General features: G+C 38.5%; 52 protein-coding genes and 6 tRNA genes (2 of these 58 running past the window's edge). 23 read left to right on the top strand and 35 right to left on the bottom strand.

Translation table 11 applies throughout. The features are described from left to right. Together gatB and ACS125_RS00500 are read left to right on the top strand one after the other, a co-directional pair. A protein-coding gene (gatB, locus tag ACS125_RS00495; protein WP_151964354.1) for an Asp-tRNA(Asn)/Glu-tRNA(Gln) amidotransferase subunit GatB crosses the window boundary here: on the top strand, window positions 1-934 show its 3' portion. 536 nt of this gene lie to the left of the window's left edge; 934 of the gene's 1,470 nt are visible here — the last part of the coding sequence; its start codon lies off the left edge, out of view; the stop codon is at window positions 932-934. 168 nt (window positions 935-1,102) lie between these two features. After that, entirely contained in the window at window positions 1,103-1,681 is a 579-nt protein-coding gene (locus tag ACS125_RS00500) for a DJ-1/PfpI family protein (protein WP_443269996.1), read from the top strand. Window positions 1,682-1,761: 80 nt separating this feature from the next. Here the strand turns inward: ACS125_RS00500 and ACS125_RS00505 are convergent, their stop codons facing one another. From ACS125_RS00505 to ACS125_RS00515, 3 genes are all read right to left on the bottom strand, one after another. After that, the gene (locus ACS125_RS00505; RefSeq protein WP_238612577.1) at window positions 1,762-2,280 is read right to left on the bottom strand and encodes a hypothetical protein; all 519 of its coding nucleotides are present in this window, start codon (window positions 2,278-2,280) and stop codon (window positions 1,762-1,764) included. Between the two features lie 109 nt (window positions 2,281-2,389). Next, on the bottom strand, window positions 2,390-3,133 hold the full coding sequence (locus tag ACS125_RS00510) for a hypothetical protein (protein WP_443273898.1): 744 nt from the start codon (window positions 3,131-3,133) through the stop codon (window positions 2,390-2,392). A gap of 63 nt (window positions 3,134-3,196) precedes the next feature. Next, window positions 3,197-4,261, bottom strand: a complete 1,065-nt coding sequence (locus ACS125_RS00515) for a DUF1176 domain-containing protein (RefSeq protein ID WP_443269999.1) — start codon at window positions 4,259-4,261, stop codon at window positions 3,197-3,199. A gap of 121 nt (window positions 4,262-4,382) precedes the next feature. On the opposite strand from ACS125_RS00515, the gene ACS125_RS00520 reads away from it, so the two are divergent. Beyond that, complete coding sequence (locus tag ACS125_RS00520) at window positions 4,383-5,132, top strand: DUF4850 domain-containing protein (RefSeq protein ID WP_443270001.1); 750 nt, start codon at window positions 4,383-4,385, stop codon at window positions 5,130-5,132. 40 nt (window positions 5,133-5,172) lie between these two features. Here the strand turns inward: ACS125_RS00520 and sbmA are convergent, their stop codons facing one another. The 6 genes from sbmA to ACS125_RS00550 all read right to left on the bottom strand — a co-directional run bounded on the left by sbmA (window position 5,173) and on the right by ACS125_RS00550 (window position 11,293). Beyond that, window positions 5,173-6,369, bottom strand: a complete 1,197-nt coding sequence (gene sbmA, locus ACS125_RS00525) for a peptide antibiotic transporter SbmA (RefSeq protein WP_004789306.1) — start codon at window positions 6,367-6,369, stop codon at window positions 5,173-5,175. Window positions 6,370-6,606: 237 nt separating this feature from the next. Continuing rightward, window positions 6,607-7,842, bottom strand: coding sequence for a threonine ammonia-lyase (locus tag ACS125_RS00530; protein WP_004789305.1), 1,236 nt, complete (start codon window positions 7,840-7,842; stop codon window positions 6,607-6,609). 203 nt (window positions 7,843-8,045) lie between these two features. Beyond that, complete coding sequence (locus tag ACS125_RS00535; protein ID WP_443270002.1) at window positions 8,046-9,020, bottom strand: patatin-like phospholipase family protein; 975 nt, start codon at window positions 9,018-9,020, stop codon at window positions 8,046-8,048. Between the two features lie 169 nt (window positions 9,021-9,189). Beyond that, window positions 9,190-10,665 carry an alanine/glycine:cation symporter family protein gene (locus ACS125_RS00540; RefSeq protein WP_443270004.1) on the bottom strand — a complete coding sequence of 492 codons (1,476 nt, stop codon included), beginning with the start codon at window positions 10,663-10,665 and terminating at the stop codon, window positions 9,190-9,192. A 99-nt stretch (window positions 10,666-10,764) separates the two neighbouring features. After that, the gene (locus ACS125_RS00545) at window positions 10,765-10,932 is read right to left on the bottom strand and encodes a hypothetical protein (protein ID WP_116772752.1); all 168 of its coding nucleotides are present in this window, start codon (window positions 10,930-10,932) and stop codon (window positions 10,765-10,767) included. A gap of 157 nt (window positions 10,933-11,089) precedes the next feature. Then, the gene (locus tag ACS125_RS00550) at window positions 11,090-11,293 is read right to left on the bottom strand and encodes a hypothetical protein (protein ID WP_151964349.1); all 204 of its coding nucleotides are present in this window, start codon (window positions 11,291-11,293) and stop codon (window positions 11,090-11,092) included. Between the two features lie 509 nt (window positions 11,294-11,802). Between ACS125_RS00550 and ACS125_RS00555 the strand changes: the two genes are divergently transcribed. Then, window positions 11,803-12,510, top strand: a complete 708-nt coding sequence (locus ACS125_RS00555) for a nitroreductase (RefSeq protein WP_004789299.1) — start codon at window positions 11,803-11,805, stop codon at window positions 12,508-12,510. A 25-nt stretch (window positions 12,511-12,535) separates the two neighbouring features. On the opposite strand, the gene ACS125_RS00560 is transcribed toward ACS125_RS00555, so the two are convergent. Beyond that, window positions 12,536-13,750 (bottom strand): multidrug effflux MFS transporter, encoded by a 1,215-nt coding sequence (locus ACS125_RS00560; RefSeq protein ID WP_443270006.1) that lies wholly within the window; start codon window positions 13,748-13,750, stop codon window positions 12,536-12,538. A gap of 127 nt (window positions 13,751-13,877) precedes the next feature. Here ACS125_RS00560 and yccS point away from each other — a divergent pair, with 127 nt between their 5' ends. The 4 genes from yccS to ACS125_RS00580 all read left to right on the top strand — a co-directional run bounded on the left by yccS (window position 13,878) and on the right by ACS125_RS00580 (window position 20,367). Then, window positions 13,878-16,052: a YccS family putative transporter gene (gene yccS, locus ACS125_RS00565; protein WP_443270008.1), complete on the top strand. Its 2,175-nt coding sequence runs from the start codon at window positions 13,878-13,880 to the stop codon at window positions 16,050-16,052. Window positions 16,053-16,152: 100 nt separating this feature from the next. Next, window positions 16,153-16,728 carry an SdpI family protein gene (locus tag ACS125_RS00570; RefSeq protein ID WP_004789292.1) on the top strand — a complete coding sequence of 192 codons (576 nt, stop codon included), beginning with the start codon at window positions 16,153-16,155 and terminating at the stop codon, window positions 16,726-16,728. Between the two features lie 155 nt (window positions 16,729-16,883). Further along, window positions 16,884-19,466, top strand: coding sequence for a PepSY domain-containing protein (locus ACS125_RS00575; RefSeq protein ID WP_443270010.1), 2,583 nt, complete (start codon window positions 16,884-16,886; stop codon window positions 19,464-19,466). Between the two features lie 115 nt (window positions 19,467-19,581). Beyond that, window positions 19,582-20,367 (top strand): YdcF family protein, encoded by a 786-nt coding sequence (locus ACS125_RS00580; protein ID WP_151964345.1) that lies wholly within the window; start codon window positions 19,582-19,584, stop codon window positions 20,365-20,367. 367 nt (window positions 20,368-20,734) lie between these two features. Here ACS125_RS00580 and ACS125_RS00585 read toward each other — a convergent pair. The 8 genes from ACS125_RS00585 to ACS125_RS00620 all read right to left on the bottom strand — a co-directional run bounded on the left by ACS125_RS00585 (window position 20,735) and on the right by ACS125_RS00620 (window position 22,800). Further along, window positions 20,735-20,810, bottom strand: a tRNA-Val gene (locus tag ACS125_RS00585). 66 nt (window positions 20,811-20,876) lie between these two features. Continuing rightward, a tRNA-Asp gene (locus tag ACS125_RS00590) sits at window positions 20,877-20,953 on the bottom strand. 36 nt (window positions 20,954-20,989) lie between these two features. Beyond that, window positions 20,990-21,065, bottom strand: a tRNA-Val gene (locus tag ACS125_RS00595). An 86-nt stretch (window positions 21,066-21,151) separates the two neighbouring features. Beyond that, a tRNA-Asp gene (locus tag ACS125_RS00600) sits at window positions 21,152-21,228 on the bottom strand. A 47-nt stretch (window positions 21,229-21,275) separates the two neighbouring features. Continuing rightward, window positions 21,276-21,352: transfer RNA gene (locus ACS125_RS00605), tRNA-Asp, on the bottom strand. 24 nt (window positions 21,353-21,376) lie between these two features. Next, window positions 21,377-21,452: transfer RNA gene (locus tag ACS125_RS00610), tRNA-Val, on the bottom strand. Between the two features lie 206 nt (window positions 21,453-21,658). Next, window positions 21,659-22,162 (bottom strand): cell wall-recycling L,D-carboxypeptidase ElsL, encoded by a 504-nt coding sequence (gene elsL / locus ACS125_RS00615; protein WP_312825173.1) that lies wholly within the window; start codon window positions 22,160-22,162, stop codon window positions 21,659-21,661. A 278-nt stretch (window positions 22,163-22,440) separates the two neighbouring features. After that, a complete protein-coding gene (locus ACS125_RS00620; RefSeq protein WP_005309821.1) occupies window positions 22,441-22,800 on the bottom strand; it encodes a YbaN family protein in 360 nt (119 codons plus the stop codon). 103 nt (window positions 22,801-22,903) lie between these two features. On the opposite strand from ACS125_RS00620, the gene ACS125_RS00625 reads away from it, so the two are divergent. From ACS125_RS00625 to dapE, 3 genes are all read left to right on the top strand, one after another. After that, window positions 22,904-23,785 carry a DUF1853 family protein gene (locus ACS125_RS00625; protein WP_312825176.1) on the top strand — a complete coding sequence of 294 codons (882 nt, stop codon included), beginning with the start codon at window positions 22,904-22,906 and terminating at the stop codon, window positions 23,783-23,785. A 122-nt stretch (window positions 23,786-23,907) separates the two neighbouring features. After that, window positions 23,908-24,051, top strand: a complete 144-nt coding sequence (locus tag ACS125_RS00630) for an entericidin A/B family lipoprotein (RefSeq protein WP_003655297.1) — start codon at window positions 23,908-23,910, stop codon at window positions 24,049-24,051. Between the two features lie 125 nt (window positions 24,052-24,176). After that, complete coding sequence (gene dapE, locus ACS125_RS00635) at window positions 24,177-25,313, top strand: succinyl-diaminopimelate desuccinylase (protein WP_443270014.1); 1,137 nt, start codon at window positions 24,177-24,179, stop codon at window positions 25,311-25,313. Between the two features lie 34 nt (window positions 25,314-25,347). Here dapE and ACS125_RS00640 read toward each other — a convergent pair whose 3' ends face one another. The 6 genes from ACS125_RS00640 to pilG all read right to left on the bottom strand — a co-directional run bounded on the left by ACS125_RS00640 (window position 25,348) and on the right by pilG (window position 33,956). Continuing rightward, on the bottom strand, window positions 25,348-25,815 hold the full coding sequence (locus ACS125_RS00640; RefSeq protein ID WP_004789275.1) for a hypothetical protein: 468 nt from the start codon (window positions 25,813-25,815) through the stop codon (window positions 25,348-25,350). Next, entirely contained in the window at window positions 25,815-30,317 is a 4,503-nt protein-coding gene (locus ACS125_RS00645) for an Hpt domain-containing protein (protein ID WP_443270016.1), read from the bottom strand. The genes ACS125_RS00640 and ACS125_RS00645 overlap by 1 nt, the downstream gene beginning before the upstream one ends. Before the next feature lie 147 nt (window positions 30,318-30,464). Next, window positions 30,465-32,546: a methyl-accepting chemotaxis protein gene (locus ACS125_RS00650; protein WP_443270018.1), complete on the bottom strand. Its 2,082-nt coding sequence runs from the start codon at window positions 32,544-32,546 to the stop codon at window positions 30,465-30,467. Window positions 32,547-32,590: 44 nt separating this feature from the next. Then, window positions 32,591-33,127 carry a chemotaxis protein CheW gene (locus ACS125_RS00655; RefSeq protein ID WP_005309806.1) on the bottom strand — a complete coding sequence of 179 codons (537 nt, stop codon included), beginning with the start codon at window positions 33,125-33,127 and terminating at the stop codon, window positions 32,591-32,593. 59 nt (window positions 33,128-33,186) lie between these two features. Continuing rightward, on the bottom strand, window positions 33,187-33,549 hold the full coding sequence (locus ACS125_RS00660; protein WP_004789266.1) for a response regulator: 363 nt from the start codon (window positions 33,547-33,549) through the stop codon (window positions 33,187-33,189). 23 nt (window positions 33,550-33,572) lie between these two features. Continuing rightward, window positions 33,573-33,956 (bottom strand): twitching motility response regulator PilG, encoded by a 384-nt coding sequence (gene pilG / locus ACS125_RS00665; RefSeq protein ID WP_000389061.1) that lies wholly within the window; start codon window positions 33,954-33,956, stop codon window positions 33,573-33,575. 285 nt (window positions 33,957-34,241) lie between these two features. Between pilG and ACS125_RS00670 the strand changes: the two genes are divergently transcribed. The 4 genes from ACS125_RS00670 (at window position 34,242) to ACS125_RS00685 (ending at window position 40,943) form a co-directional block, all read left to right on the top strand. Further along, window positions 34,242-34,877, top strand: a complete 636-nt coding sequence (locus ACS125_RS00670; protein ID WP_443270023.1) for a hypothetical protein — start codon at window positions 34,242-34,244, stop codon at window positions 34,875-34,877. Between the two features lie 68 nt (window positions 34,878-34,945). Further along, window positions 34,946-36,055: an efflux RND transporter periplasmic adaptor subunit gene (locus tag ACS125_RS00675; protein WP_443273900.1), complete on the top strand. Its 1,110-nt coding sequence runs from the start codon at window positions 34,946-34,948 to the stop codon at window positions 36,053-36,055. Between the two features lie 15 nt (window positions 36,056-36,070). After that, window positions 36,071-39,169, top strand: coding sequence for an efflux RND transporter permease subunit (locus tag ACS125_RS00680; RefSeq protein ID WP_443270025.1), 3,099 nt, complete (start codon window positions 36,071-36,073; stop codon window positions 39,167-39,169). 58 nt (window positions 39,170-39,227) lie between these two features. Next, the gene (locus tag ACS125_RS00685) at window positions 39,228-40,943 is read left to right on the top strand and encodes a proline--tRNA ligase (RefSeq protein ID WP_443270027.1); all 1,716 of its coding nucleotides are present in this window, start codon (window positions 39,228-39,230) and stop codon (window positions 40,941-40,943) included. 54 nt (window positions 40,944-40,997) lie between these two features. Here the strand turns inward: ACS125_RS00685 and ACS125_RS00690 are convergent, their stop codons facing one another. The 4 genes from ACS125_RS00690 to ACS125_RS00705 form a co-directional block, all read right to left on the bottom strand. After that, a complete protein-coding gene (locus ACS125_RS00690) occupies window positions 40,998-41,339 on the bottom strand; it encodes a YegP family protein (protein WP_132071626.1) in 342 nt (113 codons plus the stop codon). Window positions 41,340-41,550: 211 nt separating this feature from the next. Beyond that, window positions 41,551-41,895 (bottom strand): zinc ribbon domain-containing protein YjdM, encoded by a 345-nt coding sequence (locus tag ACS125_RS00695; RefSeq protein ID WP_016137144.1) that lies wholly within the window; start codon window positions 41,893-41,895, stop codon window positions 41,551-41,553. Between the two features lie 91 nt (window positions 41,896-41,986). Further along, a complete protein-coding gene (locus ACS125_RS00700) occupies window positions 41,987-42,343 on the bottom strand; it encodes a DUF488 domain-containing protein (RefSeq protein ID WP_353155972.1) in 357 nt (118 codons plus the stop codon). 107 nt (window positions 42,344-42,450) lie between these two features. Beyond that, window positions 42,451-42,903 carry an SRPBCC family protein gene (locus ACS125_RS00705; RefSeq protein WP_443270030.1) on the bottom strand — a complete coding sequence of 151 codons (453 nt, stop codon included), beginning with the start codon at window positions 42,901-42,903 and terminating at the stop codon, window positions 42,451-42,453. A gap of 212 nt (window positions 42,904-43,115) precedes the next feature. Between ACS125_RS00705 and ygfZ the strand changes: the two genes are divergently transcribed. The 3 genes from ygfZ to ACS125_RS00720 all read left to right on the top strand — a co-directional run bounded on the left by ygfZ (window position 43,116) and on the right by ACS125_RS00720 (window position 45,702). Then, window positions 43,116-43,838 carry a CAF17-like 4Fe-4S cluster assembly/insertion protein YgfZ gene (gene ygfZ, locus ACS125_RS00710; protein WP_443270032.1) on the top strand — a complete coding sequence of 241 codons (723 nt, stop codon included), beginning with the start codon at window positions 43,116-43,118 and terminating at the stop codon, window positions 43,836-43,838. A 146-nt stretch (window positions 43,839-43,984) separates the two neighbouring features. Then, entirely contained in the window at window positions 43,985-44,695 is a 711-nt protein-coding gene (locus ACS125_RS00715; protein ID WP_151964333.1) for a DsbC family protein, read from the top strand. Between the two features lie 182 nt (window positions 44,696-44,877). Next, entirely contained in the window at window positions 44,878-45,702 is an 825-nt protein-coding gene (locus tag ACS125_RS00720; protein WP_443270035.1) for a tetratricopeptide repeat protein, read from the top strand. Between the two features lie 28 nt (window positions 45,703-45,730). Here the strand turns inward: ACS125_RS00720 and ACS125_RS00725 are convergent, their stop codons facing one another. The 4 genes from ACS125_RS00725 to ACS125_RS00740 form a co-directional block, all read right to left on the bottom strand. After that, entirely contained in the window at window positions 45,731-46,654 is a 924-nt protein-coding gene (locus tag ACS125_RS00725) for an AEC family transporter (protein ID WP_443270037.1), read from the bottom strand. Window positions 46,655-46,710: 56 nt separating this feature from the next. Next, window positions 46,711-47,820, bottom strand: a complete 1,110-nt coding sequence (locus tag ACS125_RS00730) for an NADH:flavin oxidoreductase/NADH oxidase (protein ID WP_013196898.1) — start codon at window positions 47,818-47,820, stop codon at window positions 46,711-46,713. A 9-nt stretch (window positions 47,821-47,829) separates the two neighbouring features. Next, window positions 47,830-49,950, bottom strand: coding sequence for a TonB-dependent receptor family protein (locus ACS125_RS00735; protein WP_443270039.1), 2,121 nt, complete (start codon window positions 49,948-49,950; stop codon window positions 47,830-47,832). A gap of 134 nt (window positions 49,951-50,084) precedes the next feature. Further along, window positions 50,085-50,651: a DNA-3-methyladenine glycosylase gene (locus tag ACS125_RS00740; RefSeq protein ID WP_443270041.1), complete on the bottom strand. Its 567-nt coding sequence runs from the start codon at window positions 50,649-50,651 to the stop codon at window positions 50,085-50,087. 75 nt (window positions 50,652-50,726) lie between these two features. Between ACS125_RS00740 and mutM the strand changes: the two genes are divergently transcribed. Beyond that, window positions 50,727-51,551, top strand: coding sequence for a bifunctional DNA-formamidopyrimidine glycosylase/DNA-(apurinic or apyrimidinic site) lyase (gene mutM / locus ACS125_RS00745; RefSeq protein WP_443270043.1), 825 nt, complete (start codon window positions 50,727-50,729; stop codon window positions 51,549-51,551). Between the two features lie 19 nt (window positions 51,552-51,570). After that, complete coding sequence (locus tag ACS125_RS00750; RefSeq protein WP_005309756.1) at window positions 51,571-51,861, top strand: peptidylprolyl isomerase; 291 nt, start codon at window positions 51,571-51,573, stop codon at window positions 51,859-51,861. Window positions 51,862-51,871: 10 nt separating this feature from the next. Here ACS125_RS00750 and ACS125_RS00755 read toward each other — a convergent pair whose 3' ends face one another. The 3 genes from ACS125_RS00755 to typA form a co-directional block, all read right to left on the bottom strand. Continuing rightward, on the bottom strand, window positions 51,872-52,225 hold the full coding sequence (locus ACS125_RS00755) for a gamma-glutamylcyclotransferase family protein (RefSeq protein WP_174728885.1): 354 nt from the start codon (window positions 52,223-52,225) through the stop codon (window positions 51,872-51,874). 141 nt (window positions 52,226-52,366) lie between these two features. Beyond that, entirely contained in the window at window positions 52,367-52,798 is a 432-nt protein-coding gene (mscL, locus tag ACS125_RS00760; protein ID WP_004789231.1) for a large conductance mechanosensitive channel protein MscL, read from the bottom strand. 258 nt (window positions 52,799-53,056) lie between these two features. Then, window positions 53,057-54,886, bottom strand: coding sequence for a translational GTPase TypA (typA, locus tag ACS125_RS00765; protein ID WP_004789229.1), 1,830 nt, complete (start codon window positions 54,884-54,886; stop codon window positions 53,057-53,059). A gap of 177 nt (window positions 54,887-55,063) precedes the next feature. On the opposite strand from typA, the gene ACS125_RS00770 reads away from it, so the two are divergent. From ACS125_RS00770 to ACS125_RS00780, 3 genes are all read left to right on the top strand, one after another. Continuing rightward, window positions 55,064-56,422 carry a uracil-xanthine permease family protein gene (locus tag ACS125_RS00770; protein ID WP_049838089.1) on the top strand — a complete coding sequence of 453 codons (1,359 nt, stop codon included), beginning with the start codon at window positions 55,064-55,066 and terminating at the stop codon, window positions 56,420-56,422. A 63-nt stretch (window positions 56,423-56,485) separates the two neighbouring features. Further along, window positions 56,486-57,499, top strand: a complete 1,014-nt coding sequence (locus ACS125_RS00775; protein WP_443270047.1) for a methyltransferase — start codon at window positions 56,486-56,488, stop codon at window positions 57,497-57,499. Between the two features lie 21 nt (window positions 57,500-57,520). Further along, window positions 57,521-57,671, top strand: partial view of an amino acid permease gene (locus tag ACS125_RS00780; RefSeq protein ID WP_004789223.1) — the 5' end (the start) only. Its footprint extends 1,310 nt past the window's final position; 151 of the gene's 1,461 nt are visible here — the first part of the coding sequence; its start codon is at window positions 57,521-57,523; its stop codon lies beyond the right edge, outside the window.

The raw sequence follows: 57,671 nt of genomic DNA on the forward strand, positions 1-57,671 counted from the left end.
TATCAAATCAATTCACACCCTTGTACGTTGGTTAGGTATTTCCGACGGTAACATGGCTGAAGGTTCATTCCGTGCCGACTGTAATGTGTCTTTACGTCGTCCAGGTCAACCGTTTGGTACGCGCTGTGAGCTTAAAAACCTCAACTCATTCCGTTTCATTGAGCAAGCGATCAATGTTGAAATTGAACGCCAAATGGAAATTTTGGAATACGGTGGAAGCATCGACCAAGAAACTCGTTTGTTCGATCCAAACAAAATGGAAACACGTTCAATGCGCTCTAAAGAAGAAGCGAACGATTACCGCTACTTCCCAGATCCAGACTTGTTACCAGTAATTATTGCAGATGAGCAAATTGAAGCTGCTCGCGCTGCACTTCCAGAGTTACCTGCTGCACGTCGTGCACGCTTTATCGCAGAGTTTGCTGTAACTGAATACGATGCACATGTACTTACGCTTTCACGCGAAATGGCAGACTTCTTTGAAGCTGTTGTGGCTGCTGCGGGCGGTGCTGCACAGGGTAAAGTATCTGCAAACTGGGTAATGGGCGAATTCTCAGGTGCTTTAAACAAAGCGGGCCTAGATTTGGCTGAATCACCTGTTTCAGCTGAACAGCTTGGCGGCATGATTGCACGTATTATTGACAATACCATTAGCGGTAAAATTGCTAAACAAGTCTTTGGCTTTATGTGGGAATCGGAAGGTAAATCTGCCGACGACATTATTGCGGAAAAAGGCTTAAAGCAAGAAACTGACACTGGTGCAATTGAAGCAATCATTAAAGAAGTACTTGCAGCCAATGAAAAAATGGTTGAAGAATACAAGTCTGGTAAAGAAAAAGCCTTTAATGGTCTTGTAGGTCAAGTCATGAAAGCTTCTAAGGGTAAAGCCAACCCTGCTCAAGTAAATGAATTAATGAAAAAATTGATTGGTTAATTTCATTAGCCAACTCAACAAAAGCCTCGATTTATCGGGGCTTTTTTATATCCGTCTAAAGCATCCTTCGACTAAAGAATGCACTTTTTTCCTAAAAAATTACTTAGTGACTGTGCTAATTTAAATTAAGAATTTAGATAACTTATATTTTAAAAAGAGGGATAAATCATGTCTAAAAAGATTTTAATGTTGGTCGGTGACTATGCAGAAGACTATGAAACCATGGTTCCTTTTCAGTTCTTAACTGGTTTAGGTTATACCGTCCATGCTGTTTGCCCAAATAAAAAGAACGGCGACCATATTGCGACTGCTATTCATGATTTTGAAGGTGAACAAACTTATAGTGAAAAACGTGGCCACAACTTTGCGATTAACTTTGATTTTGATGCCGTTAATACCGAAGACTATGTAGGTCTAGTTATCCCAGGTGGTCGAGCACCAGAATATTTGCGCATGAATGAACGTGTTGTCGAAATTGTACGTGAGTTCGATAGAGTGAAAAAACCAATAGCAGCCGTATGCCATGGCGCTCAGTTACTCGCAGCGGCAGATGTATTACAAGGTCGCCTCTGTTCAGCTTATCCAGCATGCGCTGCCGAAGTAAAATTGGCAGGTGGACAATATGCAGATATTGCTGTGACTGAAGCAGTTACAGATGGTCATTTGGTAACTGCACCTGCTTGGCCTGCACATCCAGCTTGGTTAGCACAATTTGTGAAAGTTTTAGGCGCTACAATTACGATCTAAATAGATCTCTTCATTCCAATTAAAATAAAGCCTGCTGATTAAATAGCAGGCTTTATTACTAAAATAGAAAACTAGATTTTTTAACGTGTAATTCCCAACTTATTCCAAATTTCTGGTGTTAAAAACGTTGTCACTAATTTATTTAAGTCGATATAGCGTAATGTGCCCTGCAACTGCTGTTTAACTGCGGGGTCTTTAACAATATCTTCGCCAGCACTTTGGCCTAACTGCTGGAAAGCCTCCCCAACTGCCTTCACACCTTCAGCCTGAATCACAGCTTTAGTTTGGGTAGAACATTGCTCCACAATCACACGTTGTAAAACCTGCGCCAGTTTCTGATCTAACTGATCCTTTTGCTCAGGCGTTACATTACTAAATGCTTTTAAATCAGGATGAGCAGCTAAAGCCGTAAATGTCCATTGAAGCACCGTGGTCTTGTCTGAAGCCGTTGTAGCCTTAACTAAACAGTCACTTAACTGATCAACTGTTGGACCTGCCATCGCAATTTGTGTTGTACCCAGTACAGCAACTGCCATACAAACTGAACGGCTCAAATTTGAAAACTTACGGCGGGCAATCGCATAAACTTGACGTGACATGGGTCTAGCTCCAATAAACAATCTGTTCTTTGTATCACAGAGCTAGTGGTGTTACCTGTTATGACTCTGTAAATCATCTATTTCTTCAAATTTAACAATTACTTTAATATTAGCCCATTCCCGCATAATTCCATGCTTCTGGAATATTGGGCTGTTCCGGTGCTTTATTTAAATCAATATTTAAGTTTCTACTGCCCTGATATGATTTCTCACCTGAATCTGAAGCAGGTGATACGCTTAAACTATAACGATAGCGGAATTGCCACAACATAGGTTTAATCGGACGAATATCTAGACTGAGACTATCCTCATCGTGACAGTTTCCTTGAGAACTTTCATAATCTTGCTCAGAAAAACATGCCCGAATCATCCGACTAAAACTAAACGGATAATTTTTAATAAAGGAACGCTCATTACCTGACTCTTGTAACTCATAAAAACTAGCACGCTCAATATTTGCACCGCCTCCTGAGTACATTTCAGAAAACTGATCAATTATTGCAATTGCATAACGCTGTTGAGTGAGTGGAAAAAGCTTAGGAAATATATATTGTTTATAAAAGCCATCTTCGCTTCCTGTTGTCACAATATTCCATTTCTTAACTAATTTAAAACCTGTAGATGTAGCTTTAAACTGTGCGATATCATTACGGCTCGATAATATCCATAAATTTTGGTCTGGAGTTTTTAGACTACGCCATTGCGCGCCTTGCTGGCATAAATCTTTTATTTGTTCACACAATTGACTTTGTTCTGTTGAACTCAGTTGCCCTTTCTTAAATTCCAGAATTTGTAATGGCGCAGCAAAAACGGATATAGCCGAACAACTTAATACAGCTGCTAAAGCAACCATTTTTAAATAAATTCTATAATTCAAAATCTTATTTCCTTAGACTATTCTTATATATTCAATGCATTATTTTACAATAGCTTCAATTCGATCAAGCTCCCATACCCCACCTGCTGCCAAGCCTTTGCACATCCCTGTCCACATATCTTTTGTGTGTACAAAACTCTTGCCGTCCCAGACCCATTCTTCACTTGCCCAACAGTCTCCAATGCCTCTTCCCTTTTGAGCACTACTAATAATACCGCTATCGAAATCTGAAGCTGTTTCTGTCACAAACGTTGCTTTACCAGTCAAAGACTCATCGAGTACCCAAGCTCCATACCCTTCGTTATAGGCCCCTCTCCAACACAGCGTAGTCGCGAGAACTTTCTTATTGGTTAGTTTATATAGCTCAATTTCTTGTGGTTCAGCTCCATCACTATTACCACCATAAATTCCTTCACAAAAGTCTTCTTTAGGATTCGGATTAGCTGCAATCAAGCTACGATGTATTACTTGGTACTGCTTGCTTTTAGGCTGTAAAGTTAAATAAGGTTTAGCTATAGTTTTAATATGTTTAACAAGTAGTTTTGGCTCAGGCATAAGTACTTTAGTTTCATTGGCACTGCCCTTTTTAACCAAAGCGCCAACCGTCCCAATACGTTTCTGAAAATCATCCATTTTTAATAACACAGCAGTCATTCCTGCATCGGAAATTTTCCATTGATGCTGCGCATTTTTAAATACAATTTCAGTTTTCTGTTTAGACTGTTGTAGTACAGCGTTGACTTGTGAATTATTCAATTCCCCCATCAAGGGTAAATCGGTACCATCAATAGTCACAGCACCTAAATCTTTGCCATTTATATAAAAATGAATATTTTTAAGCTGATTGGCTGGCAAGCTTTGCTCATAGGCTGATAAAGCAAATTCAGCTTGCACAGCTTGTTTTGGCCCTGCTTTACGTACCAATAAAAGTGATGCTGGCTTATCGCCATTTTCTTCATTTTGATAGCCTGCAGCTTTACATGTACCCGTATTGCTACAAGATATTTCCCACTCTTGGTGTGAAAATGAAATACCTTTTATTTCTTGAGCAAAACTATAAGAACTCATTACCGTTAAACAGCAAATTGAAAGCATTTTTTTCATTTTTCATGTCTCTGCTGGTCTGTTTTATTATTAAATTAAAACAGTTTAAAATTTTGGACTAACATCTAGTTTAAAAGAATATGCTAGGTTTATATAAAATTTAAATGATTACTTTTTAAAAATGAAAAAACTGAATTTTTTATTAAGCACAGTATTGGTCAGTCTAACTTCAACTGCTTATGCAGAAGTAAAAAGCTTTACGCCTCATTTCCCCAAATTTTATAGCTCTGCTGCCACCCGCAAAGCAGATAATCAGTTCTACGCTCTAGGAGAGGCAAAGTTTTTAAACGGCGTTACAGTCCCGTTTTATGGTGTTACAGCACAAAGCCCAACAGAGAATGGTTTACTTAAAGATTTTGAAATCTGTACACCTAAAAGCTGCCGTTTTAATTTTAAACTCGATGCTCAACATGCAAAACAACTCAAACTTCTTGCATTACCTGAAACAGGTTTAGTACTCGTTCCAAGAAATTGGCAAGATGTGCAAGCAAATGCAGGTGCGAATGGAACTGGCTTTGCGCTAATAATGAGTACGGATCAAAAACAAGCAATAGAACTCTATGATTCTTCATTTTGTGTTGGCTGTGGACTACCAAATGCAACACTTTATTTTCCTGAGCTGCTAAAAGAAAGTCTTGAAAATGAATTCGGTGGTTATAACGACCCTAAAAAACTAATCAATATTGTTCATCCTTCTAAGAAAGTGGCTTTTTTTAGTTATCAAATTCCACAAGTGAACAATAAAACGCATGGTATTGCTAAATACCATGATGGAGACACTTTTAACTATAAAGAGATTCAAGTCACCTTAGATAAATCGCAACAGGCATTGGTTGGCCCTATTCTCAATTTTTATAACGCGACTCATTAATCCAATGCTTATAAAAAAACCCGCTTTCGCGGGTTTTCTTTTATTTATGTAGTATCGATTCAAAAGCTTTTAAACGCTTATAAATCGAAAGTAGTTCAATAATTGTTTTCCATGAAGTAATTAAATATTGAAATGATTCACGGACCTTATCAAACACATTGCTTATTTGTGTAATTAAGCCTAATGTCATTTTACCCGCTGCAATAGATGGGAATAAAACAACTAAGCTATATAAAATATCTAATTGTAGATACCAGATACTGACCAGATTAAAATAAGAATAATGCAAATATAATCTAAAATAATTCAGCTTAACACTCGAGAAAAGTTCTTTTAGTGTTTTTGGTTGCGCTCTTTCCTCATAATCTTCGCCATAAACCAGTTCTTTACGGTAAGCAGCTTCTACTTTTTGATTATTAAATTGTAGACCAGGCAATTTAATACCAACCACCATTAATAGAACTGTACCAAAAACAGCCCATACTATTGCCGCCCACACCAATGAATGGTCAATTTCTCCTACCAGAGGAAGTACCTTAACTTGCTTAGAAAGCTCAAACAGAATAGGTAAAAATGCAATTAATACCATAATTGCCTTTATAAAATTTACCCCTAAATCCTCTAAAACAGATGCGAAACGCATGGTATCTTCTTGTACACGTTGTGAAGCACCCTCTACATGACGCAGCTTATTCCAATGCTCTGTGTAGTATTCGTTCATTGCTGTACGCCAACGGAATACATAATGGCTAGCAAAAAATGAATTAATTACAGCTAAAGTCACACCAACCATAGCAATTAAAAGGAATGTAACCGTTCCCATATAAAGTTTATTAATGTCACCACCACCGTGATCTAACATACTTTGAATGAGATTATAAAAAGGTCCATACCATGCATTAATAGCAACACTAACCTGAACGCTAAACCAAATGTTGAACAAAATAAATGCCGAACCCCACACAGACCAACGTTGCCATGGATTATTCGATATAGCCTTCCAAAACCCAGCAAACAGTGCTGTAGAGATTAAAAACCAAAGGTAAAACCATAAGAAGGTTGGAGACCAAAAACGGCTAACACCTATTGGCAACTGTGCATCATGGTAGCCTTTAGCAAACCCAATAAAAGTTCCCCATGTGTTCCCACCGGAGTACCAGAGCACCATATTTAGCACGATCCAAACAACCGCAGATATAAAAAAATACCGTGGTGATGGAAAAAATGATTTGAACATTGAGCGTGGATATCCTTATATTTCTTCAAATTTACAATGGAAGGAATACTAAAACCTAAACCTTAAAATTGTGAAGGGCAAAGTTTAGAGAATTGTCAATTTTTCCCGTTTCATTGAAGGATTTGATCGTTTTTTTGTAAATTCATCCCTTTTGGGCAATTTAATCCTTTTAAATTACCTTGTATATGACTCCCTTAAGAGCCATATACGGCTTTTATAACACAGCAATATCAGAGATTAAATCTCTTCTTTACGAACAATATAGCCTTCCAACTGCATTGCCTGAATGAGCAAATCTAAGTCGGAAGCGCTTTTAAGCTCAACATCAACACTCACAGCGCTTTCTTTGGCACGGCTTGTTGCGGCAAAGCGTTCATGACGCAATTCATAAATATTACCGCCTTGCTCAGCAATGATTGCTGTTAAACGGGCTAAAGCACCTGGGTTATCTGGTAATTCAACACGAATACGAACCATACGCCCTGTACGCGTTAAATGACGTTGTAATACAGAGACCATAACGCGTGTATCAATATTGCCACCAGAAAGCACTACACCAAGTTTATGACCTAAAAATAAATCAGGACGAGACATAATTGCGGCAATACCTGTTGCACCGGCCCCTTCACATACTGTTTTCTCAATATTGAGTAACAGCGCAATTGCCTCTTCAATCATGTCTTCAGTGACAACAACAATGTCATCAACATATTCTTTAGCAACTTGAGTTGTAAGCTCACCCGGAGTTTTTACCGCAATACCTTCTGCAACTGTAGAGCCCATTGAAACGGCATGCTGATAATTGCAAAGAAGTTTCGCCATACTTGGATATACAACCGATTGCACCCCAATCACTTTAATTTTGGGATTGATAGCTTTAGCAGCAATCGCAATACCAGAAATTAGACCACCACCGCCAATTGGCACAACTAAAATGTCTAGTTCAGGAACGGCTGCAAGCATTTCGAGTGCAATGGTTCCCTGACCTGCAATAATTTCTGCATCGTCAAATGGATGAATAATTGTTAAAGATTCTTCTTGTGCAACACGGTGCATTTCAGCGGCAGCTTCTGAAAAGTCTTGTCCATGTAAAATGACTCGTGCCCCATATTCACGCACTCGTTGTACTTTTACATTAGGTGTAGATTTAGGCATCACAATAGTTGCTGTTACGCCTGTGCGCTGAGCATGATACGCTACGCCTTGTGCATGATTACCTGCCGAAGCTGCAATAACACCATGTTGTTTTTCTTGGTCAGATAAACACAACAGTTTATTCAGTGCACCCCGTTCTTTAAAAGAAGCTGTAAATTGTAAGTTTTCAAATTTCAGCCACATCTCAGCCCCTAAGGTTTTAGAAATGGTTTCTGAGAAAACAAAAGGAGTTTTTACGACTAAACCTTCTAAACGCTCTGCGGCAGCATGAACATCATCTAATGTTGGAAACCCATTTTTAACCTGTTGCTGTATCATTTATCTAGTCAGCCTCAATACATTACAAATCAATTATTTTTTAAAAAAGACATCAATATTTTATATTGGTATCAGAGTTTTCAGCATATCCAACATATATCTAATATACAAAAATTTTTATTCCAAAAATTAAGGATTTAAACTCACATAAAAAAAAGCCCTATTCAGGCTTTTTAATTAATTTTCAAATAATTAACGTCAAATTATTGAGTTTGTGCACTTAACCCTTCAGTAGACATATTCTGTTCAGCTATTTTTTGATCAATAGCAAACTGAATATCGGAAAGTTTAGCATTGGCTGCATCGATGCCAGATTTCATGGTGGCTTCACGGCCTTTCACATCAAAAATATGCGCTTTTTCTCTTAAATCTGGTTGAATAACAACATCCGCATATTGTAATTCTTCTGCCGCCAAACGGCCTTGCATAATATTAATATTCTGGTTAAACAGTCCCCAGACATTCGATGTTTCTGTGTAAATAGGTTGAGCTAAAATATCAACTGCAATAATGACATCAGCACCTAAGTCACGTGCGACTTCAACCGGCACAGGACTCACTAACCCACCATCGACATATTCAGATTTACCAATTTTAGTCGGCACAAACATACTTGGAATTGAAGCAGATGCTCTTACGGCTTGCCCAGTATTACCATAGTTAAATACGGTTTTAGTGCCATGCTTTAATTCAGTTGCAACCACATACATTGGGATTTTCATTTTTTCGAGTGGCATGTTGTTTACTTGCTGGTTAACGTAGTTTTCTACTTTTTTACCATCAAAAAAACCTTTTAGTCCGATACTAATATCACGTACATCACCAGCTTTCATTTTTAAAGCCGTATCACGTAATTGAGCAGGACTTTTACCACTGGCATAAAGTGCTCCAACAATACTACCAGCACTAGTACCTACAATAAAATCTGGTCGAATACCATGTTGTTCCAAAACCTCAATAACACCAATGTGAGCATAACCTCGTGCTCCACCGCTGCCCAATACAAGCGCAACAACTGGACGCTTTTGCTGTTTTTTAATTCGTGCAAATGGCTGTTCAACAGAGCGAGCATAAGCTTCCGTTGTTTGCGGTTTTAGAGCAGCAGACAAGTGTGTAGTGGTCTGGCATCCTGCCACCACTATAGAGAGTCCGAGAACCCACAATTTAAGCTGTTTCATGGCCTATATTCGCACTATGAGGTTTAAGTTCGGATTGCAATTTTAGTTGCTAGTATCGTTAAAAGCTGTATTGAATTTATTTAATTTGTCATGTTTAAAATTTAGACTCAAGTATTTTATCTATCCCCCTATGAAAAAGGCCCCTTATTTATAAGAGGCCTTTTGTAACTTACCAGATATCTGAATCAACTTTTTTCTTCAACTCTGGATACTTATCAATTTTAAACTCAGGCTCTTTAATGCCTTTTTTCAATTGTTCACGGTAATCTTTTAACAATGTGCGTGCCATCGGTGTTAATAGTACGATTGCAATCAAGTTAATGGTTGCCATGATACCCATAAACAAGTCAGCCATAGACCAAACGAGTGGTACACTACCAATTGCACCGAAGTACACCATCACCAATACAAAAATACGGAAGATGAACATGACTTTCGGATTGTTATTAATAAACTGTACATTACCTTCAGCATAGGCATAGTTACCTAATACAGCTGAATAACAGAACAAGAATAATAGAACAGCAAGGAAGTCCGATCCCCAATGCCCAACTTGAGTTTCTAACGCACGTTGAGTTAATTCAACACCGACAAAACCTGCATCTTGGTAAACACCAGAAACCAAAATAATGATTGCAGTACTTGTACATACAATGAAAGTATCTACAAATACACCGAGCATTTGTACCAAACCTTGGTTTACAGGATGTTTTACATCAGACGCAGCTGCTGCGTTTGGTGCAGAACCCATACCAGCTTCGTTAGAGAACAAGCCACGCTTAATCCCTTGCATCATTGCCATTGATACTGCCGCACCAAAGAAACCACCTGCTGCAGAATTAAAGTTGAAAGCTTCAGTCACAATCAACTTTAAAATATCAGGCAAAATTGCATAGTTACTGATTGCAATATAGAGAGCAACAGATAAGTAAAGACCTGCTTTTAAAGGTACAAACATCTCTGCAAATTTAGCGATACGCTTAATACCACCAAAAATTGCTAATGCAACCATAATGACGAGCGCAAGACCAACCCATGAAATTTCTAGATCAACGCCACCTAGATGAGCAATAACATTGGCTTTATCCCAACCCCAAGCATGTGAAGATGCATTAGCAATCGCGTTGATTTGAACTGAGTTAAATACGAAACCGTAGGTAAAGATCAATGCAAGTGCGAAGACCACACCAAAGGTTTTACTGCGCAAACCTTGAGTAATATAGTAGGCTGGTCCACCACGGAACTGTTTACTCTTACTATCTCTAACTTTAAATAGCTGAGCAAGTGTAGACTCAATAAAAGCAGAGCTCATACCAAGAACAGCAGTTACCCACATCCAGAAAACTGCACCTGGACCACCAATTGCGATAGCAATTGCTACACCAGCAATATTACCTACCCCAACACGGCTCGCAAGGCCAGTTACAAACGCCTGAAAAGGTGTAAGACCATGCTCATCTTCCCCTTCTGTACGACTACTTTTCATCACTCGGATACTTTGCAAGAACATGCGAATTTGCACAGCTCCTGTTAAGACCGTATAAAAAATACCTACAGCTAGCAAGAAAATAACCAAAAAGTCCCATAAAGGGTCATTAAAAAATTTTACCCACGACATCAGTGTGGCATTGAGTTGTTCATTCATACTCGGTCCGCTTACGTTCCTTGCTAATGTGCTAAAAGCACATGCCAAAATACTGCAATAAACAAAAAAGCCCCTAGAAACCGGGACTTTTCAGTAAATTCAAGAAAAAACTTTTAATGTCAATTGAATAGCAATTACCGTCACAAGTTTAAGCAACATCATGCCCAACACTAAGCCTTTGAAGGTTGCATGAGAGAAAGCGACCTTCAGATAAAATAATATCATTGCACTACTGAATTTTTCCGCTTTCGGAAAAACAGTATGCATCGACTCAGCTACAAACTTGGAGACTAACAAATGACCACCGCTAAATAAACTCGTCTAATGATTCCCATCAGTTAAACGAGTTTTACAAAATCTGGATTTAAGCCAATAAGCATATTTACATATACTTTTGAACAAATGTCTAAACTGGATATAAATTTCAAAGACTGTAACGAGCCATCGCCATAACGCGATTATCTGCGCCCTTTTCTCCATGATCAAAGAAGAGTGCGTTTAGACCTGTACTAAGCTGTTGTATTTTTTGTGACTCAGTAGCTGCTTGAGTTACGTTCATTTTCATGGTTGCAATGGTAATCGCCAATCCTTGTTTCATGAACTGCTTGTTGATGAGTGGTAAACTCATGTAAAGCTCCTATACCTCGTGTATTTCTCCATTTCTGCAAACTAAATCCTTTTTGTAAAAGGATTTAGTTTGCAGCCACTATTTCCTAACGTGAGTATGGAGAAATCATACCTGCGTAAAAAAGTCGGTATTATGCAGAAATTTAAAGTTTTGTGTATATTTTTCATTAAAATTTTATATAAAAAATGGTCATATTTTATATAAAACTATCCGTTTTGTACTGTTTTTAAACATATTATACCTTTATTTCAATTGAATATTTTTCACCCACTCCCTGTTATGCTTTTATTTTTTATAACCGACAAAATCAGACTATTTTGTCTATTTAAATCTAAAGTGGCATATTCGAATTATAATTAATCAGACAATATGTCTAAACTAATTAAATTATCATACCTGTAAGGATATCTCTTTTCTAATATTTTTTGCTTATAAATGAAGTACTTTCAAAGCATGAAATTAAGCTTCAAAAAGTATGAAATATTTAAGAAAAAGATATAGGAGTACTCATGAATCTGGAACAAGTTCGTTTCGTTGATGAAGCTATCACTTCTCGACATTCTGTCCGCGCTTTTTTAAATACTCCAATTGAGTCAGAAGTCATTAAAGATATATTACAAGTCGCAAGTCGAGCACCTTCTGGAACAAATACTCAACCATGGAAAGTCTATGTAGTAACAGGCAACAAGCGTGATGAAATGGTAGAGCGTGTTTGTGCAGCACAAATTGAAGTTTCAAAAAACCCAGAACTTGCAGAAAAATATAAAGAAACCTTTGCCTATTATCCTGAAAAATGGATATCGCCGTTTATTGATCGCCGCCGTGAAAATGGTTGGGGGCTCTATGGCCTACTCGAAATCAAAAAAGGCGAAAAAGAAAAAATGGCGGAACAGCAGTTACGTAATTTCAAACTGTTCGATGCTCCAGTCGGCCTTTTCTTTACTGTAAATAAAACAATGGGAATCGGGTCTAAAATGGATATTGCAATGATGATCCAGAACGTGATGGTCGCTGCTAAGGCACGTGGTTTAGATACATGCCCACAAGCAGCTTGGAACCATTTTCACCCTGTTGTTTTAGATATCTTGGGTGCATCAGATGAAGAAGAGCTTGTATGTGCAATTGCGTTAGGTCATGCTGATCCTAACCACATTGTAAATACCTTTATTACCCCTAGAGAACCAGTTGAAAATTTCGCAGTTTTTCTAGACGAATAATATATAAGTGGCCATTCTCTTAAAACTATGAGAATGGCTTTATTGTTACCTGTTTCGTCGCTTTTAATACGACAATAAAACCGCTTAGTGTAAATAACACCATCATCACGCCCATATTAAGCGATGCAGTCCAAATAAGAAAATTAAGTAATACACCACCTAAAAGACCACAAGCGAACTGCATACTTCCCATGATCGCACTCGCTGTCCCTGCGCGAGCCCCCTGTTTAGACATTGCCAGCGCCATTGCATTCGGTCCTGTTAAACCAATGCCTGAAATCGCTAAAAATAGCCCTAACATAACAAGCCATAAAGGCGCTGCTGGGATTAAACCCGCAATAAATACAATAATCGCTCCAGTTACTTGGACGAGCGAACCCGCCTTTAACCGTTTCGTGATTTCAACACGTGATGTTAAATGCTTATTTAAAGATGACATCAACATAATGCCAAAAGCATTTAGTCCAAATACATAAGCAAACTCTTGTTGATTGAGTCCGTACTGATCCATAAAAACTGCTGGGGCTGAGCTGATATAACAAAATAGCGCTGCTCCTGTTAAACACCCTGCAAACATAGGTAAACGGAAACTCGTATCTTTGAAAATAGCCCCATAGAGGGTCACTACTTGATATGGTGAAAGCTTAAGCCTTTTATCAGTTGCTAAGGTCTCTTTAAAGAAGAAATGTACACACAACCAACATATGACGCCGACAATTGAAAGGGCAATAAAAATAGCTTGCCAAGGGAACCAAATTAAAATCCATGCCCCGATCATCGGTGCCAAAATTGGTGCAAGCCCCATTACAATCATCATGCTTGAAAAAGCTTGTGCCGAGCCTTGAACATCTAATTTATCGCGTATGGCTGCACGAGCCATTACCACACCGACACAGCCGCCTAAAGCTTGCAAAATACGAGCAGCAATTAAACCCCATTCATTTGTCGCCAATACGCAAAATAAGCTTGCGACTGCATAAAGCGCGAGGCCAAAGTAAAGTGGTTTTTTTCTACCAATACGGTCGCTTAGAGGACCATAAACCAATTGCCCAACAGCTAAGCCAAAAAAGTAAGCTGGTAATGTATTTGCCACCATTTGCGTACTTACCCCGAAATCATGAGCCATTTGTGGCAAAGCAGGTAAGTACATATCGATGGATAATGGCCCTAAAGCCGTAAGCAAAGCGAGCAGCATAATCCAGCCAATAGAGTATTGACGCTGGGCTGTTTGTTCAGACATAACGATATTTCATTTTTCAATCATTTGCATACAGACAAGCTTACACTGTCTATCGTATGATTTGTGCAACATTGGTGTAGAAATACACAAATCCTTTACCACTCAGGTTGATCAGCAAGGACTTCCTTTGAAATCTTGGTTTAAACGCCTAAAAAGAGCGACTTATAACACAACATTTATGTATAACGTGCGAATGCTGATAGCCTTTTCAGGAACTGCTTTCGTGCCTTATTTTTTAGGCTATCAATTAGCAACAATTCCACTCACTTTAGGTGTAGTCGCAGCAGGTTTAAGTGATATTGATGATCGCTTTTCCGTGCGAATCATGAACCTGATTTATACTTATATTGGGTTCTTCGTTACCGCTGCTTCAGTACAACTACTTTTCCCCTATCCAATGGCTTTTGCTTTAGGGTTAATTGCATCATGTATTGGCTGGATTTTACTCGGTTCATTAGGACGTCGTTACGCAACCATCTCTTATGGCTGTTTAGTTGTTTCAGTCTATACCATGCTAGGTGTTCACCTTTTTGATCATTGGTATATTCAACCAGCCCTTTTAGTTGCAGGTGCTGCATGGTATGGCCTCATTGCTACTATTAGCTTTTTATTATTTCCGGTTCGACAATTACAAGACAAACTGGCTGCATCTTATGCATCCCTAGGTGATTTTCTTTTTGCAAAATCAAATTTGTTTGATGTAGATATGACGCCTGCCAGCTATCAGCAAAGTATGATCGAGCTGTCGTTAGAAAACGGTAAGTTAATTACGATTTTTAATGACTTAAAAACAGCTTTACTGACTCGTTTAAAAGGCGACCGTGGACAAAAAGATACACGACGAAGCTTACATTATTATTTTGTTGCTCAAGATATTCATGAACGTGCTGACTCCGCCCATATTGACTATCAAAAATTAGCCAAAATTTTTCAGCACAGTGATATTTTATTTAGATTCCAACGAATTTTGGCGGTTCAAGGTAAAGCTTGCCAAGAGTTAAATGAATGTATTTTGCAACGTAAACCTTATAACCATAATAAAAGGTTTAAACAAAGCTTTGAAAACCTACGCCTCTCATTAGAAAAGTTACGTCGTGATCAGCATTATGACCTTTTATGGGTAAATGCTCTTTTCGCGTTATACCAAAATTTAAAGTCTATCGATTCCCAGTTACTCAACTTGGAAACTGAACAACACATTCAATCTGACAAAGTTAAACAAGCTGAAAACCAGCTGAAAGACGATGATTTACAAGGATGGAATGATATTGTCATCCGAATAAAACAGAACTTAACTCCTGAATCTGTGCTGTTCCGCCATGCAATTCGTGTCTCGATTGTTTTGTTTATTGGATATGTCTTTATTCAAATGACCCATATTGAATATGGCTATTGGATTATGCTTACAGCTCTATTTGTAAGCCAACCCAACTTTAACGCGACCAAGCGCCGCTTACGTCTACGAATTGTTGGGACATTAGTTGGTATTGTCGTTGGACTTGCGATTATCTTCTTAATTCCTTCGACTGAAGGACAACTATTCATGTTGATATTAAGTGGAGTCCTGTTTTTTGAGTTACGCAGTAAACAATATGCGCAGGCAACTGCCTTTATCACCATTTTGGCATTAATTAACTTTAATCTAGACGGTTCAGCAATGGCTGCTGCCATTCCTCGATTTGTAGATACTTTAATGGGATGTGCCTTAGCTTGGTTCGGTGTGACATTTATCTGGCCTGACTGGAAATTCAGACGTTTGCCTCGCAATATTAGACGCTCCCTACAAGCGCAATGTAATTATTTAGCTGAAGTCGTCAAACAATACCATGAAGGCCGTAATCATGCGCTAAATTACCGAATTGTACGTCGAGCTGCACATAATACTGATGCTGAAGTTGCTTCACTTATTTCAACTTTAGCAACTGAACCAGATTTTGATCCGACTCGTAAATCCGATATTTTTGAATTTTTATGTTTAAACCATACATTTTTAAGTTATATCGCGGCACTTGGGGCACATCGAGAAAACATTCAGGATCAAGCTGTCCTTAAACTATTAGATCAAGCCCTTGATGATATTCAAGGGGCGCTATTAAGAGACGAAATGCCTGATCTTACAGCACAAAATATGCTCCAAACGATACGTCAACGTCTAAGCCAAAATGATGAAGATGACCAAAAATCACTCATTATTTTACAACAGCTTTCGCTCATGCTTGGTGTATTAAACCAATTTAGTATGTTAAAACAACGGCTAAGTCATGATCTTGATAATGATGCCAGTGAGCTTGCATCATTATAAATTCGCCTCGGAATTTAGTATTAAATTGGCATAATATCCTTTCCTGACTTATGCCAATTAGTGCTAAACTTAAAACAGTTTACAATTTGTTATTTGCACTATGACCGCGAAAACTTTATACGCTTATACGCTTCAGCCTGTTCCATATGATGTGTCAGAAGCTGAACAACGTAATGCACAGCTTCTTATCTGGCGCAGCACTAATAAAATCAGCACAAAAATTTGGGCAATTATGGGTGTCGTTTTAGCCCTAGCTATATTAGGTCTTATTTTTATTAAGAACTACTCTACTGTTTTTTGCTGGGTTGCTATTGTCGCTGTCGTACTTTACTACCTAGGTCGTAAATACGGATTAGAATGGTACGTTAAACGCAAAATGAATGAATTTCCGGTACAGGAAATCAAAGGTATTCGTTTAGGTGTACAGCCTCATGGCATTGTAATGCGTCAGCAAATGGGCCATCAAGAAGGCGTTGGTACAATTGGATGGAAAAATATCTACGAATGGTACAATGCACCTGATTTCATTTTGGTCAATTTCAAAGTAAAAGATCCAAAAGGTCAAGAGCAGCAAGGTGCTTACATTCTACCTAAACGAATGGATTCTAAGAACTTTTCGTTCAATACGATTCGCACTCACTTAAAAGAATCTGTAGGTGAACCAAAAACCTTGTAATTCTCTATTCTATAAAAAGCCTCCTCAGGGAGGTTTTTTAATAAGCTAAAAATAAATGATAATGAAAATTAATATTATCTCCAAAATCCATATTATCTCCCCAATCTTCGGCTATACTTCGTTACAAGATCTCCATCATATTTACATTTTCGACCATGTTTAAAAAAATTTTATTTCAAATTCATTGGTTTCTGGGTATTACTGCTGGCCTCATCTTATCCATTATGGGTGTAACAGGTGCAATTTATTCTTATGATCAACAAATTTTAAAATGGGTGAATTCTGATAGTTATGTTGTTCAAGCTGAAAACACTCCAAAATTAACTCCTGCTCAGCTATATCAACATTTCAATACAACTCAGCCTGAAATTAAAATTAATAGCATTACGATTGCCAAGGACCCCACCTCTTCTTCTGTTGTGAATATTGAAAAAGAAGGTGAACGTCGTGGCTACAATATGATGGTTAACCCTTATAACGCTCAAGTTCTGCCAGATGTAAAAGGGCGAAAGTTGTTGTTACTCATACAACAAATTCATCGTAATTTAACAGCTGGTGAAGTTGGTAAACAAATTACTGGTGCATGCGCACTCATGTTAATTTACTTCGTGCTCAGTGGGTTATATTTACGTTGGCCTAAAAAGCATTCTGCTCGTCAATGGCTCGCTGTTAAGCCGAAGTTGAAAGGCCGAAATTTTATTTGGGATCTACATGCTGTTGTGGGTACATGGGTCATTGTTTTTTATCTTCTTTTCGCTTGTACAGGTCTATATTGGTCTTATGACTGGTGGCGTAGTGGCATGTTCAAAGTGATGGGCGTTGAGCAACCTAAACCACAAGGTCATGGCAGCACTCCTCAAAATCGCGGAATGCAACAAGGCAAACGATCTGACCGTAATAATGATAAAAAATCAGAGACTCAATTAGATAATACTCAGCTCATTACAGCACTTAATCAAACATGGAGTGGCTTCAATAGTCAGGTCGGGCGTGATTATTCGACACTAACATTGAGCTTACCGAAAAAAGATGATGGAAAAGTTGAGTTAAGCTTTGTCGATGCTACGCCGCAACATGAGCGTGCACGTAACCAAGCCATCTATAATTATCAAACTGGTAATATCGAAAAGATGGAGCTTTACGAAGATAAAAAGCTTAATCAAAAGATCATGAGCAGCATGTTACCAGTGCATCGTGGTAGTTTCTTTGGACCAATTTATCAATTTGTTGCAATGCTTGCCTCATTAGCCATGCCTTTGTTCTTGGTTACAGGATGGATGCTTTATCTTAAACGCCGTAAACAGAAAAAATTAACACAGGCGACTCGTCAGTCTTTAGCTGGACAATACATTGATCCAAATGCGAAACCTTGGCTTATTACCTATGCAACTCAAACAGGTGTAGCCGAACAACTTGCGTGGAGTACAGCAACAATTTTACAAGAAGCTCATCAACCTGTTCAGGTTAAACCTGTTCAGCAGCTAACACAGTCTGATTTAGAGCAGCATGAGCAAGTTTTATTTGTAATCAGTACTTATGGTACTGGTGATGCTCCTGATCTCGCCACAAGCTTTGCTAAGAAACTTTTAAAATCGAATTTAGATCTTAAGCACATCAACTATGCTGTTTTGGCTCTAGGTTCTAAAGAATATCCAGACACTTATTGTAGTTTTGGTCATGCGGTGGACGCTTGGCTCAAAGCGAATGGTGCTCATGCCCTCTTCAATACAATTGAAGTTGATAATGCAAACTTAGCGGATATTCAAAACTGGAATCAGGCACTCTCCAAAGCAACTAAATTAGATTTGCATGCTGTAAATTTAGAAAAAGTATTTGATACATGGGTACTGCAACAACGTGACCTACTCAATCCAAATAGCTTAGGTCAACCTGCTTATAATATTGAGCTTAATGCAAAGCACGAAGCACTATGGCAAGCAGGTGATATTGCTGAAATTCAACCAGGTAATAGCCCTGAACGTATTCACGACTTTTTGCAGAAGCATCATATTCTTAAAAATACAAAAGTTGACTCATTACAGATTCCAATCGAAAAAGCACTTTGGAATAAAGATTTAACGGGCGAAATTGAACCCTTTGCGAATCTGGACCATTTATTAGAGCAGCTCCCTAACTTACCAACGCGAGAGTATTCGATTGCGAGTATTCCTTCTCAGCAAGTGCTTCGTTTGGTTGTTCGTCAACAATATGACGCATCTGGTAATTTAGGTTTAGGTTCGGGCTGGCTCACTCAACATACGCAAGTTAATAATGAAATTGCTTTACGTATTCGTACCAATGAATCATTCCATCTTATTGATGACAACCGTCCTATTATTTGTATTGGTAACGGAACAGGTATTGCTGGCTTAATGAGCCTATTACACACTCGTACTCGTCATGATTACACTGAAAACTGGTTAATCTTTGGTGAGCGTCAAAGAGCATGTGATTTCTTCTATTCATCAACTATTGAGGCATGGCAAACAACAGGAATGTTAAAACGCCTTGATTTAGCATTTTCAAGAGATCAAGAAAAACGTGTGTATGTTCAGGATGTAATCCGTCAGAATGCAGCAGAATTAGTAAGCTGGATAGAACGCGGTGCTGTTCTGTATGTATGCGGTAGTATTGATGGTATGGCAAGCGGAGTTGATCAAGCACTTATCGAAATTCTGGGTGAAGAACAAGTAGATGAGCTAAGACAACAAGGCCGTTACCGCCGTGATGTTTATTAAAGATCAATAAAAACAAAAACCGAGTAACAGCTTAAATGCTTTACTCGGTTTTTTTATTGCATTCAGAATGATTTTGCATACACTGTCTGCAATTTAAATTGCAACTCTAAGCACAATGCAAGTCACAAAGTGGGTCCGTATTTTTTTAGCCACCATTGGTTCTATTTTAATTCTAGATGGATTATTTTTAATTTTCCTAAATAAAATCCATGTCGGTACAATTATTCCTTTAATTCTAGGAACGTTCTTCTGCCTCTATTCTTTATTTTATTATCATTTTGAGCGTTTTTTCTTCTATCACTATCGTTTACACACGCTTTGGCGTTTTGGGTGGTTATGCTTCTGGATATGGCTAATTGGCTTAGGCTATTTCTTTAACTTTATTAAAGAAAATAAAGATACTTCAGATAATATTCCTCCAGTAAAAGCAATTATCGTCTTAGGAAGCGGTGTCGAAAATGGTCAACCATCTACAATTCTTGCAAAACGTTTAGATACAGCTGCCCCTTTAGCGCTTAAACAACAGCACGCAAAAGTTGTTTTAACAGGCGGTTTAGACTTTTCTGAAAAAGAAAGCGAAGCATTAGTTATGTCTCGTTATCTTCAGCAAAAGTATCATATTGCAAAAGAACGAATGATTCTTGAAGATAAAAGTACTAGTACTGAACTTAATTTAAAAAATAGTAAACCACTATTAGCACAGCAGCACATTAACTTAAACCAACCAATTGCTATTGTTACAAGTGATTTTCATATTCCTAGAGCAGAAGCAATTGCAAAGAAACAGGGCTATACCCAAGTTTATGGAGTAGCGGCCGAGACCCCATTAGCTACTCGCTATAATGCATGGTTACGTGAATATTTTGCGTATGCGAGTGGATGGCTTCTAAACGAATATTAAAAGTAATTTAGTCGAAAAACTGCTATTCAAAAAATAGCAGTTTTTTATTTGCCAAAATATTAGCAATCAGTACAAATATAAAGTCGATCTAAGCTGAAGATAATAAATTACAGATTAAATTCTTATATTTGGTCTCGAATGAAACAAATTTAATGAGGATCAGGGACCCATCGAAGGCATAAGTATAGAAGTACTAAAGTTAAAAAATTGAAATCAATAGAAAAATAACTTAAAGGAGTAAAACTTTATTCTTTTAAAATAGAAAATTTGAACCCATACTTGATTACATAATAAATAACTTTATATGCAAACATAAGATATTTATGGAAGAATTAATTTAGGAAATTAAATTTTCTGAAAGAAATAATGGTGGGCGCTGACGGGATCGAACCGCCGACATTCTGCTTGTAAGGCAGACGCTCTACCAACTGAGCTAAGCGCCCTTAATGAGAAAAGATAGCGAATGTATCTTTATACTCTACATTCTCTAGACAAGGGAATCAAGAGAATGGCGCAGCGGACGGGGCTCGAACCCGCGACCCCCGGCGTGACAGGCCGGTATTCTAACCAACTGAACTACCGCTGCACTACAATACTTTAAAATAAAGTATGGTCACATATATGGTGGGCGCTGACGGGATCGAACCGCCGACATTCTGCTTGTAAGGCAGACGCTCTACCAACTGAGCTAAGCGCCCTAGAAGAAAACTAATTATTCATTAATTTTTTGATTTAAAATTTTTACATTTCAAACCTTCTTCCAAACACAACCCGAACTGAAAAGTGGCGCAGCGGACGGGGCTCGAACCCGCGACCCCCGGCGTGACAGGCCGGTATTCTAACCAACTGAACTACCGCTGCACTTTCACAATATCGAAATTGTGGGGTAAACGATGTTAAGTCTTAAGTGGCGCAGCGGACGGGGCTCGAACCCGCGACCCCCGGCGTGACAGGCCGGTATTCTAACCAACTGAACTACCGCTGCACTTGAGAGCTTAACGTAAAGGCTTGGTGGGCGCTGACGGGATCGAACCGCCGACATTCTGCTTGTAAGGCAGACGCTCTACCAACTGAGCTAAGCGCCCTTAACGTCTTCATCGTTTGTGAGGTGCATTATAGAGAATCTTTAACAGGTGTCAAACGCTTTTCGACTTCTTTTTAAAAAAATGCGAATGAATGATTAAAAATAAGTCATTATTAAGTAAAAAACAATTTTTTGTATTTTATTTAAACACTTATTTCAATATTTACCACATTTACACAGCTCATCAAGATTAGATAAAACTCGCTCTCAGGTTAAAGATTGTTCAGATAAATAAACTAACGCATCTTCAGCAACTAAATCAAATAGCTCAATGATTTCTTCATTACGCATTCGAACGCAGCCATGTGACATTGGCACCCCCATTGGTTGCGTGTCTGGAGTCCCATGAATGTAAATGTAACGCTGCATGGTATCGTGGCCTTCGCCTTTATTAAAACCTTCTTCTAGACCATCTAACCAAAGAATACGGGAAAGTATCCAGTCTCGCTCAGGATATTGGATAGCTAACTCAGTGCTATAAACCTCGCCTGTTGGCTTACGTGCAATAAAAACTGCATTTTGTGGGGACTCGGCACCAATTTTCTTTGCCACTCTATGCCATCCGCGTGGTGTTCTACCCGTGTTTTCCTGCTCACCAATTCCATTCTTTCCTGTAGAAATGACATAAAACCTATTATGTTTAGGCAAAGTTAATGTTTGGTTTGCTAAATCGATAAGAACATCCGCATCTTCGAGCTTAAATTGAGACATTGAACTTATTCTCTTATATCAACTCAAATACATTGAGTTTAACTAAAAAATTATTGTAAAGGCTTCTCTTGCACTGGAAATAAAAGATTATCAATCTTCTTATATCTACGCGCAGTTTCGCTGCTTGTCTTGCGTCAAAATAAAAGATTATCAATCTTCTTTTATCTACGCGCAGTTTCGCTGCTTGTCTTGCGCCAAAATAAAAGATTATCAATCTTCTTTTATCTACGCGCAGTTTCACTGCTTGTCTTGCGCCAAAATAAAAGATTATTAATCTTTTATTTTGGCTCAGGGCGTAGCCATAACCAAACTGCAACGATGAACATAGTAAGATCAGTAAAAACCTTGACTAAAAGTGGTGCTGAAGTGAATAGCATGATAATTCCGCTAATCGCCATCATTATGCTTGCAATCCACTTCGCTTTACGAGGCACTGTGCCATTGGCTCGCCAATCACGTAGCGTTGGACCATATTTAGGATGATTTAACAACCAATTATCCATTTGTGGCCAGCCTTTTGACGCAGCCCAAGCAGCCAGAATCAAAAACACTGTTGTTGGCATACCTGGTAAAATTGCTCCAATAATGCCTAGCGTGATAAAAATCACAACTAAAGAGCGCCAGAACAATGTTCGCATATATAAACCTTAACCTGCTGTTAGCGTTAGTATAAAGTGTTTTTCTAATATTTTTTGTTGATCCGTTATGAATTTAGGATGAATTATTTCGAGTATTAAATGTATGAATATTGCCTCAGTTAAAACGTCCTATTTCGAGCCATGGCTTCAATTTCAACATCCTATAGTTCGACAGCTCGCTTTTTGTATTGCTAGTCCAAATTTACTTTGCCAATTACCAAAAAGCTTAGATATACAACATCATTTTAAGCTACATCCAAGTGAGGTTTGGGAAGTTCATTTTCAAAATTATTTACCACGTTTGAAAGAGCTTGATCAAACCCCAGCGCCTTTAATTCAGTTTTTATCTCAGCTTAAAAGTACACGTCTAGGTTTACGCTTTGAACATCTACTCTGGTTTTGGTTGCAAGAGGATCAGTATCACCCCTATCAATTATTAGGACATAGTATTCAAAAAATTGAGGGGCCAAAGACATTAGGCGAGCTGGATTTTTTAATTTTAAATAAAGAAACTCAAGAGATTGAACACTGGGAGGTAGCCTTAAAATATTATCTCGGTGAGGCAGATTTACATTTAGAACAATGGATTGGCTTAAACCGTCAGGATACTTTAAGTAAAAAGCTTTATCACTTTACGAACAAACAATTTCAGTTTCCGGAAGCCTTAAACTTCGAAATTCAACAACGTTTTTCGGTTTTAAAGGGTCAGCTTTATCTTCCTCTAGATTTAAATTTACAACAGCCCCTACCTGAATGGATAAATTTACAGCGTCGTTTAGGGTATTGGGGCACCACAATTCCTCATTCTTCTTTTTATCGATTAGAAAGACACGAATGGCTATGTCCAAATAAACAACCTAGTTCTGCCCCAGCACATTGGTGGACAGACGGTTTATATTGTAAAAATAGTCCGGAAATTCGGTTTTACATGTTTAGACATCCTACATACTTAAAATTTAAGTCCAACTTGCAGAAATTTAAATAATTAACAAGAAATTTAAGTTTCTAGAAACATTTTATAACGTTTTTACTATTAAATAGTCATGTTTCTTTTTCCGATTGTTTTTTAATCTAAATTTACTTCATTATTAAATTTAAACGGAGAAAATGATGAAAAAAGTTTTAGCTGCTTCTGTCATGATTGCTGTTGTTTTAACAGGCTGTAATACGTTTAAGGGTTTCGGTAAAGATGTTTCTAAAGCAGGTGATGCTGTAACAAATACTGCTGAAAAAACACAAGATAAAATGTAAGTTAGAGTTATCACTAAAAAACCTTATCGTTCCGATAAGGTTTTTTTATTTTTACGTACCCATCACGTAGAGATTCGCCTATTATATCGGACTATATTTCACCTGATCAGCACGCAATTTCCGGTATGAACCATTCAGATACTCTCTCGCTTAGCCTAGAACTTTTACAACAACCTTCTGTTACTCCAGTTGATCATACTTGTCAGACCATCATGGCAGACCGCTTACGCCAAGTTGGTTTTCATATTGAACCAATGCGTTTTGGTGATGTAGATAATCTCTGGGCACGTCGCGGAACTGAAGAGCCTGTATTTTGTTTCGCAGGTCATACTGATGTCGTTCCGACAGGTAAATTAGAATCGTGGAATTCAGATCCATTTGCACCTGAAATCCGCGATGGAAAACTATATGGCCGTGGTTCGGCAGATATGAAAACAGCTTTGGCAGCTATGGTTGTCGCATCTGAGCGTTTTGTAGCAAAACATCCAAACCATAAAGGTTCTATCGCATTTCTGATTACTTCAGATGAGGAAGGTCCTGCTGTTAATGGTACGGTCAAGGTTATTGAGACTCTTGAAGAACGTAACGAAAAAATTAAATGGTGTTTGGTAGGTGAACCCTCAAGTACTCATAAATTAGGTGATATTGTTAAAAATGGGCGTCGTGGTTCGCTTAATGCAGTATTAAAGGTCCAAGGTAAACAAGGTCATGTTGCTTATCCACATTTAGCACTTAACCCAATTCATGAGGCATCACCTGCTTTAACAGAGCTATGCCAAACTGTTTGGGATAATGGAAATGAATATTTCCCAGCAACATCATTTCAGATTTCAAATATTCATGCTGGAACTGGTGCAACCAACGTAATTCCGGGTACGTTAGAAGTTACTTTTAACTTCCGTTATTCAACAGAAGTGACAGCTGAACAGCTTAAACAACGTGTTCATGAGATTTTAGATAAACACGGTTTAAAATATGAAATCGTTTGGAATTTGTCTGGTTTACCTTTCCTGACTCCAATCGGTGAACTCGTTAATGCCGCTCAAACTTCTATTTTAAATGTAACTGGCACTGAAACTGAACTTTCAACAAGTGGTGGTACTTCTGACGGACGTTTTATTGCTCCGACAGGTGCACAGGTATTGGAATTAGGGGTTCTTAACGCAACAATTCATCAAATTAATGAACATGTTGACGTGCATGACCTCGATCCCCTAACTGATATTTATGAGCAAATTTTAGAAAATTTATTAGCTAAATAGAAATTAAAAAGGAACTCAAATGAGTTCCTTTTTTTTATAGATGAATTGTGTTTTGTATATATTGCAAATTAGGCACGTGGTAGCGTTGATTCTCCATTCGCACATATTTAAATACACTTGGATTCTGTAAAGTATCTTGTATATCTTCATTTTCATCTACGACTTCAGAAATACGTAAACGAACTGAAGCTGGCATCGATTTACAGATGAGGGCAAAACGTTGGCTGATATCTTCACTTTCAATAACCAATGCCACCGCTCGCGAGTCAACTTCATTATGCAATGAATAGACCGGAAGCTTTACGTCATGCCACTCAATATGCTTAATACCATTTTTAACATCCATCGCTGATAACACGATGTTTTGTGGCAATAGCATCGGCACTTGCTGATCACATTCAATAATATATGCATCAATAAAACCAGTTGAAACAGTGATTAAGTGTTGAAGTTCTTGCTGATCCATTTCATTAATTAATGATGTACTTATCTGATTTTTCATTAGGTAAGTTCCTCTTCACGTGTCGTGAAAAAAGCATCAATGTTGTGCAGTAAATCTTCTTCTTGGAAAGGTTTACCCATGTATTGGTTAACCCCTAAAGCAAATGCTCGTTCACGGTGTTTTTCACCAGTTCTTGATGTAATCATAATGACTGGCATATGTTGATGTAGATCATGATGTCGTACGAGGTTAAGTACCTCAAAACCATCCATTCGTGGCATTTCGATATCAAGCAACATCAGATCTGGTTTAATATTTTCCAACTGCTCAATTGCATCAATACCATCTTTAGCAGTGACTACGTCATAGCCTTGACGTTCGAGTAAACGAGTCGTTACCTTACGGACTGTAACAGAGTCATCTACAATCATAATGAGACGACGTTCATCAGACTCGCGTTGTCTATAGACAGTCTCATTGAGCGGCTTATGTCGACGAGTAGACTGAATTTGGCGAGCAATATTTTGTCCATCTAAAATTAGACAAACTTGACCATCACCTAAAATAGTTGCACCTGCAATCGCACCAATACTAGAGAACTGCTGCCCGATTGGCTTAACTACAATCTGCGCTCGTGAACCAATAAGCTGATCAACCAATAATGCAATTGTTTGCCCATTATTGGCCTTAATCATTAATACTGGTAGCGAATACATCATCCCACTTAAACGTGGAATCGGTTGATTACCAACAAACTCAGATAAATAGCGTAATGGATAGCGCTTATTTTCAAATTCAAAGAACTCTTGTGCACTTCCAAAATACTGTTCTAATGATGTTGGTGAAACTCGAACAATTCGATCGATTTGAGCTAACGGAATTGCAAATTGTTGATCAGCAACTTTAACCATTAAGGCATCACTAACAGCTACTGTGGTTGGAACACGTATGGTAAAGATTGTTCCTTGTCCATAAACAGAGTCAACACTTACATGTCCGCCCAAAGCTTTAATATCACTTTGTACAACATCAAGTCCTACACCACGACCTGAAATCTGAGTGACTTGATCGGCTGTACTTAACCCAGGATGGAAAATCAACTGCAAAATATCTTGATGTTCTAATACTTGTTCAGAATTAATCAAACCAGATAAGAGGGCCTTTTGACGGACTTTCTCGATATCAATACCTCGACCATCATCTTTAAACGTAACAATAACATCCGTACCTTGACGGTGAATATTTAGTTCAATACGTCCAGTTTCTGGTTTTTGTGCTTGTTCACGTTGCACACGATCTTCTAGACCATGGTCAATTGCATTTCGAAGCATGTGCTCAAGCGGTGTAACTAAACGCTCTAGCATTGTCCGGTCTAGCTCACCTTCCGTATTATTAACAAAAAGCTCTGCTGGTCGATCTAATGCAGTAGAAGTCTGTCTTACAATTCGTTGTAAACGAGGTAGCAATCGAGAGAATGGCACTAAACGTGTTCGCATTAGCCCTTCTTGAATTTCAGCCTGAATACGTGATTGCTGTACCAATAAACTTTCGGTATCTCTGATTTTTTCGGATAAAGTATTTTTGAAATCCACTAAGTCCGATGCAGATTCGGCAAGTGATTTCGATAATTGATTCAATGAAGAATATTGATCCATCTCTAGAGGATCAAATTCGGTATAACGAGAGTGCTCAATACCGTGTTTTGCAATAATCTGGGTTTCTAATTCGCCTTCCATTCGACGTAACTGGTCTGCAAGTCGTTGAATGGCTAATTCCATTTCCACAAGCGTATGACCAAATTGGCTAAGATCCATTTCAATGCGTGAACGGTTAATCGAATTTTCACCAGACAAATCAATCATTTTCTCAATTAAGTCTGCTGAAACACGAATCATCTCATTGTTTTGTTCAAGATGCTGGGTTTGTTCCCATGCACCCATCATTGGCGGTGGTTCTGTACCATCACCTTGCACAAAACTCATTAAAGGTTCCGTGCCAAATAGATCAGTTCTAGTCAATTTACTCGGAATTTGAATTGCCGTTTCAATAAACTGAATATTTTCTAAACTATGCTGCAAGCCATCGAAGTGTTGATAATTTTGCTTAAAAATTGCCTCTTTTAGCCAGACAATTGCACTCTCTAATAAGTTGTCATAAATATTTGAGCTAAAATGATAAAGCGCAAATTTTTCAAAAGCATTCTCAAGTTGATAAGCAATTGCTTGCACAGTTTCTAGTCCCAACATACGGGAACCACCCTTCAAACTGTGCACTGCTCTTTGTAGCTGAAGTAAGATACTACGATTGGTACGCTGCTCAAACCACTGCTTTAATAGATGATCGGCCATCTCTAAAAGCTCGGCCGCTTCCTCCATAAATGTCTGCTCGACAACAGAATCAATATCCTGATCTTGGATACTGTCTGTGTAGCCTTCTGCATCAAAAACTTGTAATTCTGTGTGCTCAACATGTCGAGTATTAAACTCAACAATCTGCTCAAAATTAGAAGTTAACTCATCGAGATTTAAAGCAGTATCATGTATAGCTTCTTGCTGTAATACTTCAACATTTAATTCTGGTATAACATCTGTTCCAGACTCAACTTGCATCTCTTTAACAACAGAACCAAGTGACTCATATAACTTACCGGCATTCTTAAGCGCTTGAATTGTATAAGAAGCCGCATAATCTAGGTGCTGCTCACGTACTATTTGTAGACGGTCAGCTAAATCATCTTGAACCAGACGGATAAAATCAATAAGAGCAGATGAAGCAACCAATTGTCTTTGAATTATGCGCTCATAAATACTTTCTAATTCATGTGCAATTAAACCAATATAATTTGCCTGAATCATATTTGCTCCACCTTTTAAGGTATGCAAATAACGCATCAGATTATTAAGAGCAGCGAAGTTCTCTTGATCATTAACCCAAATATTAAGATCTGTATCCATTCCTTCAAGCAACTCATCGGCTTCTTCAAGAAAAATATCTAACAGTTCTGGATCAAAATAACGATTTACGTGCTCAGTAGACATGAACTGGCGATCTAAATGCATACTCTGACTCATTGTTACATGATCAGTTAATACACTTTCGATAGATGCTGGAGATTGATGTGATGTTTGCTCTACATCAACACTAAACAACGACTCCACAACCTCCTGATTATCTAATGGTTCAGAATTAAGGCTTGGAATATGTTGAGTATATAGTTTCAGCTCTTCCAAAACATTTTGGTGTTGCTCAATAATACTAACTCGTTGACCCGCAGCTAATGCATCAAATAACTGAATTAATTGTTGATGTGCTTTCTGATAAATTTCAAAAACATAATCTGATTGCAATAAATCAGGTCGATCAAGCAATACGTTATAGCTATCTTTCAACTGGTTTGTATATTCATATAAACCAACCATAGCCTGAGACTGAGTATGTTGTAGTAACAAATCAGCTTGTTCACTTAATCGTTCAAGATAATGAGGAAACTCAGAACGAATTCCCTTTTCAAAATCCAACTCTGCATCAAGTAATTCTGAAACATCGAGTTGTAACAGCTGAGATACTAGACCATGTGGAGGCATGAGTGGGCTTGAATGCTCCCCATGTTGCGCCATATACGCATCCCAAACCTGATTGAATTGTTTCAGGTCAGAATCTAATTGGTCATTAGAGCAGTGTGCAGCTAATAGATCTAAACAATTTCGAATAAACTGTCTGTAATCACGGAGTAGTAATATCTCTTCTGAATGAGAAGAAAGTTCTTCTTGTAATAAGACTTTGAATAAATGCTCAACCTTCGTACTAGCATCAAAAATTGCTTCTACTTGAGCCATTGCCGAGCTACCGCGCAATGTATGTAACGCACGGATGAGCGCATTATAACTTTCGTGCTGATGTATTTCTTGTTCTAAAAATTGATCAATGGTCGCTAAGTGCTCTTCCGCTTCTTCCATAAATAAAATTAAGGTTTCAGCAAGATTATGTTCACTCTCTATAGTAGTTTCTAGGGTTAAATTATCTGACGCCTGCTCTAAATCATTCACCTCTAAACCAGTCTTAGTTTCCGCAGTGAGAGTATCAGACAATAATAAAAGTTCTTCTAAAGCAGGCTCTAAACTTTGCTGTTGTTGTAATTGTTGTCCCAATAAAATAAGAGGTCTAAAATCTACTGCATGTTCCTTTTTAGACTTAAAGTCATCTACTAATTTAAAGAAATAGAACTTAAATACCAACTGAACATATTGTTGGATGTTGGGAGTTAATGTGAGACTCTCATTGATGATCCGATTAAGCGTATCTTCTACAGTCCAAGCAAGCTCAGCAGAGGATTTCGCTGCAATCATTCGCCCTGAACCTTTCAAGGTATGAAAATGGCGACGGATCTCAGTCAGCGTAGCAACATTTTTAGATTGCATCCATTCATGAATCAAAGATTGCAATTCAACAAAAATTTCTTCAATTTCTTCAACGAAGATATCAAGAAATTCAGCATCTTGTTGAGAATAGCTATCTTCCGGTAGCATCATTGCTTCAGTTAAAGTTTTTAATATTTCTTTCATAGCAAAGGCTTCTTTTGCTTGTCTCCTAAATGGAGAAAAACGACAGAGTCAACACTAGATAAATAGCTGTGTCCCCAATATTTACCTAGCGTTGTTAATACTTTTAAAAGGATAGCTATTATAGAAACAGCTATCCTCGTCCCCAATTTAATCAGGTAATTTAAAGTCCGTTACCGATTCACGTAATGACTCTGCCATATTTGCTAATTCAGAAACCGAACGTGCTGTATCGAATGTTGCAGTTGTCGTTTGCGAAGTAATTTCTTGTACGACGGTCATGGTTGTCGCAATATGACTCGCAGATGCAGACTGAAGTTTTGCTGCATCAGAAATGCTGGCCATTAAGTTTGCCAAGTCACCAGATACTTTTTGAATCTCGTCCAACGCAATACCCGCATCTTTTGCCAAGTTCGCTCCGCGTACTACCTCAGTTGTTGTTTGTTCCATTGAAATAACAGCTTCGTTAGTATCGGTCTGAATTGTTTTAACCAGAGTTTCGATCTGTTTAGTTGCCGATGCTGAACGTTCAGCAAGACGCTGTACTTCATCTGCAACCACGGCAAAACCACGTCCTGCCTCACCTGCCATAGATGCTTGAATTGCTGCATTTAATGCAAGAATGTTTGTTTGGTCCGCAATATCGTTAATTAACGATACGATGTTACCAATTTCTTGTGAAGACTCACCCAAACGTTTAATACGTTTAGAGGTTTCTTGAATCTGTTCACGAATCGTGTCCATACCTTCAATTGAACGGTTTACCACTTGTGCGCCATTAGAAGCAATTTGTACCGAACGTTCTGCTACTTCGGTAGATTCCGATGCATTTGAAGATACTTGGTCAATTGATTGCGCCATTTCATTCATTGCAGTTGATGCGCCAGCAATCTCTTGTGCCTGATGCTCTGATGCTTCTGCCAACTGGTTAGTAATATTCTGTGTATCATGCGTATAGCGGGCAACTTCCTGAGAAGTTTCATGAATTCGGGATACAAGATCACGTAATTGGTCAATCGCAAAGTTAATCGAGTCGGCAATTGCTCCAGTAAAGTCTTCAGATACTGTTGCATATGAACGCAAGTCACCGTCTGCCAAGTCGGCGATTTCATCTAGTAAACGTAAAATCGCGTTTTGGTTACGATCATATTCTTCTTGTAAGGTAGCTACACGTTGTTTATCTGCTTTACTACGAAGTGATAAAAGCTTCAAGACTGAGCTAATTAAACCAATAAGTGATAATGTAAGAAGTGCAACTAAAGCAAAGGCTTTCCAACCATACTGTGTTTTCTCAGAAAGATCACCCAGTACAGATAACATTTCATCAGATTCCGAGAAGATCTCACCTGATGACTGACGTACGTTTACAATCTGATCTGTATGTTTAAGAACCGATGCCGCTGCAGATTTTAAAACCTTATCATATTCAGATTTAATACCTTCCAGAGATTCACGTACTTCCGGAGATTCAACTCTAGCAACACCCAATTCAGCATTTCCGTTTAGCTGTGCATTTAAATACACACCAAACGTCTCAATATCCACACCAAAATCATGTGCTGAGGTCTGAGAGTTTTCAGTACCAACCAAAACAGTGTTAATAGAACGTAAAATACGTTCTGCAATAAATACTTGGTTCTTAGCAATAATCACCTGACTACTTGGTGCTTTTTCGCGAACCATCTTATCAACCATCAAGTTATATTCAGCCTGAATCTCTGGAATAGAATCACTAATCGAGATATTCATGTTATATAACTGATTAATTACGCCCTGATGTGACGAGATCAAGTTAATGTCATACGACAAAGCTTTCCACAGAACCGCAACTTTTTTGTATTCTTTTGAAGATGTACCGTGAATATTTTCAACATCTTTGATATTTTCTGCAAAAAGTCTATTTGATTCCGCTAAGTCTTTCATAGCTTGAGGTGAGCCAGAAGCCGTTGCTTCAGTAGCCTGTCTAGAAATCGTTTGTGACAATAAACGCAACTCACCCAAACTACGTGTTAATTCGTTATGTCGAGGTACGCTATAAAATAAATAAACGAGCGAAGTTAAAGCAAATACCAAACATAACAACGCTACATAAAGGATAGGCTTGGACTTTTCACTTTCCCCAAATAAACTGGCGTATTGCTCAATTCCTGACTGGATTTTTGCAATAAAATTGAGACCCGATTTTTCGGACGCAACACGATTGCCGCCTTTCTTTTTAAGCTTAAAGCCCATAGCTTCTCCCCAGAAAATACTCTGTTTTTCACAGCGTAAAAAAATTAGTTTATAAATTTTGTCGATGCATTCATGTAATGTGGGTTTTGCAATAAACGACTAAATAAAAAGACATGCCAATGCTGGTTATGTTGGTGAAAATAACCTTGGCAATAATCTTTTAGGTTTTCCTCTAAGTCTAAGCTTTGAGAAAAAAAACTTTTTTTATTAAAGTGCTGAATCCCCAAGACCTGATCCACAACCAACCCCACATACTGGTCGTGATGGCTAATACATAACACTTTTTGGGCAGACGAAAATGTACTTCGTTGCCCTGAAATAAAATGAGCCAAATCAGAAACTGAAAGCAACCTTCCCCGAATGTTCGCTAAACCTTTTACCCAACTTTGAGCATTTGGAACTGGCGTATATTTCGGTGGATAGATAACTTCTGACACTTCCCCAAGTGGTGCGACGAAGTATTGCCCTCTCATTTCAAAAGCAATCCCTGACCATCGCTGTGCTTCATTTTGAACTGAAGCGTAATTCTTATTACCCCGTTTAGACAAACGAAGTAACTCGATAAATCCATTCGCTGCCATACTCGATCCTATAAAACGGGCAGATAATCCCGTTATTTATGTTTTTATGGATGGATGAGTTAATTTAGAAATTGTTTAATTACATCAATCAATTGCTTTTCTTCAATAGGTTTAATCAGATAATCGATCGCACCTTGACGCTTGCCCCATACTCGGTCAGTTGCCTGATCTTTAGTACTCACAATAACAACAGGAATATGCTTAGTGTCTTCATCGCGGGTAATCTGGCGTGTTGCCTGAAAACCATTTACACCAGGCATAACAACATCCATTAACACTAGGTCAGGCTGTTCAGCTTTTGCTAAAGTTACACCATCTGCGCCATTAGATGCTTCAAGTACGTCATAGCCGTGCTTGGTTAGAATTTCTCTAAAACGATAAGTTTCTGTTGGTGAATCATCAACAATAAGAATACGTGCCATTTCTTTGCCCTTAAATTACTTAATTATGAACTTACATGATTACGAATCGCGTTTAACAATTCGTCTTTGCTAAAAGGTTTCGTCAAGTATTCATCTGAACCTACCACACGCCCTTTTGCCTGATCAAATAAACCATCTTTACTAGAGAGCATGATAACGGGAATGTTCTGATAATTTTGAGAGTTTTTAATCAAAGCGCAAGTTTGATAACCGTCTAAACGAGGCATCATGATATCGACAAAAACAATATCTGGATTTGCTTCTGCAATTTTGGACAAAGCTTCAAATCCATCCACCGCAGTAATCACTTCACAGCCTTCTCGCTGTAATAAAGTTTCGGCTGTTCGGCGAATGGTTTTTGAGTCATCAATTACCATTACTTTCAGATTTTGGAATGCATCTTCCATTTAATCTTCCATCCCCATAAATATAAAATATAAATGCAATTTAACTTAAATTTGTTTTTACGCATTTATACGCATTTTTAACATATCTCACAGTCTATTTTCAATGAGGCATTTTTGTCTACTTTCTCATTTATAAACAATAACTTTTAACCTCATCACACTTTAATTAAAATTATCATTTTTTTTATAATGACTATATTTTTATTCAGCTAAATAATAACTAATATATTAAAGATTAATTATTTAAAAATAAGCAATTTAGCTTTCTTTTTTTGGGGATATTCAATGAAAAATCGGATGAAATATGCCTTTTATAGGAACTGCTTGTCTGTATCTATAGGCATTATTTCCTTCGGTTCGCTCTGTTTTTCAACAACCTTGGCTCTAGCGGATACTTCTAAAGTGGTCTGGTATCGTTATTATGATCAACACGGTACGGCCAATATCAGTACATCTGTCACCCCTGCTCACATTCGTTACGGGTATGAAGTTCTAGATCAAAATATGCAAGTGATTAAAAGAAATCACTCTTATAGTGCCGAGGCTGATTTAAATCAATCAAGTCAACGAGCATTATCGGCACGGCATAGAGAACTAGATATCAAATTAAAAAATGCTTATAGCAATAGTAAGACAGCCATGCTTAAAAGAGATCAAGCATTATTTGCTATAAAGAAGCAAATTAACTATCAAGAGGAACAACTCGACCAGTTACAACAAGACAAAATTTTATTTAAGCGTCAAGAAATGGAATATTTCAGAAAGAGAGAAGTCATTCCTGAACGACATAAGACTTTGATTGAAAACAATCTAAATAATATTTACAGAGTCAAACAGACACTTGAAACACTTTCCAAGAATTATAAACGTACCAATAGCGAGTATGAAAACATTATCGAACGTTTAAAAAAGCTTGAATAACTGTAAAGGTTTATCAAGAATAGGGGCAAAATAAAATTTGAATTATAGGATGATGCTGTATGCACAAGATGCATCTCACCCCTTCCACTATTTTTAAACTGAGTATTATTAGTTTATGTTTGATTTTAGCTGCATGTAATCAGCAAGAAACGACTAAAATAACGGCATCAGCTCCAGCAAAAATTGAACTCATTCCTCAAGACCTGATTGCAGTGAAAGAAGGAGCTCTTGACTCTCAAACTGCATTTACAGGAACCATTCGTGCGGTTCAGCAAAGTTCAATTCAGGCTCAAGTGAGTGCTACGGCGACTACTGTAACTACAAATGTTGGTCAACAGGTGCAAAAAGGCCAAGTTTTAGTAAGATTGAATAATCAAGATAATGTTGCACGATTAGCACAAGCGCGCGCTAACCTCGCATCAGCTCAGTCGCAAGCTGAACTTGCACGCAATTTAATGAACCGAAAGCAACGACTTTTTAATCAAGGGTTTATTGCTCGTGTCGAGTTTGAACAGAGTCAGGTTGACTATAAAGGACAACTTGAAAGTGTAAAGGCCCAACAAGCGAATGTTGATATTGCTCGTAAGGCTGATCAAGACGGCATTATTACCAGCCCAATTTCAGGTGTCATTACTAAACGACAAGTAGAACCTGGTCAGACTGTATCAGTGGGTCAAACATTATTTGAAATCGTAAATCCAGACCAACTTGAAATACAAGCCAAGCTACCAATTGAACAGCAGTCTGCTCTTAAAGTCGGTAGCAGCATTCAATATCAGATTCAGGGAAATTCTAAACAGTTAAATGCGACGCTTACACGTATTTCACCTGTTGCAGATCAAGACAGCCGACAAATCGAATTCTTTGCCGTTCCTAAAGAAAAAATTGATTCGTTAAGCATTGGGGCTTTCATTAATGGAAATATTCTCCGCAATGACACTCAGCAAGGCCAAACCATTCCTTTAGACAGCATTCAAAATATGCAACATGATCCTTTTGTATGGGTAGTACGCAATCACACCATTCAAAAAGTTAAAATTCGAGTAGTTGAACAGCGCTATAACGACAATATTGCTTTAGTTGATGGCCTACAACGCACAGATCTAGTGAGCCGTATTCAATTTGAAGATTCCGACATTAATAAAAAAGTGACGGTTACAACCGAAAAAAATAAATAAGGTAGCAAATAGCATATGTGGTTTACTCGAATCAGTGTGAAATATCCCGTTTTTACTATTATGATGATGCTCAGCTTAATGGTACTCGGGTTAGCTTCTTGGAAACGTATGACGGTTGAAGAGTTTCCGAACGTCGATTTCCCATTCGTCGTAGTGACTACGCAATATGCTGGTGCTTCACCTGAAGCTGTCGAATCAGATATTACAAAAAAACTCGAAGATCAGATCAATACAATTTCAGGGATTAAACAAATCACTTCACGCTCAAGTGAAGGCTTTTCGATGATTGTGGCTGAGTTTAATCTCGACACTTCATCGGCCCTTGCAGCACAAGATGTTCGTGACAAAATTGCTCCGGTCACAGCCCAATTTCGTGATGAAATTGATACACCGATTGTACAACGTTACGATCCCTCCTCTAGCCCGATCATGTCAGTTGTATTTGAATCAAATAGCATGAGTCTGGCTCAACTAAGTTCATATGTAGATAAACGTATTGTGCCGCAGCTTAAAACCGTGTCTGGTGTCGGTAATGTGAATTTATTGGGGGATGCCAAACGGCAAATACGAATAAAAATTCTTCCTGAGCAATTGCAAAGTTACGGAATTGGGATTGATCAGGTCATTAATACGCTAAAAAATGAAAATATTGAAGTTCCCGCAGGAACCTTACAACAAAAGAATTCTGAACTGGTTGTACAGATTCAATCAAAGGTTATTCATCCACTTGCTTTTGGTGATTTGGTGATTGCCAATAAAAATGGTTCACCAATTTTTCTAAAGCAAGTTGCAACGATTGAAGATACTCAAGCCGAACTACAATCAAGCGCATTTTATAATGGAAGAACAGCGGTCTCTGTCGATATTTTAAAGAGTTCCGATGCCAATGTAATTCAGGTTGTCGATAAAACTTACCAAACTTTAGAGAAATTAAAAACACAAATGCCTGCGGGTTTAAACTACAAAGTTGTGGCCGACAGCTCCAAAGGAATTCGCGCTTCAATTAAAGATGTGACCCGTACCATTATTGAAGGTGCTGCCTTAGCAGTTTTAATTGTTCTATTATTTTTAGGCTCTTTCCGCTCTACCGTTATTACAGGCTTAACCTTACCGATTACTTTGCTAGGAACCTTAACTTTCATTTGGGCTTTTGGTTTCAGCATTAATATGATGACGTTATTAGCCTTATCGCTCAGTATTGGTCTCTTAATTGATGATGCGATTGTGGTTCGGGAAAACATCGTAAGACATACTGAACTTGGCAAAGATCATGTGACTGCGGCCCTAGAAGGCACAAAAGAAATTGGTTTAGCTGTACTCGCAACCACGCTTACCATTGTGGCCGTATTTTTACCCGTCGCCTTCATGGGCGGGTTGATTGGACGTTTCTTTTATCAGTTTGGCGTAACGGTGAGTACAGCCGTTTTAATTTCAATGTTTATTAGTTTTACGCTCGATCCAATGCTCTCTGCTCACTGGAAAGATCCAGTCAAGAAAAAAGATAATTGGCTACAACGCTTTTTTAACCATATTTCTAATGTGTTAGATCGACTGACTCATGTTTATGAAAAGCTCTTAAAGCTGGCTTTACGTTTCCGTTTCATCACAGTCATTATTGCAATTGTTTCACTATTTGCTGCACTAGGACTGTCTAAACTAATTGGGACCGAATTTGTACCTACCCCAGATAAAGGTGAAGTTCGTATTCAGTTTGAAACTCCTGTAGATGCATCCTTGGAATATACTCAAGCGAAATTACATCAAGTCGATCAAATTATTAGACAGTTCCCCGATGTGGTTTCTACTTATGGCGTGGTCAACAGTGAAGTAGACTCAGGCAAGAACCATGCAGGTTTAGGCGTGACCTTAAAGCCAAAACAAGAACGTAGCTCAGATCTGAATACACTCAACAATGAGTTCCGTGATCGTTTGCAAAGTGTAGCGGGTATTCGAGTGACTTCTGTTGCAGCAGCGCAAGATTCTGTCTCTGGCGGACAAAAGCCGATCATGATCTCTATTAAAGGATCTGACCTCAATGAGCTACAGAAAATTTCAGATCGTTTTATTGCTGAAATGGAAAAAATTAAAGGTGTCGTAGATTTAGAAAGTTCATTGAAAGAACCAAAGCCGACTCTGGGTGTCTATATTAATCGTGTACTGGCAAGTGACTTAGGTTTATCTGTTTCTCAGATTGCCAATGCGATTCGCCCATTAATTGCGGGTGATAATGTCACAACTTGGGAAGATCGCGATGGCGAAAATTATGATGTGAATGTACGTTTAAATGAAAATAAACGTATGCTTCCGCAAGATGTGCAGAACCTATATCTCAATTCCAATAAGACCAATGCGACTGGGCAAAATATATTAGTTCCACTTAGCGCAGTTGCAACAACCGAAGAAAAACTCGGTGCTTCACAAATTAACCGACGTGATCTTGAGCGTGAAGTACTGATTGAGGCAAATACTTCAGGACGACCTAGTGGCGACATTGGTCAAGACATCGATAAAATGCAAAAGGCATTTAAACTACCTGCTGGATATACATTTGATACTCAAGGAGCAAATGCTGACATGGCTGAATCTGCTGGATATGCATTAACTGCCATTACCCTATCGATTGTATTTATCTATATTGTGTTAGGTTCTCAGTTCAATAGCTTTATTCATCCTGCCGCAATTATGACCTCTTTACCATTGTCACTCATTGGTGTTTTTCTTGCCCTATTCTTGTTCAAAAGTACCCTAAACCTATTTTCGATTATCGGTATTATCATGTTGATGGGGCTCGTTACCAAAAATGCGATTTTGCTTATCGACTTTATTAAGAAAGCAATGGATCAGGGGACGAGCCGTTATGATGCTATTTTACAAGCGGGGAAAACCCGTTTACGTCCAATTTTAATGACGACAAGTGCCATGGTGATGGGGATGGTTCCTCTAGCTTTGGGTCTTGGCGAAGGCGGTGAGCAAAGCGCACCAATGGCTCATGCTGTGATTGGGGGCGTGATTACTTCTACCCTATTGACTCTTGTGGTTGTACCCGTCATTTTCACTTATCTAGATGACTTGAAAAACTTTATGCTGAGTCAAACTCGACGATTCATGTCATAATGCAACGATTATCGTATAATCTGCGTTTTTATAACGCTTAACTTTTAGGACTTTTTCCATGCGCGCAAGCCGCTTTTTATTTGCAACGTTGAGAGAAACCCCAAATGATGCTGAAGTGATTTCACACCAGCTCATGTTACGTGCGGGGATGATTCGTAAATTGGCATCTGGTTTATATACATGGCTGCCGATGGGAACACGTGTGCTTAAAAAAGTAGATGCGATTGTTCGTGAAGAAATGAACCGTTCAGGCGCTATGGAAGTATTCATGCCCGTGACTCAACCCGCAAGTCTTTGGGAAGAATCGGGGCGATATGAACAATATGGTCCTGAATTATTACGCTTTAAAGATCGTCATACGAATCCATTCGTACTTGGGCCAACGCATGAAGAAGTTATTACAGACATGGCGCGTAACGAACTTAAAAGTTATAAGCAGCTTCCTGTAAATTTCTATCAAATTCAAACCAAATTCCGTGATGAAATTCGTCCACGTTTTGGTGTAATGCGTTCACGTGAGTTCATCATGAAAGATGCTTATTCTTTCCATGCAACTCAAGAATCATTACAAGAAACTTATGACGTGATGTACGACACTTATAGCCGTATTTTCACTCGCTTAGGCTTAGACTTCCGCCCAGTACAAGCCGACACAGGTTCTATTGGTGGTTCAGCTTCACACGAATTCCATGTATTGGCTGCTAGTGGTGAAGATGACATCGCATTTTCAACCGAATCTGATTATGCAGCAAACGTTGAAATGGCTGAGGCTGTTTTAGTGGGTGAACGTGCAGCTCCGACACAAGAATTCAAATTGGTTGAAACACCAAACCAGAAAACGATTGATGATGTATGTCAGTTCTTAAATGCTGACCCTAAGCAATCTGTTAAAGCTTTATTGGTTCAAGGTGTTGCTGACGAAAAAGGTAATGTTCCTGTCGTTGCTCTATTTGTACGTGGTGACCACGAACTGAATGAGATTAAAGCTGAGAAGCATCCTTTAGTTGCAGCTCCTCTTACATTCGCAACTGAAGAACAACTTCAAGCATTTGGTTTAACTGCTGGCTTTACAGGTCCACAAGGTTTAGTCGAAAAAGGCTTAACTGTAATTGTTGACCGTGCTGCATCTGTGCTTTCTGACTTCGTTGCTGGTGCAAATGAAACTGATAAACATGCTGTTGGCGTAAACTGGGAACGTGATGCGCAAATTAGCGAAGTTTTTGACTTACGTAATGTAGTTGAAGGCGACCCATCTCCAGATGGCAAAGGTACACTACAAATTAAACGCGGTATTGAAGTAGGTCATATTTTCCAACTTGGTACTAAATACTCTGAAGCTTTAGGCTGTAAAGTTCTAGGTGAAGATGGCAAACCATTTACAGTAACCATGGGATGCTACGGTATTGGTGTAACACGTGTTGTTGCAGCAGCAATTGAACAAAACTACGATGACAAAGGTATCATGTGGCCACAAGCCATTGCACCTTTTGAAGTTGCAATTGTTCCAATGAATGCGCACAAATCACCACGTACTCTTGAAGCAGCAGAAGCACTTTATGCAGAACTTCAAGCTCAAGGTTTTGATGTGTTGCTTGATGATCGTAACGAACGTCCCGGCGTTAAGTTCTCTGACCTTGAGTTGATGGGTATTCCACACCGTATTGTGATTGGTGAAAAAGGTCTTGATGCTGGTACTTTTGAATATAAAGGCCGCCGCGATGCTGAAGCGAGCAATTTAACGAAAGAAGAACTTTTAGCTAAGTTAGCGCGTTAATAAATACCTAAATAAAAAAGCAGCTTTTAGAAGCTGCTTTTTTTAACTCAATTTTTATACCTGAACCGTTAAATCTTTAATAGTTGTCGATGAACCATTGGTTTTAACAGATTCAATTCCTTTATCTCGTGAAGCTTCGCTCGCATAGAATTGACTTGTGCCAATAATTTGATGATTTGCAGCTTTTAAATTGAAATAAGGTTTCCCATTCTTTGCAGTTAAACGCTCATATCGTGCGTCATCACCACTATTTTTCTGAATTGATTCAATACCATTTACCGCAGAAGCTTTAGCCTTATATAGCTCACTATTTAGAATAGGTTCACCATTTCCTGCCTTTAAAATAAAGCGGTATTGTCCATCACTCGCTAGTGAAATTTCGTACCATCCTGCCATAAAAACCTCATTTTTTTGTTGGTGTGGGTATGACTTTCGTTATTATTCTGGACGAAAGTTATTTGTTATTTATGACAATATAAATGGACAATTATTCCTTGAATAGCCTATTTTTTATACTTTTTCGTAATAAAATTATAATGATGATAGAAATTTAAAAAGTAGAGATATAAGTGCATATCTCTACTGAAATGTAATTAAAATTAACAATTTAAGCTTTTTTTACAAATTCAGATTTTAACTTCATCTGACCAATACCATCAATTTTGCAATCGATATTGTGGCCATCACTTGCATCTGGAACTAAACGAATCGTTTTTACTTTCGTGCCTACTTTTACAACTGAAGATGAACCTTTAATTTTTAAGTCTTTAATGACAGTTACACTATCACCATCTGCCAAGACATTACCATTCGCATCTTTAATAATTTCTTGTTCTTCAGTAAGCGATGCATCCCCTTCTTTCCACTCATTTGAGCATTCAGGACAAATCAATAAGTCGCCATCTTGGTAAGTATATTCTGATTGGCATTTTGGGCAGTTTGGCAAAGACATGAAAAAAATCTCAAAAAGTATATTATGCGAGATATGACTCATTTTTTAAAGTTTTAAATAAAAGACTTTTACCAAAAAAAAATTTATACATTCATTTTGAGTTTTTACTTAATAAATATTCTTTCAAAATAATTGCATGGTTATTTTCAATATCTTTTGCTGAATATAAAAGCGTAACTGTATGCTCTACTGCGATGTGTTGTAACTCTTCAACTGCGGAGTTGGTTTCAAGCTCTTTTAAATAACGCTGCTTGAACTCTTCCCAATGATCTGGCGTTGCTGCATGGAACCACTTGCGAAGTTCAGTTGAAGGCGCCACTTCTTTTAGCCATAAATCTAAATGAGCATTTTCCTTACTAATTCCTCTACTCCATAGGCGGTCAACCAAAATTCGCTTCCCATCACTAGGCTCAGCATTTTCATAAATTCTTTTAATGTGTATATCCATCATCTTTCTCCGTGCAAGGTTTATATTTTAGATAGGTCTTATAAAAGAAAAGTGAGCAGATTTAGCTCCACTCACCTTTTAAAGATTTCATTAAAATTTTAGAGAGTTTACTGATCAGGGATATCCGCTTCGATTAATAAAGTCAGTAAAGATAAAGATTCTTGCCATCCCAAATAACAAGCTTCCTCAGGAATAACTTCTGGTATACCTTCTTGCGTAATATGTACTTCCGTACCTACCAATACGCTTTTTAACGTAATGGTAACTTGCATGGTGCCGGGCAAATTTGGGTCATCGAATTGATCGTTATATCGAATTAATTCATTTGGAACTAATTCCACATATGTTCCACCAAAAGCATGTGTTGAACCTGTTGAAAAATTGGTAAAACTCATTTTGTATGAACCACCAACATTTGCATCAAAACTATGGACCTTGGCAGTAAAACCATGAGGTGGCAACCACTTTACTAAAGCATCTGGATCTAAAAATGCACGATAGACTCGCTCGGCTGGAGCCTTAAACACACGATGAAATTTTACTGTTCCTGTTGTCATCATATTCTCCTTATTTTAACTTCTTTTAGATTATCGAAATTATGCTTATTAGGTTAAACCTTCCGCTTTATCCGAACGTATATTTTTGGTGTTTTTTCAAACAAAATACTTTTTTCAGGCGAAATCAAATTACCAAAACTAGGGCTGATTTTTTAGTAAAAATGGAGCAAAATAGTCAGCAATCATAAAGAAACATATTGAATTTGAGATTAATCATGAGTCTGCTCGCTTTCTCCTCATATGCTTTAAACGGTGTAGATGCACAAAAGTTTTTACAAGGCCAAGTTACTGTAGATACTGAACGTTTAGCTGAAAATGAAACTCGCTATACAGCCATTTGTGATCTTAAAGGTCGTATTCACTTTGGCTTGTGGCTAAAGAAGATTAATCCTGAAAGTTTTGAAATTGTAGTTGCTCAAGATCAAGCTGAAGAGTTTGCCAAACATGTTAAAAAATTTGGTGCTTTTTCGAAAATGACCTTGAGTGAACAAGGCCCTGCTTTTCCAACGATTTCAGGTCATCAAACTGAATTTTCAGCACTAGAAACTGATATTTCTGAATGGCAAAAACAAGCTATTATGACTGGTCAAGCGTGGATTACTCAGACTACTGAACATGTATTCCAACCACAGGAATTACGTTTACATCAACGTGAAGGCGTTAATTACGATAAAGGTTGTTACCTAGGTCAGGAAATTGTGGCGCGTCTTTGGTTTAAAGCAAAACCAAAACACTGGTTACATCTGGTCCAAGGTACAGGCGAGGCGCCTGCTTCAGCAACTCAATTAAATAACGATGTCGAAGTCGTTAATAGTATTGCAAATGATGCTGGCTATCTGGCTTTAGTTGTTGCTAAACCTGCTGCTCTACAAGAGTTAGGGCTTCAAGTTCTTGATTTACCCGAAGCTTTAAGTGGCGATGTTGCAAGACCACAATAATAACTTTTATTAGTTCAAACAGCCCACTGCTAAGTTAGTGGGCTTTTTTATAGATACAAAACACTAATGATTTCATTAGATTAGAATATCAAATTTTTAAGTTTTATATGCAATCATTAGCCCTGTTGAAATTAAAGAGAAAAAAGATGAAAACTAAACTTGCTACACTCATGTTGAGTCTGGCTATTTTCGGTTCTGCTCATGCTGACGTTAAAGCACTTGAACAAAATCTTAAAACGAATTATCCAGATTTGCCTGTAAAAGGTGTTTATCAGTCGCCAGTTCAAGGCATTTATGAAGTGTATACAAGCGGCCGCATTGTTTATACAAACCAAGATGCCAAGTACTTTTTTGTTGGTAACTTAGTCGACATCAAACAACAAAAAAATATGACTGAAGAACGTATTGCCGAACTGGGTAAAATTGACGTTAAAAGTTTGCCATTAAATCAGGCCATTAAATATGTAAAAGGTAAAGGTGAACGTACGATCTATGTCTTTAGTGACCCAGATTGCCCATATTGCCAGCGCCTAGAACAAAATATGGTTGGGGTTGATAACGTAACGGTATATGTGTTCCTTTATCCTCTCACTAGTTTGCATCCAAATGCTGAAAAAGTTTCAAATCAAATCTGGTGTTCAAAAAATCCGGCAGAGGCTTGGACAAACTATATGCTTAATCGCAAATTACCGCCTAATAGCAAAAGTTGCTCAAGCCCAATTCAGAAAAATATTGCTTTAGGTCAAAAATTAAATATTGATGGAACACCTACCCTGTTCTTGCAAGATGGCCAAAGACTCTCTGGTGTTCCAAGTGATGCCAAGCAAATTGAAGCATTACTTCAATCAGCAAAATAATAATATTACCCACTCCGTTATATGAATGTGAGTGGGTCTTTTCTCCACAATTTGCCCAAAGTGCAGCGCTTTATATACAAATCGGCTGTTTACTTTCAGCAATCAATATTTATGATGAGAAATTGAAACTATTTAATGCATCAATGGAATGATGTAGCTACGAAGTAAAAGGTTAAAAAGAAATGAAGAAATTACTAATTGCAAGCCTAATCACCCTTTCAAGTGCATCAATTTATGCAGCTGATAACACAGCGACTGCTGCGAAAACAGATGTTTTCAAACAAGCTGAACAACTCTACGCAGCAAAAAATTACTCTGCTGCATTTCAAGAAATGCAACGCCTCGCCCAAATAGGTAATGCCCAAGCCATCTATAACTTAGGCTATATGACTCAAATGGGCCAAGGTACAGCAAAAGACTCTTCTAAAGCCCTTAAATATTATGAAGATGCTTCAAATAAAGGCTATGCTCAAGCAAGTTACACGCTTGCACAAATTTATGAGACTGGTGAATTAGGAGTTGCCAAAGACAGCAACAAATTCAGTCAATATGTTCAAAAGGCATCGGCTCAAGGTTCTGATGATGCAACTGTGAAAATTGCGACGATTTTATTTGCACAGAAAAAACCGCAGTCACATCAAATTGCCCTACAAAAATTGGCGCCTTTAATTAGAAAAGGTAACTACCCGGCTATTCAGGTAAAAGCACTTTATGATATTAGCCAAGGTGTGGAAAATAAAAATCCGTTAATGAAACGCCAAGGTATCGAAGCTTTACAGTCAATTGCGCAAAAAGGCTATGCCCCTGCTTCTATGGCTTTAGCGACCATGATGGCGAATGGCAATATCATTCCGCAAAATCTACCACAAGCAAAAAAGATTTTTACTGAACTTGCCAATCAAAATGTTCCGAACGCTAGAGAGTCTTTAGCTTCAGTTGATAAAATCATTGCAGAAAAGAGCAAACAGGCTGCCAATGCTCCAACACAGCCAGCACCAAAAAAATAATGAATGATGAGCCCCTCATGGGGCTTTTTTACCACCACAAAGCAATCAGCCCGCTAACACCAATAAAACCAACAATCGTACTAATCATAAGCGGTGTTAATGCTTTTTCATTTAGACCGTAGGCTTGTCCAAAAATTCCAAAAGCAATCGGCATTGGTAGAGCAGCAATTAATGTTCCTGCATAAAGCATTTCACGACTTACATTGGGAGTGATCAAAAAGAGTGAAAAAATCACGGATGGCATGAGGATAACTTTCAATATCGCCAAAAAAACACTTTCTGTATTTACTGTTGTGATTCCAATACCGACTAGACTTCCTCCAATGGCAAATAAAGCCAAAGGTGAAGCTGTACGCCCAAGTAACTCTAGTGATTGATCAAGTGTTGTAGGAAGGTTAACATCTAAAAGAATGCACCCCATCCCAACCAAAATCGCGATAATGACAGGATTCTTGAGTAAATTTAAAAAAGTCTGTTTTAAAAGCGGTAAAAGATTTTGTTGTTGATGTAAACCAGCTTCGGCCAAAATCAGCATCAGCGCCACAATCAATAAATTTTCAATAATGAGTGTTAAAGAAATATAAATCGCAGCGTGATTACCTATCAACATGGTTAAAATAGCTGTTCCCATAAATCCAGTATTGGACATAGATGCGCCCATCGAGATGACGGCACTGTGGGTTAAGCTATTTTTAAAATATTTTCGATAGAGAATGAAAGCCAAGAAAAATAAAATTAAAGACCCACCGCCATAAGCAATAAAATAAGCAGGGTGCCAAATATCTTGTAAGCTTTTATTTGCCAATGAATGGATTAGAAAAGCTGGTAAGGAAATTTTAATTACAAATGCGCTAAGAGCCCTGATCTGTTCAGGTGTTACCAATTTGATGAGAACACAAACATAGCCCATCAATAGCAATATCAAGATAGGTAAAATAACCTGAAAAACCACTGACCGTCCTCACTTAGCGAAAGAAAAATGGGCAAAGATGACTTTGCCCAATACAATTAAAAAGAGTTAAAAAGCTGTTTTAATCCATGAGGTTGGCAGCGCAAATACTGAGGTGCAATTTTAACCTCTGCACCTAAAGCTGCTGCTGCATGCCAAGGCCATCTTGGGTCATATAACATTGCACGAGCAAGACCAATAGCATCGGCTTGCTGGTTTTCCAAAATTTGTTCAGCGTGTTCTGGCTCAGTAATTAACCCTACAGCAATCACTGGAATAGATACATGCTTTTTGACTTGTTCAGCAAAAGGAACTTGGTAGCCAGCTCCAATCGTAATTGATTGATGCTCGTGCAAACCACCACTAGACACATGCACGTATGCTGCGCCCAATTGCTCTAAAGCTTTTGATAAACCCACTGTAGACTCAACATCCCAATGCTCAATGCTCTCTAACCAATCAGTCGCAGAGAGTCTAACACCTACAGGATAACCTTCTGGTACAGCCAATTTAATTGCTTGAAGAACCTCAAGAGTCATACGCATACGGTTTTCTAAAGAGCCACCATATTCATCAGTACGCTGATTAGCAATTGGCGATAAGAATTGATGTAGTAAATAACCATGCGCAGCATGAACTTCAATCAACTCAAACCCAGCTTCTACAGCACGTTTTGCAGCTGCTGCAAAGTCTTGTTGAACTTGTTTAATCTCAGCAATGGTCAAAGCATGGGGCGCTGCATCATGCACTGAAAAGGTACTTTCACTGGGAGCAACCGTTTGCCAACCATGAGGCTGATCTTTTGCAATCTGACCTTTACCTAACCACGGTTTTTCAGTAGATGCTTTACGGCCTGCATGTGCTAACTGAATTCCAAATGGCATCGGTGAAAGTGTGTGAACCTTAGCTAACAACGTTTTGATTTGGTCACGTTGCTGATCATTCCAGAGCCCAAGGTCAGCATAGCTAATACGACCTTCAGGCTGTACAGCAGTCGCCTCTACAATACAAAGCCCAGCGCCAGACAATGCATAATTCGCCCATTGCTGTTCATGCCAATAGGTAATTTCACCATCATCTGTTGCCGAATATTGGCACATTGGAGCAATTACAATTCTATTGACCAGTTGTAGTGAACCAAAGTTAACCGTTTCAAATAATTTTGCCATTTTTAATTCCTAGAATTGCTTAATTACACGTAAACCTGCACTCCAGTTACGTCCATCCGCTGGTTCAAAGTAGCGTCCATTTCCATCATTTACGATCACTGAACCTGCATAGTTTTTATCAAATAGGTTATCAACACGGGCAAAACTATTCACTTTCCAGTCGCCCATTACCCATGCATAACCCACATTAGCTGAGGTTACACTGTAGCTTGGCGCTGCGTCACTGTTGGTATCATTCACGTATACTTTATCCATATACTGTACATCTACCCCGCCATATAGACCGTGCGATGGCTGCCAAGCTAAAGAGGCATAAGCCTGGTTTTTAGCAATTCCCGGAATGGCATTGCCTGATGGAATTTGAGCAATATTCCCTAAAGCTGGAATATCAGCATCAAAAGTTGCATCTAAATATGTATAGCTAGCAGTCGCAGTTAAATCTCGCCACAACTTTTTATTCCATGCAAACTCTACGCCTTCACGTAAGGTTTTATCTGCATTACGAAACGTTGATCGGCCATTTGAGTTGCCGGCAGAAACGATGTCATCTTTGGTTTTAGTTTGAAAAACTGCCAAAGTAAAATCACCAAATTGGTTTTGTGATTTTAAGCCTGTTTCATAGGTATCGCTTGTAGATGCTGTTAAATCAAAATTAAAACCACTTTTCCCGTCTGGTCGATATGCCATTTCAGTAAAAGTTGGTGTTTCAAAGCCTTTTGCATAACTCACATAGGCCATAAGCTCAGGTACAATTTGCCAACTTAAAGCAGCAGAAGGCAAAACTTTATTATAATCAGTCTTACCGCTATCATCGCCATTGCTTAAATAGCGATCTTCTGACTTATAGTGGACATTGCTATAGCGCACACCTGTATCTAAACGCCATGTTGGTAAGAACTGCCATGAAGCTTGTAAATATGGATCGATATTCCACAAAGTATTATCTTCATCACGGCGTAACTTACCTTTGACACCATAAATACCATCCGCATTAAAGTTTTCAAAACCTTTACGATCTTCATCCATTGCATCAAGTGCCACACCAACACTTACAGTGGTGTTTGGAAGTAACTCTTTGCCCGTCCAACGGAAGTCAGCGCCATAATAATCACGTTCAAAATCAATTATCCCGCCTGCATGATTGATGCTGGCATCTTGTGTTGATTTAGGTATAGATTGATATTGAGTGACTTGGCGATTGCCTAAATATGCCATGGCATAGAGTTCATTTTTATCATTAATAGGCTTAGACCATGTCACCCCTGTTTGGGTCTGTTCAATATCTTTACGGACATTAAATTGCTTTAAAAATGGAACTTGTTGCTTTGGATTCGCATTCCACTGGTCACGCGTTAAACCCTGCGGATCATCTGCATGAATTTTTACATAGTTGGTGACCCAGTTGATTTTGCTACCATCATCAAGGTTCCAACTGAGCTTTGCATTATTTAATACTTTTTCTGCACCGCTATGTTCTCGGTAACCATCCGTGTCGAAATATGATGAACTAATAACATAACTTGGTTCATTCGCGTCCTTTGCCCCGCCTTGTAGCACGAGTCCTGCTCTGCTTTTATCGTGACTGCCTCCTGAATAGCTCAGCTCAATTGAGTCTTTCCCTTGCCCTTCTTTAGTAGAAGTTAAAATAGTTCCACCTGATGAATTTCCATAAAGTGAAGAAAAAGGACCCGTTAGAACTTCAACATGGTCCAGACTACTTAAATCAATATTAGACGTTTGACCCTGTCCATCTGGCATCGTTGCAGGAATACCGTCCACATATAGGCGAATGCCTCGAACCCCAAAAGTTGAACGTGCACCAAAACCACGCATAGATAACTGTAAATCTTGTGCATAATTTTCACGATTGCGAAGCTGTAAACTCGGTATACCCTTCACAACTTCGGTTAAATTTACTTGTGAAGAAGTATCGACTTGAGGTGCATCTATTCGAAAAACTGAAGCTGGTGTTTGCAAATAGGTTGTATCTGTACGTGTCGCTTCCACATGTAACGTTGGCAATACAGTCACGTCTTGGGTTAAGTCTTCTGCCCAAACAAGTGGGCTAGAAATGCAGCCCATACTCATCAAAATACAGTAATGAAGTCGGTCTAAGCGTAATAAGGACATGCTTATTTCCTTTATTTATATTGTAGTTATCATAACAAAAAGCGATGTCTTGTCTGGATATAGAATTCGGTCTGTATTGTTGTAAATCTAGAACACTCTTCATCGATATCTAAAAATTGATTTCCAGATTAGAATTATCGACTCAAAGATGGATGGTCTTTCCAGCAATATCGTTCAGGCCAATCTTTTGCTTCTTCGGCATAATCAATTCCAATCCGTGGCGTCAATACCACTTCTGGCTGTGTTGATGCTGCTTCCACCCACAAACCAGATTCTTCACTCAAAGTCTGGCCTTTTAAAGATCGATCAATACCTAAATAACGTGTCAATTTGCCGGGTCCAGCTAGAAGCTTATATTCTTTTTTTGTTGAAGCACCACTTAAAAATGCAGAACGAATCATTACCCCTTCAGGAATACCTTCTGTCTGAGTAATCAGATTGAGCATTTCATACATGCCATAAATTAAGTAGACATAAATCGTACCGCCAGAGCGATACATTACATCTGTTCGTGCTGTGCGTTTGTCATTGTAGCTGTGGCAAGCTTTATCACGAACACCCAAATAAGCTTCTGTTTCACTAATTGTGCAACGGATGACTTGACCATCAGGTTGTCGCTTACATAATACGCAGCCAATTAAGTCATAAGCTACTTCTGAGGTTTCACGTTGAAACCAGCTTAATGGTAAAATATCTGACATAGTAATCTCTGAAATATTACATACCACACGTTATACTTGATTAATCCAGTATATCTGTTAATTCTGCGAGTTGGCATGCCTGAGTTACCCGAAGTCGAAACAACCAAAACCAGTTTATTTCCTCTATTGAATCAAAAAGTTCTAAATGTTGAAGTACGTAATCCGAGCTTACGTTGGCCTATACCAGATGACATTCAAAAACTCGTTGGGCAACGTCTCATTGGGTTAAATCGACGTTCAAAATATATTTTGGCAGAGTTTGAACAAGATCAAATGCTCTGGCATTTAGGCATGTCAGGTAGCTTTCGTCTGACCGAGCCACATGATGAACTAAGAAAACATGATCATTTAATTATTCAATTTGAAGATCAGCAATTACGCTATCATGACCCACGTCGTTTCGGTTGTATTCTTTGGCTTAATACGGAAACTCAAGGCAAACTCATTGACACTTTAGGACCTGAGCCTTTAAGTGCTGACTTTCATGCAGAATATTTAGCTTCCAAACTCAAGAATAAGGCTGTCGGCATAAAAATTGCACTCATGGATAATCATGTAGTCGTTGGTGTAGGCAATATATATGCAACTGAAAGCTTATTTAATGTTGGCATTCACCCAGCACAACCTGCTGGTGATTTAAGTATGCAACAGATTGAGAAATTAGTTGTCGAAATTAAACGAATTCTAAAGTCAGCAATTGATTTAGGTGGTTCGACTTTACGCGACTACAGTAATGCCATGGGTGAAAATGGTTATTTCCAGCAAACATTACTTGCTTATGGTCGTGCTGGAGAAATGTGCGTTAACTGTGAAACCACATTAGAAAACTTAAAACTTGGTCAGCGCGCCAGCGTATTTTGCCCACAATGCCAACCGCTTAAAAAGCTGAGAAAGCCTTAATTTTTTGGAGAAAGACAACATGCAAACAGCAATTGTCCGACATATTTTAGTCAAAGATAAAGACTTAGCTGAGCAGCTAAAAAAGAAGTTACAAAATGGTGCCGACTTCGCAAAAATTGCCAAGCAATACTCTACCTGTAATTCGGCAAAACGCGGTGGAGAACTAGGCGAAGTCAAAAAAGGACAACTTGTGCCAGTGATCGACAAAGTTGTTTTTACAGCTGCTGAACGTGTGTTACAAGGCCCAATCAAAAGCCAGTTTGGCTATCATCTTTTAGAAGTCAAATTCCGAATGGGCAGCTTGCGTTAATTCGATTAATTTAAGTATTTTCTTCAGAAGCTTGAGCCTGTGCATTCAGTTGATATGTCCAGGCTTTAACGCATTCACCCGATTCTAATTTCACATCCGCGATAACACGCTGGTATTGAAAACCCTCAAAGTCATCAAGCATTTGCCAGTTTTCAGCAAGTTTTTCCGTACTAAATAAATAACCCTCTACCCGATCTGCTTGCGAATCTAACTCAAGCGCCTTTAAACCTTTATCTGGTCCCCAATCTAAAATATGAATCACACCGCGTACACTAGCTTTTTCCCAGCTTCCACCAAACTGCTCTAAAATATGAGCATTTGCTTTATTCGGACATAAAGTGCCATACACAAAAAGCTGATTCATTTATTTATATCCTTTTTACAATCTAGGTAGTTGAGCCTATCGGTAGCCTGTCTATTTTATCAATATCTTTAGTCCAGTATAAAATACTAAGTAATAAAAAACGGCACTCTCGGTACCGTTTCTTATTAATTCAGAATATTGTTAAGCTTGCTTTTTCAACTCATCGCGAATTTCACGCAATAACTGAATATCTTCAGGAGTTGCAGCTGGAGCTTCTGGCTCATTCTTATCACGGCGAAGTCTATTTAATAATTTCACCATTAAGAAAACGACCCAAGCCAAAATTAGGAAGTTAATTAAAATGGTGAGGAAATTACCATAAGTTAAAACATTGATACCTGCTTTTTGCAAAGCATCTAAAGATTGCAGATTGGTCGGGTTGGCTCCTAGCACAATAAATTTCTGCGAAAAATCAACACCACCACCAGTAATAACACTGATAATTGGCATGATAATATCTTTTACTAAAGAGTCCACGATTTTGCCAAAAGCACCACCAATAATCACACCAATGGCTAAATCCATCATATTGCCTTTAATGGCAAATTCTTTAAATTCTTGAATAATACTCATCTAAACATCTCCAGATGTCGGGGGCCGAAACACGTCATATTTTTCTTTTTCAATGGCATCTTATCGATTTAGATAGTACTCGCCATGATATTGATAATTTAATATTTTTATCAAAAAAAAGAAAACTATCTCACACTTTAACAACATATTCTCTGATAAGAAAAATATGATTTTAAGCTTAGTTTAATTCTAAATAGAACGATTAAAAAAACCGCTGATCGAAATCAGCGGTTTTTATCATCCGAAGATAAGAATAACTTATTTGTTACGCTTACGTTCGTTTTCAGTCAACCAGCGCTTACGGATACGGATTGACTTAGGTGTTACTTCAACTAATTCATCATCTTCAATGAACTCAAGCGCTTGTTCAAGCGTATATTCAATTGCAGGTACTAAAGTTAAAGCATCATCTGTACCAGAAGCACGTACGTTAGTTAACTGTTTAGCTTTAGTTGGGTTCACCACCATATCGTCTGAACGTGAGTTAATCCCTACGATCATACCTTCGTAAACTTCTAACTGTGGTTTAGCGAATAGACGACCACGGTCTTGCAAGCTGAACAATGCATAGCCAAGGCAAGTACCTTGAACCATAGAAATCAACACACCGTTTTGACGCTTCGCAACAGTACCTTGTTTCATCGGACCGTAGTGAGAGAAGCTTGAAGTCATGATTCCTGTACCAGAAGTCATAGTCAAGAACTCTGAACGGAAACCAATTAAGCCACGTGAAGGTACAGTTGCTTCAATACGGATACGGCCTTTACCGTCAACTTCCATATTTGTCATTTCACCTTTACGGTTACCCATTTGTTCCATTACAGAACCTTGGTGCTGTTCTTCAACGTCAAATGTAACGTTTTCGTAAGGTTCTTGTTTTTCACCGTCAACTTCTTTCAAGATTACTTGTGGACGAGATACGCCCATTTCGAAACCTTCGCGACGCATGTTTTCAATTAAAACTGAAAGGTGAAGTTCACCACGACCAGATACTTTAAAACGGTCTGGACTGTCAGTGTCTTCTACACGTAATGCTACGTTGTGAATTAATTCGCGGTCTAAACGTTCACGGATGTTACGTGAAGTAACGAATTTACCTTCTTTTCCTGCAAACGGCGAGTTGTTTACTTGGAAAGTCATTGTTACTGTAGGTTCATCTACAGATAATGGTGGTAAAGCTTCAACATTTTTCGGATCACAAATCGTGTCAGAAATATGAAGTTCATCAATACCTGTAATACATACGATATCGCCTGCTTGAGCAGAATCAACATCAACACGCTCTAGACCGTGGTAACCCATAATTTTTAAGATACGGCCGTTACGTGTCTTACCATCTTTATCAATGACAGTTACAGGTGTATTTAAACCAATTGAACCACGTTGAATACGACCAACACCGATAACACCTACGAAGCTGTTATAGTCAAGTGAAGAGATCTGCATTTGGAATGGACCATCAGCATCAACTGCTGGTGGTTCAACAATGTCAACGATTGTTTGGAATAATGGCGTCATGTCGTCAGCCAATTCTTCTGGAGAAGGACCAGCAACACCACGTAAGCCAGATGCATAAACAACTGGGAAGTCTAGCTGTTCGTCAGAACCGCCAAGGTTGTCGAACAAGTCAAATACTTGGTCAATCACCCAGTCTGGACGCGCGCTTGGCTTGTCAACTTTGTTGATAATTACGATTGGTTTTAAACCACGAGCAAACGCTTTTTGAGTTACAAAGCGAGTTTGTGGCATTGGACCTTCTTGAGAGTCAACCAATAACAATACACAGTCAACCATCGACATTACACGTTCAACTTCACCACCGAAGTCGGCGTGTCCCGGGGTGTCGACGATATTAATACGGTATTCTGTATTCGTACGAGCATCGGTCCATTTAATTGCAGTGTTCTTTGCAAGAATGGTAATACCACGTTCACTTTCAATAGCGCCCGAATCCATGACACGCTCAATCTCACCAGCGCGATCACCAAGAGCACCTGATTGTTGAAGTAATTTATCGACAAGTGTGGTTTTCCCGTGGTCGACGTGGGCAATAATTGCAATATTGCGGAGATTTTTGATATCTGACATAGAATTCGATAAGCCTGAAACTTGAGGGCAAATTATACAGAAAAATTATAGATTTTAGTAGTGACAGTTTATTGACATTGACAAAAAAAATTTCCAATAGCCTGTATTTCGTTTTGTAAAGATAGTTATCTCGATTAGAATAGCGCCAATTTGCAAAATTGCGGCAGACCTACACCCATGTCCAATCAACACTCTCAAGACCATTTAGACCTTGTTTATGGTTTAAATGATCGACCAAAACCTTTGATCGCTTTTTTAGCAGCTTTCCAGCATTTGCTTGCGATTATTGTACCAATTGTTACACCAGGCCTTTTAATTTGCTTAGCTTTAGGCGTTTCACGCACTGAAACCAACATGATTTTATCGATGTCTTTGGTAATTTCAGGTATTGCTACATTTCTACAATGTAAAAAAGTTGGTCCGTTTGGTGCAGGTCTTCTTATTGTTCAAGGCACAAGTTTTAACTTTATTGGTCCTATTATTGGTATTGGTAGTGCAATGGTTGCCGCAGGAACACCAGTCAACCAAGTTATGGCTGCAATTTTCGGTGTAGTAATTGCTGGCTCCTTTATTGAAATGGGTGTTTCGCAAATTCTTCCATGGGTAAAAAGACTAATTACTCCTTTGGTGACAGGTATTGTTGTTTTATTAATTGGCTTAACGCTTATTAAAGAAGGCTTGATTAGTATGGGTGGCGGCTACCAAGCCATGCAAGATCATACTTTTGCAAGTGCAGACAACCTTATTATGTCATGTACTGTACTTGCGATTATTATTGTACTCAATCGTATTCGAGTGGTTTGGATTAAAAGCTCAGCTATTTTAATCGCGCTAGTGATTGGCTACATTCTTGCTGGATTTATGGGACATTTAGATTTCTCTAGTATTAAAGATGCGCCCCTCGTACAAATTCCAACACCAATGCACTTTGGTTTGAGCTTCTCATGGGGTTTATTCATTCCAATGGCATTCATTTATTTGGTGACCTCTTTAGAAGCCATTGGTGATGTAACAGCAACCAGTAAACTTTCTAACCAACCCGTTAATGGTCCTGAATGGATGAAACGTATTAAAGGTGGTGTATTAGTAAATGGTGCAAACTCTTTACTCGCTGGATTATTTAATACTTTCCCAAGTTCTGTTTTCGCTCAAAATAATGGTGTAATTCAACTCACTGGTGTGGCTAGCCGCTACGTAGGTATATGGATTGCTGGATTACTTATTTTATTAGGTCTCTTTCCTGCGGTAGCTGGTGTTATACAAGCAGTTCCTCAAGCAGTTTTAGGTGGCGCTGTTATGGTGATGTTCGGTGCCGTGGCTGCATCAGGCATTAATATTCTTTCATCTATTCACCTTGACCGCCGAGCGCTATTAATTATTGCCATCTCACTTGCATTAGGTTTGGGTGTTGCTCAAGTTCCTCAAATTTTAGAGCATCTTCCAGAATTATTTAAAAATATTTTTAGCTCTGGCGTGGCAACAGGTGGTATAGCAGCATTAATTTTAAATGTTGTACTTCCTGAAACGCATAAATAACTAACTTTTAATTTTGATTACTGCCCAGCTCCCACTGGGCATTCTTCTTCATGAGAGATGTACATGGATCCTAGAAGTGAAGTGGTATTAAGACAGCAAGACTATTTAAAAGGTAGAGTCTTGTTAATTAATGCACCGAATGATGCCTTAGTCAGTCAATTACCAGCTGGGACTGATGCGTCAGTCTGGACATGGAACCATGCCGACTATCAAGGATTTATAAATAGTGGAACAAAAGCTCACTTCTCAATTGAGTTTCCCTCACAAGAATTCGACCAAGCAATTATTTTTGTTCCAAAATCTAAAGAACTCTTAAATTACATATTACATGTAGTGATGAGCCATCTTAAAACCAATCAATCGGTTTTTTTAGTCGGTGAAAAAAAAGGTGGCGTAGAAAGAGCGGCCAAACAATTACAAAGCTTTGGCAAAGTACTAAAACTTGATAGTGCACGTCACTGTCAGCTATGGCACTTAAAGATTGAGAAAACAGAACAAATTAAACCTCTAGAAAAATGGCTTAAAACCTATACTGTTCAGGTTAATGAACAAGAGCTTACGATTTGTGCCCTTCCCGGTGTTTTTAGCCAAAATCATTTAGATGTCGGAACTGCTGTTTTACTCCCTTATCTTAATCAAGTGAAATCAGGTAGAATTGCCGACTTCGGGTGTGGTGCTGGAATTATCAGTTGCTATTTGGCAAAAATAAATTCGAGTAATATTATTCATGCCCTAGATATTGATGCTTTCGCTTTACGGTCAACGGAAATGACTTTTAGTCGAAATGGAATAGGTTCAGACCAGTTGAGATTGCAGCCTGTTACAGGTATTGCAGACGCTCCAACAGAACTCGATGCCATTGTCAGTAATCCTCCTTTCCATCAAGGTATTCATACCAACTATGATGCAAGTGAAGGACTCTGCCAAAACGCTAAAAAACATTTAAAGGCATCAGGTGAGCTATGGATTGTAGCAAACCGTTTTTTAAACTATCCGATCTTAATTGAGAAGCACTTTGGTCAGTGCCAGATTAAAACTGATCTTCAAGGCTTTAAGGTGTTATATGCCTGTGCATAACAAACTATGTAAGGAATCTCCATGAGCGAAACACATGCTCCTGAAAAACTCCAGCGTAAGCTTGGGGCTCGTCATCTGAATATGATCGCCATTGGTGGTTCCATTGGTACAGGCCTCTTCCTTGCTTCTGGATCGACCATTGCAAATGCTGGCCCAGGTGGAGCGCTACTCG

The sequence above is a fragment of the Acinetobacter sp. PFS20 genome (genome assembly GCF_052261015.1).
Taxonomy (GTDB): domain Bacteria; phylum Pseudomonadota; class Gammaproteobacteria; order Pseudomonadales; family Moraxellaceae; genus Acinetobacter.

Excerpts from the sequence above, each read along its gene's own strand:
- mscL (WP_004789231.1), bottom strand. The coding sequence starts at position 52,798 with ATGAGTATTATTCAAGAATTTAAAGAATTTGCCATTAAAGGCAATATG.
- ACS125_RS00685 (WP_443270027.1), top strand. The coding sequence starts at position 39,228 with ATGCGCGCAAGCCGCTTTTTATTTGCAACGTTGAGAGAAACCCCAAAT.
- ACS125_RS00620 (WP_005309821.1), bottom strand. The coding sequence starts at position 22,800 with ATGCGAACATTGTTCTGGCGCTCTTTAGTTGTGATTTTTATCACGCTA.
- ACS125_RS00535 (WP_443270002.1), bottom strand. The coding sequence starts at position 9,020 with ATGAAACAGCTTAAATTGTGGGTTCTCGGACTCTCTATAGTGGTGGCA.
- pilG (WP_000389061.1), bottom strand. The coding sequence starts at position 33,956 with ATGGAAGATGCATTCCAAAATCTGAAAGTAATGGTAATTGATGACTCA.
- mutM (WP_443270043.1), top strand. The coding sequence starts at position 50,727 with ATGCCTGAGTTACCCGAAGTCGAAACAACCAAAACCAGTTTATTTCCT.
- ACS125_RS00560 (WP_443270006.1), bottom strand. The coding sequence starts at position 13,750 with ATGTCTGAACAAACAGCCCAGCGTCAATACTCTATTGGCTGGATTATG.
- ACS125_RS00660 (WP_004789266.1), bottom strand. The coding sequence starts at position 33,549 with ATGGCACGTATTCTTATTGTTGATGATTCACCAACAGAAACTTATCGT.
- ACS125_RS00740 (WP_443270041.1), bottom strand. The coding sequence starts at position 50,651 with ATGTCAGATATTTTACCATTAAGCTGGTTTCAACGTGAAACCTCAGAA.
- ACS125_RS00680 (WP_443270025.1), top strand. The coding sequence starts at position 36,071 with ATGTGGTTTACTCGAATCAGTGTGAAATATCCCGTTTTTACTATTATG.
- elsL (WP_312825173.1), bottom strand. The coding sequence starts at position 22,162 with ATGTCTCAATTTAAGCTCGAAGATGCGGATGTTCTTATCGATTTAGCA.
- sbmA (WP_004789306.1), bottom strand. The coding sequence starts at position 6,369 with ATGTTCAAATCATTTTTTCCATCACCACGGTATTTTTTTATATCTGCG.
- ACS125_RS00530 (WP_004789305.1), bottom strand. The coding sequence starts at position 7,842 with ATGATACAGCAACAGGTTAAAAATGGGTTTCCAACATTAGATGATGTT.
- ACS125_RS00655 (WP_005309806.1), bottom strand. The coding sequence starts at position 33,127 with ATGGCAGCGAATGGATTTATCGAGTTACTTCGTTTGTCTAAACGGGGT.
- dapE (WP_443270014.1), top strand. The coding sequence starts at position 24,177 with ATGAACCATTCAGATACTCTCTCGCTTAGCCTAGAACTTTTACAACAA.
- ACS125_RS00770 (WP_049838089.1), top strand. The coding sequence starts at position 55,064 with ATGTCCAATCAACACTCTCAAGACCATTTAGACCTTGTTTATGGTTTA.
- ACS125_RS00775 (WP_443270047.1), top strand. The coding sequence starts at position 56,486 with ATGGATCCTAGAAGTGAAGTGGTATTAAGACAGCAAGACTATTTAAAA.
- ACS125_RS00695 (WP_016137144.1), bottom strand. The coding sequence starts at position 41,895 with ATGTCTTTGCCAAACTGCCCAAAATGCCAATCAGAATATACTTACCAA.
- ACS125_RS00650 (WP_443270018.1), bottom strand. The coding sequence starts at position 32,546 with ATGGGCTTTAAGCTTAAAAAGAAAGGCGGCAATCGTGTTGCGTCCGAA.
- ygfZ (WP_443270032.1), top strand. The coding sequence starts at position 43,116 with ATGAGTCTGCTCGCTTTCTCCTCATATGCTTTAAACGGTGTAGATGCA.
- ACS125_RS00550 (WP_151964349.1), bottom strand. The coding sequence starts at position 11,293 with ATGAGTTTACCACTCATCAACAAGCAGTTCATGAAACAAGGATTGGCG.
- ACS125_RS00730 (WP_013196898.1), bottom strand. The coding sequence starts at position 47,820 with ATGGCAAAATTATTTGAAACGGTTAACTTTGGTTCACTACAACTGGTC.
- ACS125_RS00505 (WP_238612577.1), bottom strand. The coding sequence starts at position 2,280 with ATGTCACGTCAAGTTTATGCGATTGCCCGCCGTAAGTTTTCAAATTTG.
- ACS125_RS00630 (WP_003655297.1), top strand. The coding sequence starts at position 23,908 with ATGATGAAAAAAGTTTTAGCTGCTTCTGTCATGATTGCTGTTGTTTTA.
- ACS125_RS00640 (WP_004789275.1), bottom strand. The coding sequence starts at position 25,815 with ATGAAAAATCAGATAAGTACATCATTAATTAATGAAATGGATCAGCAA.
- ACS125_RS00575 (WP_443270010.1), top strand. The coding sequence starts at position 16,884 with ATGTTTAAAAAAATTTTATTTCAAATTCATTGGTTTCTGGGTATTACT.
- ACS125_RS00645 (WP_443270016.1), bottom strand. The coding sequence starts at position 30,317 with ATGAAAGAAATATTAAAAACTTTAACTGAAGCAATGATGCTACCGGAA.
- ACS125_RS00715 (WP_151964333.1), top strand. The coding sequence starts at position 43,985 with ATGAAAACTAAACTTGCTACACTCATGTTGAGTCTGGCTATTTTCGGT.
- ACS125_RS00735 (WP_443270039.1), bottom strand. The coding sequence starts at position 49,950 with ATGTCCTTATTACGCTTAGACCGACTTCATTACTGTATTTTGATGAGT.
- ACS125_RS00750 (WP_005309756.1), top strand. The coding sequence starts at position 51,571 with ATGCAAACAGCAATTGTCCGACATATTTTAGTCAAAGATAAAGACTTA.
- ACS125_RS00720 (WP_443270035.1), top strand. The coding sequence starts at position 44,878 with ATGAAGAAATTACTAATTGCAAGCCTAATCACCCTTTCAAGTGCATCA.
- ACS125_RS00570 (WP_004789292.1), top strand. The coding sequence starts at position 16,153 with ATGACCGCGAAAACTTTATACGCTTATACGCTTCAGCCTGTTCCATAT.
- ACS125_RS00515 (WP_443269999.1), bottom strand. The coding sequence starts at position 4,261 with ATGAAAAAAATGCTTTCAATTTGCTGTTTAACGGTAATGAGTTCTTAT.
- ACS125_RS00690 (WP_132071626.1), bottom strand. The coding sequence starts at position 41,339 with ATGGCAGGATGGTACGAAATTTCACTAGCGAGTGATGGACAATACCGC.
- ACS125_RS00500 (WP_443269996.1), top strand. The coding sequence starts at position 1,103 with ATGTCTAAAAAGATTTTAATGTTGGTCGGTGACTATGCAGAAGACTAT.
- ACS125_RS00705 (WP_443270030.1), bottom strand. The coding sequence starts at position 42,903 with ATGATGACAACAGGAACAGTAAAATTTCATCGTGTGTTTAAGGCTCCA.
- typA (WP_004789229.1), bottom strand. The coding sequence starts at position 54,886 with ATGTCAGATATCAAAAATCTCCGCAATATTGCAATTATTGCCCACGTC.
- ACS125_RS00670 (WP_443270023.1), top strand. The coding sequence starts at position 34,242 with ATGAAAAATCGGATGAAATATGCCTTTTATAGGAACTGCTTGTCTGTA.
- ACS125_RS00755 (WP_174728885.1), bottom strand. The coding sequence starts at position 52,225 with ATGAATCAGCTTTTTGTGTATGGCACTTTATGTCCGAATAAAGCAAAT.
- ACS125_RS00625 (WP_312825176.1), top strand. The coding sequence starts at position 22,904 with ATGAATATTGCCTCAGTTAAAACGTCCTATTTCGAGCCATGGCTTCAA.
- ACS125_RS00580 (WP_151964345.1), top strand. The coding sequence starts at position 19,582 with ATGCAAGTCACAAAGTGGGTCCGTATTTTTTTAGCCACCATTGGTTCT.
- ACS125_RS00540 (WP_443270004.1), bottom strand. The coding sequence starts at position 10,665 with ATGAATGAACAACTCAATGCCACACTGATGTCGTGGGTAAAATTTTTT.
- ACS125_RS00700 (WP_353155972.1), bottom strand. The coding sequence starts at position 42,343 with ATGGATATACACATTAAAAGAATTTATGAAAATGCTGAGCCTAGTGAT.
- ACS125_RS00675 (WP_443273900.1), top strand. The coding sequence starts at position 34,946 with ATGCATCTCACCCCTTCCACTATTTTTAAACTGAGTATTATTAGTTTA.
- ACS125_RS00555 (WP_004789299.1), top strand. The coding sequence starts at position 11,803 with ATGAATCTGGAACAAGTTCGTTTCGTTGATGAAGCTATCACTTCTCGA.
- ACS125_RS00520 (WP_443270001.1), top strand. The coding sequence starts at position 4,383 with ATGAAAAAACTGAATTTTTTATTAAGCACAGTATTGGTCAGTCTAACT.
- ACS125_RS00545 (WP_116772752.1), bottom strand. The coding sequence starts at position 10,932 with ATGCATACTGTTTTTCCGAAAGCGGAAAAATTCAGTAGTGCAATGATA.
- ACS125_RS00510 (WP_443273898.1), bottom strand. The coding sequence starts at position 3,133 with ATGGTTGCTTTAGCAGCTGTATTAAGTTGTTCGGCTATATCCGTTTTT.